Annotated in this window: 35 protein-coding genes and 3 pseudogenes; 21 read left to right on the forward strand and 17 right to left on the reverse strand. The window is 73.6% G+C overall.

Annotated features, from left to right (window positions below):
• The 4 genes from D476_RS0117435 to D476_RS0117450 form a co-directional block, all read right to left on the reverse strand.
• On the reverse strand, window positions 1–608 hold a 608-nt coding region (locus D476_RS0117435; RefSeq protein WP_017625216.1), incomplete at its 3' end, for a M48 family metalloprotease.
• A complete protein-coding gene (locus D476_RS33630) occupies window positions 605–1033 on the reverse strand; it encodes a BlaI/MecI/CopY family transcriptional regulator (RefSeq protein ID WP_051061775.1) in 429 nt (142 codons plus the stop codon). The genes D476_RS0117435 and D476_RS33630, both read right to left, overlap by 4 nt.
• A gap of 88 nt (window positions 1034–1121) precedes the next feature.
• Window positions 1122–2105 carry a hypothetical protein gene (locus D476_RS0117445; protein WP_017625218.1) on the reverse strand — a complete coding sequence of 328 codons (984 nt, stop codon included), beginning with the start codon at window positions 2103–2105 and terminating at the stop codon, window positions 1122–1124.
• 3 nt (window positions 2106–2108) lie between these two features.
• Window positions 2109–3104 (reverse strand): ATP-grasp domain-containing protein, encoded by a 996-nt coding sequence (locus D476_RS0117450; protein ID WP_017625219.1) that lies wholly within the window; start codon window positions 3102–3104, stop codon window positions 2109–2111.
• Between the two features lie 175 nt (window positions 3105–3279).
• Here D476_RS0117450 and D476_RS0117455 point away from each other — a divergent pair, with 175 nt between their 5' ends.
• Window positions 3280–3951, forward strand: a complete 672-nt coding sequence (locus D476_RS0117455; RefSeq protein WP_239648739.1) for a GNAT family N-acetyltransferase — start codon at window positions 3280–3282, stop codon at window positions 3949–3951.
• 37 nt (window positions 3952–3988) lie between these two features.
• On the opposite strand, the gene D476_RS0117460 is transcribed toward D476_RS0117455, so the two are convergent.
• Window positions 3989–4375: a hypothetical protein gene (locus tag D476_RS0117460; protein ID WP_017625221.1), complete on the reverse strand. Its 387-nt coding sequence runs from the start codon at window positions 4373–4375 to the stop codon at window positions 3989–3991.
• Between the two features lie 44 nt (window positions 4376–4419).
• Between D476_RS0117460 and D476_RS35685 the strand changes: the two genes are divergently transcribed.
• The 3 genes from D476_RS35685 to D476_RS33640 all read left to right on the forward strand — a co-directional run bounded on the left by D476_RS35685 (window position 4420) and on the right by D476_RS33640 (window position 6423).
• Window positions 4420–5358 carry a DUF6891 domain-containing protein gene (locus D476_RS35685; protein WP_152529375.1) on the forward strand — a complete coding sequence of 313 codons (939 nt, stop codon included), beginning with the start codon at window positions 4420–4422 and terminating at the stop codon, window positions 5356–5358.
• Window positions 5359–5632: 274 nt separating this feature from the next.
• Window positions 5633–6100 (forward strand): membrane protein, encoded by a 468-nt coding sequence (locus D476_RS0117470; RefSeq protein ID WP_026123599.1) that lies wholly within the window; start codon window positions 5633–5635, stop codon window positions 6098–6100.
• Window positions 6101–6102: 2 nt separating this feature from the next.
• Window positions 6103–6423 carry a hypothetical protein gene (locus D476_RS33640; protein WP_051061776.1) on the forward strand — a complete coding sequence of 107 codons (321 nt, stop codon included), beginning with the start codon at window positions 6103–6105 and terminating at the stop codon, window positions 6421–6423.
• Here the strand turns inward: D476_RS33640 and D476_RS0117480 are convergent.
• Window positions 6402–7730: an erythromycin esterase family protein gene (locus D476_RS0117480; RefSeq protein ID WP_017625225.1), complete on the reverse strand. Its 1329-nt coding sequence runs from the start codon at window positions 7728–7730 to the stop codon at window positions 6402–6404. The genes D476_RS33640 and D476_RS0117480 overlap by 22 nt on opposite strands.
• 157 nt (window positions 7731–7887) lie before the next feature.
• Between D476_RS0117480 and D476_RS33645 the strand changes: the two genes are divergently transcribed.
• Window positions 7888–8712: a MerR family transcriptional regulator gene (locus tag D476_RS33645; RefSeq protein ID WP_017625226.1), complete on the forward strand. Its 825-nt coding sequence runs from the start codon at window positions 7888–7890 to the stop codon at window positions 8710–8712.
• An 88-nt stretch (window positions 8713–8800) separates the two neighbouring features.
• Window positions 8801–9151: a DUF6247 family protein gene (locus D476_RS0117490; RefSeq protein ID WP_017625227.1), complete on the forward strand. Its 351-nt coding sequence runs from the start codon at window positions 8801–8803 to the stop codon at window positions 9149–9151.
• Between the two features lie 26 nt (window positions 9152–9177).
• Here the strand turns inward: D476_RS0117490 and D476_RS0117495 are convergent, their stop codons facing one another.
• From D476_RS0117495 to D476_RS0117515, 5 genes are all read right to left on the reverse strand, one after another.
• The gene (locus D476_RS0117495) at window positions 9178–9765 is read right to left on the reverse strand and encodes a hypothetical protein (RefSeq protein ID WP_239648740.1); all 588 of its coding nucleotides are present in this window, start codon (window positions 9763–9765) and stop codon (window positions 9178–9180) included.
• Window positions 9766–9927: 162 nt separating this feature from the next.
• Window positions 9928–10815 (reverse strand): sugar ABC transporter permease, encoded by an 888-nt coding sequence (locus tag D476_RS0117500; RefSeq protein WP_017625229.1) that lies wholly within the window; start codon window positions 10813–10815, stop codon window positions 9928–9930.
• Window positions 10815–12419 (reverse strand): ABC transporter permease subunit, encoded by a 1605-nt coding sequence (locus D476_RS0117505; RefSeq protein ID WP_017625230.1) that lies wholly within the window; start codon window positions 12417–12419, stop codon window positions 10815–10817. Before D476_RS0117505 ends, D476_RS0117500 begins: the two co-directional genes overlap by 1 nt.
• A 4-nt stretch (window positions 12420–12423) precedes the next feature.
• Window positions 12424–13665: a sugar ABC transporter substrate-binding protein gene (locus tag D476_RS0117510; RefSeq protein WP_017625231.1), complete on the reverse strand. Its 1242-nt coding sequence runs from the start codon at window positions 13663–13665 to the stop codon at window positions 12424–12426.
• Between the two features lie 306 nt (window positions 13666–13971).
• A complete protein-coding gene (locus D476_RS0117515) occupies window positions 13972–15636 on the reverse strand; it encodes a glycoside hydrolase family 13 protein (protein ID WP_051061777.1) in 1665 nt (554 codons plus the stop codon).
• A gap of 111 nt (window positions 15637–15747) precedes the next feature.
• On the opposite strand from D476_RS0117515, the pseudogene D476_RS36450 reads away from it, so the two are divergent.
• A pseudogene (locus D476_RS36450) lies at window positions 15748–16791 on the forward strand (LacI family DNA-binding transcriptional regulator); the annotation flags it as partial.
• A gap of 38 nt (window positions 16792–16829) precedes the next feature.
• On the opposite strand, the gene lepA reads toward D476_RS36450, so the two are convergent.
• Window positions 16830–18671, reverse strand: a complete 1842-nt coding sequence (gene lepA, locus D476_RS0117525) for a translation elongation factor 4 (RefSeq protein ID WP_017625236.1) — start codon at window positions 18669–18671, stop codon at window positions 16830–16832.
• A 216-nt stretch (window positions 18672–18887) separates the two neighbouring features.
• Between lepA and D476_RS0117530 the strand changes: the two genes are divergently transcribed.
• The 6 genes and pseudogenes from D476_RS0117530 to holA all read left to right on the forward strand — a co-directional run bounded on the left by D476_RS0117530 (window position 18888) and on the right by holA (window position 26746).
• Window positions 18888–19913, forward strand: coding sequence for a hypothetical protein (locus D476_RS0117530; protein WP_017625237.1), 1026 nt, complete (start codon window positions 18888–18890; stop codon window positions 19911–19913).
• 247 nt (window positions 19914–20160) lie between these two features.
• Complete coding sequence (rpsT, locus tag D476_RS0117535; RefSeq protein WP_017625238.1) at window positions 20161–20427, forward strand: 30S ribosomal protein S20; 267 nt, start codon at window positions 20161–20163, stop codon at window positions 20425–20427.
• Between the two features lie 174 nt (window positions 20428–20601).
• Window positions 20602–21609, forward strand: a complete 1008-nt coding sequence (locus D476_RS0117540) for a phosphotransferase (protein ID WP_239648741.1) — start codon at window positions 20602–20604, stop codon at window positions 21607–21609.
• Window positions 21610–21788: 179 nt separating this feature from the next.
• Window positions 21789–22955 carry a helix-hairpin-helix domain-containing protein gene (locus tag D476_RS0117545; protein ID WP_017625240.1) on the forward strand — a complete coding sequence of 389 codons (1167 nt, stop codon included), beginning with the start codon at window positions 21789–21791 and terminating at the stop codon, window positions 22953–22955.
• A 1054-nt stretch (window positions 22956–24009) separates the two neighbouring features.
• A pseudogene (locus tag D476_RS39120) lies at window positions 24010–25344 on the forward strand (ComEC/Rec2 family competence protein); the annotation flags it as partial.
• A gap of 427 nt (window positions 25345–25771) precedes the next feature.
• On the forward strand, window positions 25772–26746 hold the full coding sequence (gene holA / locus D476_RS0117555) for a DNA polymerase III subunit delta (protein WP_017625242.1): 975 nt from the start codon (window positions 25772–25774) through the stop codon (window positions 26744–26746).
• A gap of 318 nt (window positions 26747–27064) precedes the next feature.
• On the opposite strand, the gene D476_RS0117560 is transcribed toward holA, so the two are convergent.
• Window positions 27065–28273, reverse strand: a complete 1209-nt coding sequence (locus tag D476_RS0117560) for an amidohydrolase family protein (protein ID WP_017625243.1) — start codon at window positions 28271–28273, stop codon at window positions 27065–27067.
• A 336-nt stretch (window positions 28274–28609) separates the two neighbouring features.
• Complete coding sequence (gene hflX / locus D476_RS0117565; protein ID WP_017625244.1) at window positions 28610–30118, reverse strand: GTPase HflX; 1509 nt, start codon at window positions 30116–30118, stop codon at window positions 28610–28612.
• Between the two features lie 334 nt (window positions 30119–30452).
• Here hflX and aceB point away from each other — a divergent pair, with 334 nt between their 5' ends.
• The 4 genes from aceB (at window position 30453) to D476_RS0117585 (ending at window position 36474) form a co-directional block, all read left to right on the forward strand.
• Window positions 30453–32057 (forward strand): malate synthase A, encoded by a 1605-nt coding sequence (gene aceB, locus D476_RS0117570; protein WP_017625245.1) that lies wholly within the window; start codon window positions 30453–30455, stop codon window positions 32055–32057.
• Window positions 32058–32159: 102 nt separating this feature from the next.
• A complete protein-coding gene (locus D476_RS0117575; protein WP_017625246.1) occupies window positions 32160–33677 on the forward strand; it encodes an FAD-linked oxidase C-terminal domain-containing protein in 1518 nt (505 codons plus the stop codon).
• Window positions 33678–34003: 326 nt separating this feature from the next.
• Window positions 34004–35083, forward strand: a complete 1080-nt coding sequence (locus tag D476_RS33655; RefSeq protein ID WP_017625247.1) for an FAD-binding protein — start codon at window positions 34004–34006, stop codon at window positions 35081–35083.
• A 53-nt stretch (window positions 35084–35136) separates the two neighbouring features.
• Window positions 35137–36474: a (Fe-S)-binding protein gene (locus D476_RS0117585; protein WP_017625248.1), complete on the forward strand. Its 1338-nt coding sequence runs from the start codon at window positions 35137–35139 to the stop codon at window positions 36472–36474.
• Between the two features lie 30 nt (window positions 36475–36504).
• Here D476_RS0117585 and D476_RS0117590 read toward each other — a convergent pair whose 3' ends face one another.
• A complete protein-coding gene (locus D476_RS0117590; RefSeq protein ID WP_017625249.1) occupies window positions 36505–37269 on the reverse strand; it encodes a DUF1963 domain-containing protein in 765 nt (254 codons plus the stop codon).
• A gap of 241 nt (window positions 37270–37510) precedes the next feature.
• Between D476_RS0117590 and D476_RS0117595 the strand changes: the two genes are divergently transcribed.
• Complete coding sequence (locus tag D476_RS0117595; RefSeq protein ID WP_017625250.1) at window positions 37511–37936, forward strand: CBS domain-containing protein; 426 nt, start codon at window positions 37511–37513, stop codon at window positions 37934–37936.
• Between the two features lie 192 nt (window positions 37937–38128).
• Window positions 38129–38698 carry a YwqG family protein gene (locus tag D476_RS0117600; protein WP_017625251.1) on the forward strand — a complete coding sequence of 190 codons (570 nt, stop codon included), beginning with the start codon at window positions 38129–38131 and terminating at the stop codon, window positions 38696–38698.
• A gap of 125 nt (window positions 38699–38823) precedes the next feature.
• On the opposite strand, the gene D476_RS0117605 is transcribed toward D476_RS0117600, so the two are convergent.
• Window positions 38824–39207 (reverse strand): DUF1330 domain-containing protein, encoded by a 384-nt coding sequence (locus D476_RS0117605; protein WP_017625252.1) that lies wholly within the window; start codon window positions 39205–39207, stop codon window positions 38824–38826.
• A gap of 150 nt (window positions 39208–39357) precedes the next feature.
• Window positions 39358–40017 carry a DUF429 domain-containing protein gene (locus D476_RS0117610; RefSeq protein ID WP_239648742.1) on the reverse strand — a complete coding sequence of 220 codons (660 nt, stop codon included), beginning with the start codon at window positions 40015–40017 and terminating at the stop codon, window positions 39358–39360.
• A gap of 430 nt (window positions 40018–40447) precedes the next feature.
• On the opposite strand from D476_RS0117610, the gene D476_RS0117615 reads away from it, so the two are divergent.
• Entirely contained in the window at window positions 40448–40903 is a 456-nt protein-coding gene (locus D476_RS0117615; protein ID WP_017625254.1) for a hypothetical protein, read from the forward strand.
• 23 nt (window positions 40904–40926) lie between these two features.
• A pseudogene (locus D476_RS33660) lies at window positions 40927–42101 on the forward strand (hypothetical protein); the annotation flags it as partial.

A 42101-nucleotide genomic window follows, 5' to 3' on the forward strand; every position in this document is an offset into this window, starting at 1 on the left:
CAGCGCTCCAGGTCGAACCGGAGACGGCGGTGCACCGGCGCCAGCGGCGGGAACAGTGCGGCGGCCAGGGCGCCCGCGGCGGCGTAGAGGTGGTGGCGGTGCCGCAGGTGGGCGCGCTCGTGACGGAGCACCACCCCGAGCTGGTCCCGGCCGAGCAGCCGCAGCAGCCCCCGGGAGAGCACGACGCCGCCGCGCCGCCCCGGCACCGCCATGGCCATCGGCCGGTCGTCGTCGACCACGCCCGTGCCGTCGCCGTTCCGCCGGACCTCGCGCAGGCCGCGCCACCACCGCAGGCCCAGCCGCGCGGCGCCGACCGCTCCCACGGCGAGCAGTGCCAGGGCGAGCGCACCGACGGGTGCGGGGACGGGGCCGTGCTCCAGCAGCAGCCGCCCCCTCTCGGTGCCCGACACCGCGTCGGAGGGCAGCACCCCGGCGAGGAAGGCCCCGGCGAGCAGTCCGGCCGTGCTGACGGTGGTGAGGGCCGCGGACACGGCCAGCACCGCCAGCAGCCGCGCCGACCAGGCGGGGTGGATCGGGAGCGGGCGCCGCGCCAGGGCCAGGGAGGGCACCGCCATCAGGACGGCCGGGGCGAGGGTGTACCAGGTCATGGCTCCTCCGGCCGCCTCTCCCGGCCCTGCCGGGGCGGGGTGCGCGGGTCGTCCGCGCCGGAGGAGTCGTGCTCGGGGTCCTGCCCGAGGACCGCACGCAGCGCGGCGGCCTCCTCATCGCTGAGGCCGTGGACGAACTGGTTGAGGACGCCCGCGGGGTCGCTGGCCACCCGGAGGTGGTCGAACATGCGCTCGGCGGCGAGCCCGGACTCGTCGACGGTGAGGCGGTAGACGTAGGCCCGGCCGCGCTGGGAGCGCTCGACCATCTTCTTGTCGTGCAGGCGGAACAGCACGGTGTTGACCGTGGTGTAGGCCGGGGTGCCGTCGAGCCGCTCGCGCAGCTCGCCGGTGGACAGGAAACCGTCGGTCTCCGCCAGCACCGCCAGCACTTCGGCCTCCAGCTGTCCGAGCCTTCGTCGTGACATCGATCCCTCAAGCATCATCGGGTTGCGGCCCCAGCCCCCTCATTGTCGCCCACACGGCCGCGGGCCCCGGCGCGCGGGAGAGGACGGGTCAGGCCTTGAACCCGATGTGCAGGTGGTCCTCGTGCACGGTGTCGGTGAAGGCGGAGCCGTCGGGCGTGCTGAGCGCCCACGGGCCGCCGACCTCGGTGGCCCCCTTCTCCAGGGCGAGCTCCATCAGCGTGCGCACCGGCCCCTCCCCGCCTTCGAGCCGCTGGTCGGAGACCGTGGCGCCGTCGACCGCCCAGATGTCGACGGCGCGCCCCTCGGTGTGGTTGCTGACCGAGGAGCTGCCGAAGACGTTGTCGGGGTGCCCGGTGGCCAGCACGGCGACCGAGATCGGGGCCTCAGCCGCCAGGTCGAGCATCATCCGCAGTACGCGTTCGTCGATGCGCCCGGAGGTGATGTCCCCGCGCGCGCTGTCGGGCAGGGTGATCCGCTCTGAGGCGAGCACGTCGGCGGCGGCCCCGGATGCCGGAGAGGCGCCGCTCCCGCCGGGCGGGTCGCCGACGGAGGCGACCTCCTCGACCTCCCACGCGTCGCCGCCCCGGGCCAGGCGGAGGTCGACGACGCGGGTGGTGGACGTGAGGTCGGCACCGCCGAGCAGGCTCGTGCGGACCACGGCCATGATCGACGCGCGCTTCTCGGTCAACCCGCCCAACTGGGGATATACCACCTGGGCGGCCGCCGACGCGTCGGGGTCGAGCAGGGAGAGGCCGTCGGTGTCGGCGGCGTCGGCACCGTCGCCCGCCCCCGCCTCCCTGAGCCGTTCCCGGGCGGCGTCGGGGGTGCCCTCCCCCGGCCCGTAGTTGAGCACCGCCTCGAGGAAGCGCACGGCGGCCCGCTTCACGTCGGGCGCCGGTTCGCCCTCGGCGACGTGGTAGGGCCGGACCTCGGGCAGCGCGGGCGCGCTCGACGCCGAGGGCCCGTCGGGCCCGTCGGCGCTCGGGCCGTCGGCGTCGGAGGCGCAGGCGGCCAGCAGGGGGGCGGCGGCGAGGAGCGCGAGCAGGCGCCGCACCGAGTGGGGTCGGGACATGGGTCAGACGGTCCGTTCGAGAGAGATGCGGCCGGTGTCGAGCTCGGCCTCGGTGACGAATGCCTCGGCGGCGTGGCGGACCATGGCCACGCCTTCGCGCCATCGGTCCTCGATGCGCGGCCGGTGCGGGTCGAGGGCCTGGAGGAGCAGGAGCCCGATCTCGTCGACGCCGGCGGCGGCGGTGAGCGTGGAGCTTCCGGAGAAGCGCGGGTTGATCTCGAAGACGCGCGGCACGCCGTCGGGGCCGATGCGGAGCTGGACGTTGAACGGACCGTCTGCGCCGAGCGCGCGCGCCACCCGGGCGCAGGTCCGGGTGACGGCCTCGTTGCGACGGCTGATCGCGTAGCGGGAGGAACCGTCCTTGAGCACGACCTCTTTGGGGACGACGGCCTGTACGCGGCCGTCGCGCCACATCACGACGCTGACGGAGAACTCGGGGCCGTCCACGTACTCCTGGATGATCATGGCGCCCCGTTCCACGGGGGCCGCGGCCAGGGCCGCTTCGAGCTCCTCACGGGTGCGGACGACGGTGACCCCCCGGCTGCCCCGGCCGGTCCGGGGCTTGACGATCAGGGGGAGGTTCAGGTCCCCTGGGCCGAACCGCGCCAGGCGGGTGGGCGGAACCGGGATACCCGCCTTGTCCAGGGTCTCCATCAGCGCCAGTTTGTCGAGGCAGACGGAGACCATCCCGAGGCGCGGGAGCAGGACTTCAAGGCCGCACCCGCTCAGCTCCCAGGACGGGACGAGCTCCTCGTCGACCAGTGGCACGAGCGCCCGGACCGCCTCGGCGGAGCAGATACGGCGCAGTTCGGGGATGAAGTCGGGGCTCGTCCCGACGGGGACGACGTGGCCGCGGTCCGCCAGGTACAGCCCGGGGGCCCGGGGATCGGCGTCGATGGCGACGACCCGGAAGCCCTGCCGTCGCAGCCTGAGGATCTTTCCGGCGGTCCCCTCCGCGCCGGCGGCCGTCACCAGCACGCTCACCTGCTTGTCCAGCATGGGTGTCCCTTCCTCTCAGCTCGGCGGGCGGGCCCGGGGCCGACCCGGCCGGGGGGTGCCGGGCCGCCCGCGGGCGGCGCCGGGCCGCGCGGTGGCCGTGTCCCGGACGGGGGCGAGGGGGGCGCCTCCCCGTCCGGACTCCCCCTACTATTACACATGTAGTAGATTGGTGCGCATGCCGTCCCCAGCCCCTTCGGAGACACCGGCGGTGTCGCTGCGCGCCATGGAGCTCGACGACGTGCCCGCCGTCGTGCGCCTGCACCGGGCCAACCTGCCCAGCGGGTTCTTCGTCGAACTCGGCGACCGCTTCCTCGGCCGGTACTACCGCTCGTTCCTCACCAGCCCCGCCGCCGTGGCACTCGTCGCCGAGAGCGGCGCCGCCGCGGGTTTCCTGGTCGGCAGCACCGACGCGGCGGCCCACCACCGCCACCTCATGCGGTTCAGCCGCTGGGACCTGGCCCGCGCGGGGCTGGCCTCGCTGCTGGTGCGGCCCGAGCTGACGGCGCGGTTCATGCGCACCCGGGCCCGGCGCTACCTGCGGGGCATGCGCCGCTCCCCCGCGCCGGGCCCCGCCGACGGCACGGCCGAGGGCGGGGCGCCCGCACGCACCGGAGTACTCAGCCACATCGCCGTCGACAGCGGACTGCGCCGCACCGGGGTCGGCGCGGTCCTGGTGGACGGGTTCACCGGCATCGCGCGGGTGCACGGCGTGGAACGGCTGCGCCTGTACACCGGGCACGGCAACGAGGCGGCCCAGCACTTCTACCGGCGCCTCGGATGGGAGGAGCGGGAGGTGCGGCACGACATCGACGGCATGCCGTGGACGCCGTTCATCCTCGACCCGTGACGGGCGGCGGGGCCGGCCGCGCACAGGACCGGCGCGGTCAGCGGAACTCGTGCACGACGTCGATCCCGCCGACGATGTGCGCGTTGAACGCGTCGAGCTCTTCGGCCGGGACCCAGAGTTCGAGGATGGTCCGTCCCCCGGCCTGCCGGACGGGGTAGCGCTCCAGGAACGCCGAGTCGACCTCGAAGCGCGTCACGAACCCCGCCCCGTCGTGGCGGACGTTCCAGTCCCTGGCGATCCTGACCGCGTAGTCCTCGTTCAGCACGGGGTAGAAGATGGGCTGCTCCGGAAGCCGGGGCGGCCAGGCCCGCCAGTTCAGGTCCCGGACCAGATCCAGCTCGACCGGGCCCGTCGGACGCCACAGAGTCGTCGTCGCCCGCCCGGCCGAGGGGCCGGATGCGGTGTCGGGGGTCGGGCCGGTCATGAGTACGCTCCGTTCTGTCGCCGAACCCCGCCATGATGGCGGACATGGACTCAGAGAACACCCCTATTTCGCCCTCCTCCGAGGACGGGCCCGGCCCCGGAAACCACGATGGCCTCCCCGTCAACGTCACGACGGAGGGCGGAGGCACCGAAGTCCGCCCGACCGCCGACCGCCTGGCGAGGCTGGTCGGGTTCGTCGGCGCCCCGTCGTGCCGATGGATCACCGTCTCCCCCGCCGATGCCCCGGACGCGGGCGTCTTCATCCAGGCATGGCGGGTGGGCGACGGTGACTACGACGTCGAGACCGGGGACGGCACTCCAAGCATGATCGTGTCCCGGCCGGTGCCGCGCGAGGAGATCGTCGACGCCTTCGTCGGTTGGGCGACGCGCCTGGCGGACTCCGGGAACGCGACCGGGGAGCGGGCGGCGCCCGAGCCCGATGCCGAGGTGCTGGAGGACGCCGAGGAGTTCGCGCGGCTGCTGGTCTGCCGCGGAGAGGCCCGGTTCGAAGAGGCGGTCCGGGAGGTCGCCGAGCACGTCGGCGACCGGCTTCCGGCGGCACGCGCCCGGCGGATCGTCCAGGACGTCTGGGAGGGGATCCTCCGCGACCAGGAAACCGCCACCGGGCCGACCGACTGCGACCGCCTGGACGAGGTCTTCGCGGAGCTGCGCATGAACGGAATCGAGGCCCTGCAGGACTATTCCTGCTGCCAGAGCTGCGCCCTGGACGGGATCGCCCCGAGCGCGGACAGGGACCGCGGCTTCGTCTTCTACCACGGCCAGGACACCGACCGGGCGATCGGCGGCGGCGGGCTGATGCTGTCGTACGGGGCGTTCGGGGGCGACAACGAGGCCACCGCCGCGATCGGCCGCGAGGTGGTCGGGCTGATCGAACAAGCCGGCCTCACCGCCCACTGGGACGGCGACCCCGGAAAGCGGATCGAGATCTCCCCCATGGAGTGGCGCCAGCCCCTGCCCCGGTAGCGGCCGAAGGACGAACGGAGGGGCGCCCCCGGCGCACAGGCGCGGCGGCGGGCCGCCGCACCAGCTTGGCAGTTTCCCGTTGGAACGTGTCCGTCATGCCACTGGGCCTGCGCTGCGGTGGGGCAATAGCTTTCAGGACGCACCGGCCGTCGCCGGTTTCCACCGTTCCTGAAGGAGTGTCGATGCGCCCCTGTACAGCCGTGCCCGCCGCCGGACCGCCGACGGTGCGACGGCCCCTCGCCCCGTTCCCCGGCTCGGATCCGGGGTGCTGACCGTGGCCAAGCTCTTCCTCTCGTTGCACGTCGTCGCCGCGATCATCGCCATCGGCCCGGTCACCGTCGCCGCCAGCATGTTCCCTCCGGCCCTGCGGCGGGCCCACGCCTCCGAATCCCCGCGCGAAGGCCTCGGCACCCTGCGGCTGCTGCACCGAATCTGCCGCGTCTACGCCTATGTCGGCATCGCCGTCCCGGTCTTCGGGTTCGCCACCGCGAGCGCGCTGGGGGTGCTCGGCGACATGTGGCTGACCGTGTCGATCGTGCTGACCGCCGCGGCCGCGGCCGTTCTGGCCCTGGCGATCCTCCCCGGCCAGGCCGGGGAGGTCGCGGCGCTGGACGGCGGGGAGGCCGGGGGCGGCTCCGTTCCTCCCGGCCGCCTCGCCATGCTCACCGGGGTGTTCAACCTGCTGTGGGTGGTGGTCACGGTCCTGATGATCGTTCGGCCGGGCTCCACCACCGGGGCGTGACCATGAACCCCACGGCCCTGCGCATCGGTGCGCACATCGAGTTCGCCTCCCTGCTGATCATGCTGGCCAACCTGGCCACGGTCCACGACGAGACGGTGTCGTCGCTGATGGGCCCGGTGCACGGCTGCGCCTACCTCTTCGTGGTCGTCGGGGTGTGGGCCTTCGGCCGTACCGGCACGGCGGCCCGGGTCCTCGCCCTCGTCCCCGGCATCGGCGGCCTGTTGACGGTGCGCCGCACCATGCAGGCTCTGAAGCGACCGCGCCCGGTGAAGGAGCCTCAGCATTCCCCTGTCCGGCGGGGTCAGGACGTGCGGGAAGGCTGATCCGCGTCCCCACCGCCGTCCTCGCCGCCCCAGAGGACACGCTCGCCTCCCCCTCCCCGGATGAACGCGACGGCGTCCATGCCGTCGAGCCCGTCGATCGGGATGTAGCGCGGGTCCTTCAGGTCGCTCCGAGCCTGGAGGACCCGTCCGTCCGTGCCCGCCCCGCGCAGCGCGTCCGCCGGGAAGAGCGCCCCTTCCCGCGCGCGCGGGCCACCGGAGGCGAGCGCCTGTGAGAGCACCCCTTGCAGGCTGCCGGGGTCGCCTTCGGCGGCGTCGGTCCCCTCCGCCTCGGCCGTGTCCGAGGCGATGACGACGTACCGGTCCTTCAGCTCGGGGGCGATGAGGGCGCCCGCGCACCACCACCGCACGGCCATGCCGCCCATGTCCATCGCGGTCCGCCGCTTCCAGAGATGGGCGTTGTGCGCGAACACCAGGGTCGGCCCGCGCTCCGCCTCCGCGGAGGCGACGGCCCTCAGGTTCGCGGCCATCATCGCGTCGCGCAGGCCCCCCAGCGCCGCGAGCCGCTCGGCCATCGGCGCCGTCCACGCCATGGCCGAGTGGTAGCGGAGCAGCCCGAGGCTGGTGCGGATGAGCAGGTGCGCGTCCCTGTAGGCGGCGTCGGATGACGCCTCACGGAGTGTCGGGGCCTCCGCCTCCATGAGGGCGAGGAGGTCGTCGGCGATGGCCCGCAGGGCGCGCGCGGCATCGGTGTCGCCCACCGACTGCGCGGCGTCCATCATCGCCGCTTCGGCGGCCCAGACGGCGTCGTACCCGAGGAGCCCGTCGATCCTCTCCGCCGTGTGCCGGACACGCGCCTGCCCCAGGTGCTCGACCAGATACCCGTGCGCCCCCATCAGCGCGGCACGCGGGCTGGGGGCGGACATCATCTCCATGGGGCCGTCGAAGCCGTAGAACCGGACCCGGTCGGCAGGGGCCCGGTCGGCGTTGTACTCCCTCAGCCAGGCCACCAGGGCGCGGTTGGAGGGCAGCGCGCCGAATTCATGGCTGAAGCCGCGCTCCATGACCTCGTCCACATCGCCTTCGCCGCCGGTGATGAAGGCGTCGACGATGCGGCCCGCCAGACCGTCGATCTCGATGGCGACCGAGCGGAAGCCCCGGTACCGCACCAGGTGCTCGATGATGCGGTTGCGCAGAAGCGGGAACGCTTCGACCCCATGGGTGGGCTCACCGAGGCCGAGCAGGGCCGGTGCGCTGTCGAGCGTGTCGAGGTAGCGGGCGACGGCCTCTCCGGCCGTTCCCGCGCCCTCTCCGAAACCGAATCCTTCTCCGTCCCTACCAGCGAACATCGCGGGACCGCCCCTTCTCCTCAGGTGTTCCGCGCACACGGCCGCCGTCCGCGCCCTGTGTGCGGCGAGTTCGCTTCGACCGTATCCTTGAAGGGTCGGTTGAGACTTTGACACGATTTCTCGCCCGGAACCCACCAGAACCTTCAACCGGAGGACCATGCCGACCCGCTCCGCGGCACTCCGCCCGGCCGACCTCGCGGGCGAGCACGGGCTGTCCGCCCAGGCCGTGCGCAACTACGAGGAGCAGGGCATCCTGCCGCCCGCCGAGCGCGGAGCGAACGGGTACCGGCGGTACGGCCCGGTGCACGCCCAGGCCCTGAGGACGTTCCTGGCCCTGCGGCGGGGCGTGGGGCACCGGACGGCGGCCGAGGTCCTGAACGCAGCGAACCGGGGCGCTCAGGAGGCGGTGTTCCGGATCATCGACCGGGCGCACGCGGCCCTGCTGCGGGAGAGGGAGACCCTGGACGAGGTGGCCGCCGCCCTGGAGGCGCTGCTCGCGTCCCCGCCCCGGCCGCCGCACCGTGCGGGCGGGGGCGCATCCGCGCCCGGCACCGGGGAGCCGCTGACCGTGGGGGCGCTGGCCCACCAGGTCGGACTCCACCCGGCGACACTGCGCACGTGGGAACGCGCGGGCATCCTGCACCCCGAACGCGACCGGGCGACCGGGTACAGGGTGTACACCGCCGAGTCGGTCCGCGACGCCCACGCGGCACGGGAACTGCGCCGGGGCGGCTTCCCGCTGGCGAGGATCAGGGATTTCCTGGACCACCTGCGAGGCGCGGGCGACCCGTCGGACCTGGAGGCGACCCTCGACGAATGGAGGGCGAGGATCAACGCCCGGAGCAGGGCGATGCTGTCAGGCGCCCGCGAGTTGGAGAGCTATCTCGATGCCACCGCCGAGGCAGAGGCCCTCCCACCAGCGAACCGGGCACCGTCCATGACAACGGGCCCCGCCTTCGAAAGCAGCCCCGATAGGGCATAGCGCACGTGCACTCCCCCTGGATCCCGGGTGTCCACAAGGGCGCTTCGATACACATCGGATACCGAACCGGTGACAAGGAGGACCCCCGATGAACGGCTCGTTCGCCGCAGACAGCGCCCCGGTCGTCCGTGTGCCGGAGAAGACGCCAGAGGCCCTGAGGATCGCTGTCATCCGACTCGCCCCGGACGCCCTGTCGAAGTTCGACGCCCACTGGGCGGAGACGGCCGACAGGATGCGCGATGAACGGAGCCTCCTCCCCGGTCGACAGTTCATCGAGCGCTGGTGGACATGGGTGGCCGTGGCCAGACACCCGGCACGCCTCGCCCGACTGCGCAGATGTGAGCACATCATGGCCCACAGTGAGGACCGGACACGGCGCCGTGAGGCCGCGGCCGAGGTGTCCCGGATCCTCGCTGAAGCGGCCGCCCAGGTTCTCTAGGCCGGGCTCCGGGCCCCGGCGGTCGGTCAGGAGTCCACGATCTCGGCGAAGTCGAGCGGCATCGGGGCGACGCGCAGCAGGAGCGGCAACGGATCGGGCAGGGCCATCCGCTGGTGGACCGTGAAGTCGGGGAAGTAGGTCAGCGTCTTGTTCCGGCGCCCCGTGACCGCGATGTCGGCCAGGGGGCGGCCGTCCGGTCCGGTGACCGTGCACCCTTCCCAGGTGTTCTTCGGGCCGTTGATGCCGAACGCGGCCGTCTCGCGCCCATAGGCGTCGTGCACGGCGAAGCGGCGCGACACACCGAACCTTTCGGTGAGGGTGACGGTGCCGATCAGGGCGCCCGCGGCGGTGCTCACCGACGTCCGGGACTCCACACGGGTGCGCTCCTCGTGAAGGTGGAGCGTCTCGCCGTGCGGGGATTCCACCACCACGCTCCGGGAGTTGGCCATCGTGCGCATGAACGAGCGGACGAACCGCTTGCCCGCCGATTCGCCGAGATCCTCACGGGCCCGGGCCAGGACCGTGCCGTCGGTGGAGCGCAATTCGTACTCCAGCCCTCCGAACAACTCCTCCGATTTGTCGACCGAGCCGATGACCAGGGGGTTTGCGTTCACGATGGGGACCATGCGGGGCCTCCATGACGGGGCGGAGTACGGGGGATCCCGGCGGGAGCACACATCCGACGCACCACGCCCGCCCCCGGTTCCCCCACCGGGTCCACGGCCGCGGGGAGGGGGACGGGCCCCGCCCGGGGGGGGGCGGGGCCTGCCGTCCGCTCAGCCCTTCACGGCTCCGCTCGTCAGCCCCTCGACGATGAAGCGCTGCAGGTACCAGAACACCGCCAGCACCGGGACCGCCAGCAGCAGCGTCCCCGCCGCGAACATGCCGAAGTTGCTGTCCCTCTGGTCGGCGACCATCGCCGCCAGCCCCAGCGCCACCGTCTGGGAGTCGGGGTCGCGCAGGAACACGCTCGCCATGATGAACTCGTTCACCGTCGCGATGAACACCAGCAGCCCGACGATCGCCAGCACCGGTGTCACCAGCGGCACCAGGATCCGGAAGAACATCTGGGCGTGCGTGGCCCCGTCCACCCGGGCGGCCTCGTCGAGTTCGACCGGCAGGGTGTCGAAGAAGCCCTTCATCAGCCACGTGTTGATGCTCAGCGCCCCGCCCATGTAGACGAGCAGCAGCCCCCAGTGGGTGTCGAACCCGACCTCCGGCCGAAGGTCGGTGACGGCCGAGAACATCAGGTAGATCGCCACGATCGCCAGGAACTGCGGGAACATCTGGATGATCAGCAGCCCGTACAGCCCGGCCCGGCGTCCCCGGAAGCGGAAGCGGCTGAACACGTACGCCGCGAGCGCCGACAGGAACACCGTCGCCGCCGCGTTGGAGACCGCCAGCACCAGCGAGTTCAGGTACCAGCGGGGGAAGCGGGTCTCGGTGAGCAGCTGCGCGAAGTTGCCCGTGCTGACCCCCGTCGGCACCAGCTGCGCGCTGCTGAGCGTGCCCAGCGGGTTCAGCGCCGCCGACACCACGAACAGCACCGGGAAGACCGCGAACACGGTCATCGCCAGCAGGAACAGGTGCCGCCACAGGTGGCCGAAGGTGCGGCGGGGCGCCCGTCGCCGCGTCGGCCGCTGCACCGTCGTCGACTGCGCCATCAGCGGTTCACCTCTTCCAGCGCCGCGCTCCTGCGCAGGCTGAGATAGGAGATCAGGGTGACGATGAGGAAGATGAACACCGAGATCGCCGCGGCGTAGCCGTACTGGGCGCTCTGCCCGCCGAACGCCAGCCGGTAGGTGTAGGTGATCAGCAGGTCCGTCGTCCCCGCCATGGGGCTGTCCGCCGGGAACGGCCCTCCCTCAGTCGTCAGCCAGATCGCGTTGAAGTTGTTGAAGTTGAACGCGAACGTCGCGATGAGCACCGGCGCCATCGCCACCATCAGCAGGGGGAGCGTGACGTTGCGGAACGCCTGCCAGGCCCCGGCCCCGTCGATGCGCGCCGCCTGGACCAGCTCCCGGGGGATGGCCTGCAGCGCCCCTGTGGCGATGAGGAACATGTACGGGAACCCGAGCCAGATGTTGATGGTCAGCGCCGCCGCGCGCGCGGTGGACGTGCCGCCCAGCCAGTCCACGTCCGTGCCGAGCATCCGGTTGATGAGCCCGAAGTCGGCGTTGAACATGTCCCGCCACAGCAGCATCATCGCGAACGCGGGCATGGCGTAGGGCAGCACCAGCAGCAGCCGGTACACGGTCCTGCCGCGCAGCGGCCGGCGGGTGTGCATCGCCAGCGCCACGGACAGGCCGAGCACGAACACCCCGAAGGTGGTCCCGGCCGCGAACACCACGTTCCATCCCAGGATGGAGAAGAACGAGGAGGCGATGCCGGGGTCGGCCACCACGCGCGCGTAGTTGTCCGCGCCGACGCCGACCCGCCACCCCTGGGAGAGGCGTCGGCCGTCCTCGCTGTAGAACGCCCCGCGCTCGTCGTCGGCGGTGTACACCTCGCCGGTGGAGGTGTCGGTGATGCAGTCGCACCCGGCGTCGTAGACCCGCGTCGCCCGGCCCTCGTAGGCGGCCGACAGCCCGCTGGCGCGGATGCCGGTGCCCTCCTCGGCGGGCACCGCCATCTCCGAGATCTCCTCGCTGCGCTCGCCCGCCTCGGCGGCCGTGAGCAGCGTGTACCCGTCCGCCTCGGTGACCTTTCCGGTGGGTCCGGTGCTCGCGTCCGGCACCGGCTCCAGGCCGTCGGCGTCTCCGGCGAGGACCCGGCCGTCGTCGCCGGTCAGCAGGAAGACCAGGTCGCCCGTGTCGGCGTCGCCGCGCGCCGCGAGGGTGAGCACGTAGTCGCCCGCCCCTTCGCCCTGGGCCACCGACGCCGCCTCGATCTGCGCGATCGCCTGCTCCTTGGTGCCCCGGTGGCCGTCGCCGTAGTTGGTCACCGAGGTGCCGACGGTGTACAGCACCGGCACCACCTGGAAGGCGGCCAGCAGCAGGAGGCCGGGCAGCAGGTACTTGGCGGGGATGTGCCGCTTGGACAGGTAGATCCACAGGACCAGGGCGGTGACCGCCGCCACGACGGCGAGCCCGATCCAGTTCCCGGCCTCCGCCAGCGGGACCGCGGCCCACACCGCGATCCCCGCCGACACGGCCAGCAGTGCCGCCTTGACCAGGTGCCCGGCGATACCGCCGCGCGGGGCCAGGCGCGCTCCGGGGAGGGGGGCGGGCGCCTTCGGCGCGCCCGCCCCGCCGCTCTGCCTCGCCACCGGATCAGCCGATCTGCTCGGAGATGGCCTGCTCGGCGGAGGCCACGGCGTCGGCGGGGTCCTCACCGCCGATGACGGCCGCCTGGGCCTTGCCGAACGGGTCCCAGACCGCGCTCATCTCCGGGATGGCGGGCATGGGCTCGGCCTGCTCGGCGGCCTCCATCATCGCCGCCAGGTCGGGGTCGTCGGCCTCGGCGGCCTCGAAGACCTCCCGCAGCGCGGGCGGGCGCGGGTCGGCCTCGTACAGCGCGGTCGCCAGCTCGGGCTGGGCCACGTTGTTGACGATGAACTCCTCGGCCAGCACCTTGTTCTCGCCGCCGGAGGCGACGAAGAAGCTCTGCACGCCCAGGAAGGGCCGCGCCTCGTCCATGCCCTCGAAACCGGGGACCGGCGAGATCGCGTAGTCGACGCCCGCGTCCTTGATCCCGGCCAGGGACCAGGGGCCGGTGACGAAGTAGGGGGTCTCGCCGCGCTCGAAGAGGGCGCCCACGTTGTCGCCGTCGATGGACCGCTTGAGCGCGCCGTCGCCGTCCTCGCCCAGCTCGGCGACCTTCTCCATGGCCTCGACCGAGGCGTCGGTGCCCACGCCCAGGTCGGAGGGGTCGGGGTCGCCCTCGTCGTCGGTGCCGAACAGGGAGCCGCCCGCGGAGCTGTAGAAGGGCTGCAGGTGGAAGGGGTCGCCGGTCTGGCTGACCTGGAGGCCGAGGATCTCGTCGACCTCGCCGTCCTCCTTGAGGGCGGTGCCGGTCGCGACCATCTCCTCGACGGTGGCGGGCGCCTCGGGGGCCAGCTCGGTGTTGCGGACCAGCATGAGGGACTCCATGGCGTAGGGCACGCCGTAGAGCTGGCCCTGGTAGGTGACCGCGTCGACGGCGCCCTCGTCGAACCGCTCCCGGACGTCCCCGGGGAGCTGTACGGGGTCGATGGAGCCGTTCTGCACCAGGTTGCCGATCCAGTCGTGGGCGCCGACGAGGATGTCGGGGCCGGATCCGGCCTCGTGGGCGGTGACGAAGTCGCCCTGGATGTCGTCGACGGGCAGCGACTGCACCTCGACCCGGACCCCGTTGGCCTCGCCGAACTCCTCGGCGAAGGGGGCCAGGACGTCGGTGCGCTCGGGGTCGGCCCAGATGACCAGGCTGCCTGCGGCGTCGTCGGCGGGCTCGCCGGAGCCGGAGCAGGCCGTCGCCGCGAGGGCGAGGACGGCGGCTCCGGCGAGAGCGCGCGGTGTGGCGGTTCTCGGTCTCATCGGGGGTTCTCCTCGTCTCGGCCGCTTCCGCGGGGCAGCGGCGGTCGGGGGTGGCGGACGGCGGGGGCGCCGATCGGCGGGGGCGGGGCCGCTTCGCTGTGACGCTCCCTACCTTCCGCAAGCCTTGCAAGAAATTGCAGGTATTTTCCATCACAATCCGGAAACATCCCCGAAATCCTGCCGTGGTCTTGCGTTCTCCGTTCCACCGACGGCCGGGCCGCACCCTGGACCTTCGGGCACGCCGACGAGGGAGGCGGCACCCGCCGCCCCCCTCCACGGGCCCTTTCCCTCTGCGGGGCCCGCCCGCTAGGCCCCGGCCTGCGGCACGAACCAGACCGCGGTGTCCGGCGGGAGTACCGCGGCCCCGTCCCGGTGCTCGACGTCGCCGCCGGTCAGCAGCACCTCGCCGATGCCGTCCAGCTCGGCCGGGGCCCCCGACATGTTCACCGCGCAGGCGAAGCGCTCCCCGCGGCGGAACCGCAGCACGCCCCGGGCCGCGGGCTCCCACTCCAGCCCGTACTCACCGGGGGACTCGGCCACCACGCCGCGCCGCAGCCGCAGCGCCTCGGTGTACAGCGCCAGCACCGACCCCGGGTCCGCGTGCTGCGCCTCCCGGCTCAGGCCCGCCCACTCCGGCGGGACCGGAAGCCACGGCTCGCTGCCGTCCGGACCGAAGCCGTAGGGGGCCCGGTCCCCCTCCCAGGGCAGCGGCACCCTGCAGCCGTCGCGGCCGCGCTCGGTGCGCCCGGACCGCTCCCAGGTCGGGTCCTGCAGCGCCTCCTCGGGCAGGTCCGTCACCTCGGGCAGCCCCAGCTCCTCCCCCTGGTACAGGTAGGCCGAGCCGGGCAGGGCCAGGGTGAGCATCGCGGCCGCCCGCGCGCGCTTGAGCCCGCCCTCGGGCCCGCCGAAGCGCGTGCGGTGGCGCGTCACGTCATGGTTGGACAGCACCCACGTGGTGGGCGCCCCGACCCTCCCGTTGGCCTCCAGGGTCGCGTCGACGACCCGCGCCACCTCCTGCGGGTCCCACCCCGCGCCCAGGTACTCGAAGTTGAAGGCCTGGTGCAGCTCGTCGGGGCGCACGTAGCGCGCCACCCGCTCGGAGTCCTCCACCCACGCCTCGGCCACGAGCGCGCGCTCGCCGGGGTAGGCGTCGACGATCCGCCGCCAGTCGCGGTAGATCCCGTGCACCCCGTCCTGATCGAAGTAGGGCAGCCGGGTGGAGCCGTCCAGCAGGTCGGGCTTGGCGTCGTCGTCGATGTCGGGCAGCGCGGGGTCCTTGACCATCCCGTGCGCGACGTCGATGCGGAACCCGTCCACGCCCCGGTCCAGCCAGAACCGGAGTACGTCCTCGAACTCGGCGCGCACCTCGGGGTTGGTCCAGTCCAGGTCGGGCTGTTCCGGGGCGAAGAGGTGCAGGTACCACTCGTCGGGCGTGCCGTCGGGGCGCTTCAGGCGCGTCCAGGCCGGGCCGCCGAAGATGGACCGCCAGTTGTTCGGCGGCCGTTCGCCGTCGGCGCCCTTGCCGGGGCGGAAGATGTAGCGCGCGCGCTCGGGCGAGCCCGGGCCGGCCGCCACGGCCTCGGCGAACCAGCGGTGCTCCGAGGAGGTGTGGTTGGGGACGACGTCGATGATCACGCGGAGCCCCAGGCCGTGGGCGGCCCCGAGCATGGCGTCGAAGTCCTCCAGCGTGCCGAAGCGCGGGTCGACGTCGCGGTAGTCGGCCACGTCGTAGCCCCCGTCGGCCAGCGGGGAGACGTAGAACGGGGTCAGCCACACGGCGTCCACGCCCAGCGCCGCCAGCTCGGGCAGGCGCTGCCGGACTCCGCGCAGGTCGCCGTCGCCGTCGCCGTCGGAGTCGGCGAAGCTGCGGACGTAGATCTGGTAGATGGCGGCGTCGCGCCACCAGTCGGCGCGGGCGCCGGGGCCCTCCTCCGGCACACGGAGGGCCTGGGACATAGGGGACTGCGGCATGCGGGGGTACCTCCACGATCACCCGGGGGTTCCTGAGCTCTGCAAGAGCTTGCGCAATATTACCCAAATCTTGCGGAGGACTGCCGAGAATTCTGCATTAGAGTGCTGCCCATGGCTCCACGACTGACCGACATCGCCCGGCACGCGGGCGTCAGTGAGGCGACCGTGTCCCGCGTGCTCAACGACAAGCCGGGGGTGGGAGCCGAGACCCGGCGGGCGGTGCTGACCGCGCTGGACGTGCTGGGCTACGAGCGCCCCGCGCGGCTGCGCAGGCGGTCGGCCGGGCTGGTCGGCATGGTCGTGCCCGAGCTGGACAACCCGGTCTTCCCGATGTTCGCCCAAGAGGTGGAGAAGGTCCTCGGCCAGCACGGGTACACGCCCGTGCTGGGCACCCAGACGCCCGGCGGAAACACCGAGGACGAGTACGTGGAGATGCTGCTGGAGCGCAACGTCTCCGGCATCATCTTCGTGTCCGGGCTGCACGCCGACACCACCGCCGACCACGACCGCTACCGCCGCCTGACCACCCAGGGCCTGCCGATCGTGCTGGTCAACGGGTACGCCGAGGACGTTCCGGCGGCCTTCGTCTCCTGCGACGAGCACGAGGCCGCCCGGCTGGCCGTGGACCACCTGGCCACCCTCGGCCACACCCGCATCGGCTTCGCCAGCGGCCCCGAGCGCTTCGTCCCGGTGCAGCGGCGCCGGGAGGGCTACCGCGCGGCCATGCTGCGGCACGGGCTCGACCCCGAGCACCTGGTGACGCTGGCCCAGTACGGCGTCGAGGGCGGGTACGCGGCGGCCGTGCGGCTGCTGCGCGAGGGGGCCACCGCCCTGGTCTGCGGCTCGGACCTGATGGCCCTGGGGGCGATCCGCGCGGCCCGCCAGCGCGGGCTGTCGGTGCCGCGGGACTTCTCCGCCGTCGGCTTCGACGACTCCCAGCTCATCGCGTTCACCGACCCGCCGCTGACCACGGTCCGCCAGCCGGTCAAGGCCATGGCGCACGCGTCGGTGCGCAGCCTGACCGACGCCGTCAACGGGCACCCCGTCTCCCACGACGAGTACCTGTTCGACCCCGAGCTGGTCGTGCGCGCCCCGACCGCGGTGCCCCCGGGAACGGGGCCCGCCCGCGCGGCGGCGGCCGCCGCCGGGGCCCCGNNNCGCCGGACCGGTGCGGGAACCGGCGGGCGGGGCGACTACTTCTTCTTCGCGTCGTCCTTGGCCTCCGAGCCGGTGGACAGCGCGGAGATGAACGCCTCCTGGGGGACCTCGACGCGGCCCACCATCTTCATGCGCTTCTTGCCCTCCTTCTGCTTCTCCAGCAGCTTGCGCTTACGGCTGATGTCGCCGCCGTAGCACTTGGAGAGCACATCCTTGCGGATCGCACGGATGTTCTCGCGGGCGATCACCCGGGAGCCGATGGCCGCCTGCACCGGAATCTCGTACTGCTGCCGCGGGATCAGCTCGCGCAGCTTCTTGGTCATCTCGGTGCCGTAGGCGTAGGCGTGGTCGCGGTGCACGATGGCCGAGAAGGCGTCGACCGTCTCGCCCTGGAGCAGGATGTCGACCTTGACCAGGTCGGAGGCCTGCTCGCCGGAGGGCTCGTAGTCCAGGGACGCGTACCCCTTCGTGCGGGACTTGAGCTGGTCGAAGAAGTCGAAGACGATCTCGGCCAGCGGCAGGGTGTAGCGCATCTCCACCCGGTCCTCGGACAGGTAGTCCATGCCGAGCAGGTTGCCGCGCCGCCCCTGGCACAGCTCCATGATGGCGCCCACGTAGTCCGACGGCGAGAGCAGCGTGACCTTGACGATGGGCTCGTGGACCGAGTCGATCTTGCCCTCGGGGAACTCGCTGGGGTTGGTCACCGTGTGCTCGGTGCCGTCCTCCATGACCACCCGGTAGACCACGTTGGGCGCGGTCGAGATGAGCGCCAGGTCGAACTCGCGCTCCAGGCGCGCGCGGGTGATCTCCAGGTGCAGCAGCCCCAGGAAGCCGCAGCGGAAGCCGAAGCCCAGCGCGACCGAGGTCTCCGGCTCGAACGCCAGCGCCGCGTCGTTGAGCTGGAGCTTCTCCAGGGCGTCGCGGAGCACCGGGTAGTCGGTGCCCTCGATCGGGTAGAGCCCCGAGAACACCATCGGCTTGGCCTCTTGGTAGCCGGGGAGCATCTCGGTGGCGCCGTTGGCCGCCGAGGTGATGGTGTCGCCGACCTTGGACTGGCGGACGTCCTTCACGCCGGTGATGATGTAGCCGACCTCGCCCACGCCCAGGCTCGCGACCTTGGTGGGCTCGGGCGAGATGACGCCGACCTCCAGCATCTCGTGGGTGGCGCGGGTGGACATCATCTCGATGCGCTCGCGGGTGCTCAGCTCCCCGTCCACGACCCGCACGTAGGTGACCACGCCGCGGTAGGTGTCGTAGACCGAGTCGAAGATCATCGCGCGCGCGGGGGCGTCGGCCCGGCCCTCCGGGGACGGGATCTGCCGCACCAGCTCGTTGAGCAGCTCCTCGACACCGTCGCCGGTCTTGGCGCTGACCTTGAGCACGTCGGAGGGCTCGCAGCCGATGATCCCGGCCAGCTCCTCGGCGTACTTCTCCGGCTGGGCGGCCGGGAGGTCGATCTTGTTCAGCACCGGGATGATCGCGAGGTCGTGCTCCAAGGCCATGTACAGGTTGGCCAGGGTCTGCGCCTCGATCCCCTGCGCGGCGTCGACCAGCAGGATCGCGCCCTCGCAGGCGGCCAGCGAACGGGAGACCTCGTAGCTGAAGTCGACGTGCCCGGGGGTGTCGATCAGGTTCAGCACGTAGGTGGTGTCGTCGATCGCGGTAAAGGGCAGGCGCACGGCCTGCGACTTGATGGTGATGCCGCGCTCGCGCTCGATGTCCATGCGGTCGAGGTACTGGGCGCGCATCTGGCGGTCCTCGACGATGCCGCTGAGCTGGAGCATACGGTCGGCCAGCGTCGACTTGCCATGGTCGATGTGCGCGATGATGCAGAAGTTGCGGATCAGCGCGGGATCGGTCCGATTCGGCTGTGCCACCGTGCTCCGTTCGCCTTCGTCGTCGGTCGTGCGTGGTCGCTCGCGGGGGTGCGCGCACGGGCGCGTGAGCGGCCGTGCTGCGCGGGTACCGCCCTCCATGGTCCCATGTCCACCGGCGGCCGGGGCCGCGGCGGGCCTCCGGGCGGTACGGGCGGGCCGTGTCCCCGGGCGTACGGGTCACAGGCTATGCGACGGCGGGAGAACGGGGGACATTCGGTGAAGTGGCTGCTGAAGCGCGTCGCGGCGGGTGTGGCCGCGCTACTGGTCGTCGTGGTGGCGGCCGGGGCGCTGCTGGGCATGCGGTTCTCCGGCGACAAGGCGGACTGGGCGGCGGGGGCGGGCGGGGACGCCGCCTGGCTGTCCGGGGAGTGGCTGACCGGGGAGCGCGGGTCCGGCGACCGCGACGCGCTCAAGGCCCGCGTGGAGCGGGCGGGCATCGGCGAGCTGTACGTGCTCGCCGGGACGATCGGTGCGGACGGCACGGTCGAGGGCGCCGGCGGGTCCGAGGAGGCGGCGGACTTCCTGGCGTGGGCCGACGAGGAGCTGCCCGAGGTGCGGGTGCTGGCGTGGCTGCGCCACCGGGCCGACGGGTCGTCCCTGGTCGAGGACCGCTTCGACGAGGAGGGGCGGGACGAGCTGTCGGCCGCCGCGGGGAGCGCGGCCGAGGCCGGGTTCGCGGGCGTGCACCTGGACGTGGCGCCGGTGTCGGTGAACGATCCCTCCTACCCGGCGCTGCTGGAGTCGGTCCGGGAGGAGATCGGGGACGAGGCGGTGCTGTCGGTCCAGGCGCTCCCGGTGGAGCTGGTGCCGGGGCTGCGGGTGCCCTACTTCGCCGTCGACAGGGGCGAGCGGTACTGGTCCAAGGGGTACCTGCGGCGCGTCGCCGAGCACGCGGACGTCGTGGTCGTCCCGGGGCACGGTTCGGGGATGCCCGTCGGGTCGATGTACGGCGGCTACATGGTGCGCCAGGTCGAGGAGGCTGCGGAGGCCCTGGACGACGAGAGGACCGAGGACACGGCGGTGCGCTTCGGCATCCCGGCCTACGAGGGCGAGGAGTGGGGCCCTGAGAGCGGGAGCGAGGACGCCGCCACGGCGTTGGAGGCCGTGCGGATCGGCATGACTAAGGCGGGCGCGTCGCGGATGCGCGACCGGGACGTCGGGGTGGCGCTGTACCTGCTCGAAACGGCCTCGGACGAGGAGTGGGACGCCTACGTCTCCGAGTGGGTGGAGCCTTCCAGCTGAGGGGCCGGGCACCGCTCCGGCCCGACGCGGCTCCGGCGTGACGTGTCCCCCGCCCGGCGCGGCGGAAGCACTCCCTCCGCGGATGCATAATGGAGGTCCGTGTCTCGGACGTTCCACGTTCGATTGAGCCCTTCGGTCTCGTATACCCGGTGCCGGTCCACGTCCGGCCCGCCGCGGAACGGCTGCCCGCGGTAAGGGCCGCGCGCCAGGATCCACCACCCGAAATTTCACTGGAGCACGTTTTCGCATGGCGAACATCAAGTCGCAGAAGAAGCGCATCCGGCAGAACGAGAAGGCTCGTCTGCGCAACCGCGCGGCCAAGTCGTCCCTGAAGACGGCCATCCGCCGGTTCCGCGACGCCGCCGAGGCCGGGAACGTGGAGCAGGCCGTCGTCCTGCAGCGCGCCGCCGCCCGCCAGCTCGACAAGGCGAGCAGCAAGGGCATCATCCACAAGAACCAGGCCGCGAACCGCAAGAGCGCCATCGCCAAGCGCCTGGAGCAGCTCCAGAAGTAGGCAGGGCGCCCGGCTCGCACCGGGCGCGCAGGCGGGCCGTCCCCGACACGGGGGCGGCCCGCTTCGTCGTGTCCGCGGTCGTGTCCGCGCCTGTCCCCGCCCCCTCCGGCCCGGCGCCCCGCCGTGCCCGTCAGACCCGGGACGCGGGGCGGCTCCTGATCTAGCGTGGTCGTCGTGGACGGTGTCGACTACGCAGCGCTCCGGCTGGCCCTCTGGGAGGACCCGGGGCCGCGGGGCGAGGTGACCGCGTGGGTGGAGGGCCGGATCGCCGAGCGCGGCGGCGCCCTGCTTCCGGTGCCCCCGCGGGTGCGGGTGCGGCCCTGGTCGACCACGGCCCGGTTCGCCACCTCGCTGGGCACGGTCTGGTTCAAGGCGGGGGCGCCGGGCGCCGACTTCGAGGCGGCCCTGGCCGGGGCGCTGCACGCGTGGGCGCCGGGGCGGGTGCTCACCCCCGTCGCCGTTGACGCCAAGCGCGGGTGGGCGCTGCTGCCCGACGGCGGGCCGCCGCTGGTGGACCTGCTGGGGCGCCCGCACGACCTGGGGCTGTGGGAGTCGGTCCTGCGGGCCTACGCCCAGCTGCAGCGGGTACTGGCGCCGCGGGTGCGGGACATGCTCGCCCTGGGCGTGCCCGACCTGCGTCCGCGGCGGCTGGGGACGCTGCTGGAGGAGATGCTGGCCGACCGGGGCGTGTCCGCGCGCCTGGGGCGGGAGCGCGAGGGGGTGGAGGTGTTCCGCCCGGAGTTCGAGCGGATGCGGGCGCGGCTGGCGGCGTCGCCGGTGCCGATGACGCTGGACCACTCCGACCTGAACATGGGCAACGTGTTCCTGCTGGAGGGCGGGTACCGGTTCATGGACTGGGGGGACGCGTCGGTCGGGCACCCGTTCACCAGCCTGCTGGTGCCGCTGCGCTTCGCCGCCGCCGAGTACGGTGCCACCCCGGCGGAGCTGGAGCGGCTGCGCGACGCCTACCTGGAGCCGTGGAGCGACCGGGGGTCGATGGCCGAGCTGCGCGAGGAGGCCCAGGCGGCGCTCCGGCTGGGCCCGGTTTCGCGGGCGATGGCCTGGGGGCGGGTGTTCCCCGAGCTGCGCCCCCAGGTCGAGCGGGCACGCGACGCGAGCATGGCGGCGTGGCTGAGGACGCTGGCCACCGGCGAGCTCGGCGTCCCGTTCCGCGACGGCTGAGCGGGCGCCCCGCGCTCCGCCCGACCCCGCGGACCCGGGGCTCGGGGCCGGACGGGACGGTGGGGACCGTGCCGGAGCCGGAGGGCACATGGGCGCGATCGGCAGCGGGGCCCGTCCGAGTTCTCCACAGCGCACCGATCGGTCCGCCGATCGGCGTCGGCGCGCACCAGGCTGGCCTCATGTCCCCGTTCCGCGGCAGAGGCCGCCACACCGAAGCGCACAGCACGACGGCCGACCGCCTCCGTTCGGCCACGGGCGCCGGGCCCGTCCGCTCCGGATCCGGGCACACGGACCGCGCGGGGTCCGAGCCCGGTGACGCCGCCCCGACCGCCCCACCTGCGGCGACGGAGCGGCCGGGCGGTCCGGTCGAACACGGCCGCTCCCCCGGCCCGCAGGAGGAGGGGCCGCCCGGCGCTCCCCCTGCCGCCTCCGAGTTCGCGCCCGACGACCCCGATGCCCCGGAGGCGGACCTCCCGGCACCGCCGTACGCCCTCGACATCGGCGCCGCCTCCCCTTCCGGCCGGCCCCGGCGCCGCCCGCCCCCGCGCCCGGTGCGGCCGGTGGGCGAGGAGGAGCCCCTGCCGCGCGGATACACCGAGGCGACGGCGGCGTCGCTCCGGCCGTCGCTGTCGGAGCTGGTGGCCGAACGGCTCCAGTTGAGCGCGCCGGACGGACGCGCCCGGGTGGGACGGGCCGGGCTCGGCGGGCTGCTGCTCGTCTGCGTGGCGGCGGTGGCGGCGACGGCGTGGTTCACGCTCGGAGGGCCGCCCGCGAACGACCCGGCGCCCCGCCTGCAGGCGGATTCGGCGTCGGCCCCGTCCCAGCCGTCCTCGGCGGCGATGCCGTCCCCCGATCCCGCTCCGCCGGGCCCTGCGGGCGCGCCGCCGCAGGCCCCGCCGGGGGAGGTGACCGTGCATGTGGGCGGGGAGGTGAAGGAGCCGGGGCTGGTGACCCTGCCCGCCGGGTCCCGCGTGGCCGACGCGATCGAGGAGGCGGGCGGGGTGGCGGACGGCGCCGACACCGGAACCCTGAACCTGGCGCGCCCGCTGGCCGACGGCGAACAGATCCTGGTCGGCGAGGAGTACGAGCAGCCGCCGCCCTCCGCCCCCGGAGCGGCCCCGCCGGACGGCGGGAAGGGGGCGCTCATCGACCTGAACACGGCGACTCAGGAGCAGTTGCAGACACTGCCGGGGGTGGGGCCGGTACTGGCGGAACGGATCATCGCCTTCCGGACCGAACACGGGGGCTTCAAGGCGGTGGAGCAGCTGCAGGACGTATCGGGGATCGGAGAGAAGCGCTATGCGGAACTGAAAGACCTGGTCCACGTGGCAGGCCCCGCACCATGACCCCGGCGCGCAGGAAACCGCCCGGCTCTAGCCGTCGCCGCCAAGCACACCGACCACGCACACGCCCGGTGGCCGACAGCGCTACAGAACGGGCCGGCGCCCTTCGTCATCGCCGCCCACCACCCCACACCCCGCCGACCCGCCACCCGGCCGAGGCCCGCAAGCGGGGCACCTACTGCGCCGCCCCCCACCCCTCGGACGGCTCGCCCCCTCCCCCATGTCCTCACTCCGCCGTCCCCGGCCGCTCGTCCACTCCACTCCGCCGGGGACGGGCTCCTGAATCCGGAGGTGCACCGTGCGGTCGTCTTTGCTCTTCGGGACGGACGTGCCCGATTCCGAAGACGAGTACGGCGGGGGTGTCCGCGCCTTCGACCTGCGGCTCGTCGGGCCCGCGGTCGGGGCCTGGGTGACGGCCGCACTCCTCATCGGCGGGGCCGCAGTCGTCGCCGCCTGGGTCGCGTCGCTCCTTCTCCCGCTCACCGTCGGCGCGGTCCTCCAGGCCTACCGACGGCCCGCCCCCTGGAAGCCCGCGCTCGCGGCCCTGCTCGCGTGCTGTGCCGCGGCGGCCGTCGCCTGCTCCGGGCGGCTCGCCTTCCTCGAAGCCTCGCCCGTCACCGCCCTCGCGGCGCGGGAGGCCGCCGCCGATCTGGAGGTCGTGCTGTCCGAACCCCCGCGCCCCAAAGCCGGGGCCCACACCGGGACCGAGTCGCGCTCGGCCGGAGAGCGGCACACCGTGGCCGCCACGACGGCCGCCGTGACCGTCCCGGCCCGCCCCGGCGGCGACAGCCGCCTCCCCACCCGCGTCCCGGTCGTCGTGGTCGCCTCCGGTCCCGGCTGGGGCGGCCTCCTCCCCGGACAGCGCCTCCGCCTGACCGGCACGCTCGTCCCCGCCGACGGCGGCGGCCGCGCCCGGGCGCTGCTGCTGGTCCGGGGGCCGCCGCACGAGGTCCGGCCGCCACCGGGGGCCCAGGCCTGGGCCGGGCGGGTCCGCGCCCGCCTGCACGCCGCCTCCGCCGGTCTGCCCTCCCCCGCCGACGCCCTCCTGCCCGCCTTCGTGGCCGGGGACGCCGCACGCGTCCCCGCCTCCGTCCGCGAGGAGTTCCGCGCCTCCGGGATGACCCACCTGATGGTGGTCTCCGGGACCCACCTGGCCGTCCTCACCGGCGCCGCCCTCGCGGCGGCCCGGTGGGCGCGACTGCCGCCGTGGGCCGCCGCTGCCGCCGCCGCCTGCCTCATCGCCGCCATGGTCCTGGTCGCCGGGCCCCGCCCCAGTGTGCTGCGCGCCGCCCTGATGGCCCTGATCGCGCTGGCCGCCCTCGCCGCCGGGCGCCCCCGCGGCGGGCTGGCCGCCCTGTCGGCGGCGGTGCTGGCGCTGGTCCTGTTCGATCCCGACCTGGCCCGCGCCTACGGCTTCGCCCTGTCGGTCCTGGCCACCGGCGGCATCATGGTGCTCGCCCCCGGCTGGAGCCGCGCCCTGCGCGCCCGCGTCCCCCTCGCGCCGCGCTGGGCCGCCGACGCGGCCGCCGTCGCCCTCGCCTCCCAGCTCGCCTGCCTGCCCGTACTGGTCCTGCTCACCCCCGAGATCGGGTGGGTCGCGGTGCCCGCGAACACCGTCGCCACACCGCTGGTCCCCATCGCCATGGCGGGCGGCTTCGCCACCGCGGTCGCCGCACAGGCCCTGCCCGCGGCCGCCCCCGTGCTCGCCTGGGTCCCCGGGGCCGCCGTTCTCGGCATCGCCGCGATCGCCCGGACCGCCTCCGACCTGCACCACGCCGCGCCGCCCCTGACGGCGCCGCCCTGGCGGGGCGACGCCGCGGGCGCACTGGCCCTGGCCGTGCTCGTGGCCGCCGTCCTGGTGCTGCGCGGCCGCGCCCGTACGGCCTTCCTGGCGGGCCTGACGGCGGCGTCCGTCTCGGTCGCGGCGACCACCTGCGCCCTGAAGGACTGGCCCCCGCGGGGCTGGGCCCTGGCCGCCTGCGACGTCGGCCAGGGCGATGCGCTGGCCCTGGCCACCGGGGGCGGGCAGGCCGTCCTGGTCGACACCGGCGAGCAGGGCTCCGGTGTCGACCGCTGCCTGCGCGACCTGGGCGTGGACCGGCTGTCGCTGCTCGTGCTCACCCACGGCCACTCCGATCACGCGGGCGACACCGTCGGCGCCCTCAGGGGCCGCACCGCGCACGCCGCCCTTGCGCCCGGCGGGTTCGCGAGCTCCCCCGGCGCCGAGCACCTGCGCGCGGAGGGCATCCCCCTGCACGCCGCCGAAGCGGGCCAGACGTGGACGGCGGGCCCATGGACGCTGACCGTGCTCTGGCCCGAACGAGGGCCGGACGGAGGCGCCGAGGACTCGGAGAACGACCGCAGCGTGGTCCTGCACGCACGGTGGACCCCGCCTCCCGGTATCGATGCCCTTCCCATGACGGCCCTCCTCACCGGCGACATCGAGGAGCCCGTGCAGCGCGCGCTCATGCACGGGGAAGGCGTCCAGGGGGTCGACGTGCTCAAGACGCCCCACCACGGGGCGAAGACCCAGGAGGAGGCGTTCCTGACCGCCACAGGCGCCCGCCTGGTCCTCACCTCGGTGGGACGCGACAACTCCTACGGCCACCCGTCCCCGGAGACGCTGGCCGTGATCGAAGGGTTCGCCGGGGAGCACTACCGGACCGACCTGCACGGCGACGTCGCCGTCGTCCCCGGTCCCGGCGGCCCCGAGGCCGCGCCCCGGGGAAGGGGGGAGAGGGACGGTGGAGGAGGCGGAGTGAGCGGGGCGGCACCCGGATCCGCCCCGTCCGGTCACCGGCGCGTGGCATGCTGCTCGTATGGCTTCCACCCCGGTCTCCCCCGTCACCCTCGTCGTCGGCGACGAGGAGCTGCTGGTCGACCGCGCCGTCGCCGCGCTCGTCGCCTCCGTCCGGGACGGCGACCCCGAGGTGGACGTGCACGACCTGGTGCCGTCGCAGGTCACCGCGGGCAGACTGGCCGAGGCCGCCTCACCGTCGCTGTTCGGTGAGCGCCGCGTGGTGGTGCTGCGCTCCTCCCAGGACCTCACCAAGGACCTGGCCGCGGAGGTCACCTCCTACCTCAAGGACCCGGCCGACGACGTGGCGCTGGTGCTCGTGCACGCGGGCGGGGCCAAGGGCAAGGCGCTGCTGGACGCGGCGAAGAAGGCGGGGGCCGCGCGGGTGGACTGCGCCAAGCCCACCAAGCCCGCCGAGCGCCTGAAGTTCATCAAGGAGGAGTTCTCCCGGGGCGGCCGCCAGATCACCGCGGACGCCGCCCAGTCGCTGCTCGACGCCGTCGGCAACGACCTCCGGGAGATCGCCGCCGCCTGCACCCAGCTCATCGCCGACACCGAGGGGCGGGTGGACGCGGCCGCCGTCGCCCGCTACCACACGGGCAAGGCGGAGGCCACGGGCTTCACCGTCGCCGACCGGACCGTGGAGGGCCGCCTGCCTGAGGCGCTGGAGCAGCTCCGCTGGTCGCTGTCGGTGGGAACCGCCCCGGTGCTGATCAACAGCGCCCTGGCGGGCGCGGTCCGGGGCATCGCCGTGGCCGCCCAGCCGCCGCGAGGGGTCCCCGAGGCCGAGATCGCCAAGCGGGCCAAGGTGCCGCCGTGGAAGCTGAAGACGCTGCGCCAGCAGGCGCGCGGCTGGACCCCGCAGGGCGTGGCCCGGGCCATGCGCGTGGTGGCCGAGACCGACGCCCTCATCAAGGGCGCCGGGCGCGACCCCGCCTACGCCCTGGAGCGCGCGGTCATCGAGATCGCCACCGCCCGCAACGCGGGAAGGGGCTGAGGGGCCCGCCACCGCCCGGCGCCCAGCAGGCGCCCCACCGGCCTGCGGATCAGCGGCAGAAGGGCCCCGGTGGCCGATCCCGCCGTCGGCGACGACGGTGACGTAGGCGGCTCCGTCACCCGCGCACGGAGGCGGATGGCCCCGGGCAGGGCGAAGGAGAGCCGGGGAAAAGGAGAGTACGGGCACGGGAGCAGGCCGCGCCGGTCGAGGACGCGGCCCCGTCGGCGGGCGGCCGAAGACCGACCGTCCAGGGCGGCCAGGACCGCAGAGGGATCCGCCACTCCGGCGGACGCCATCCGCCCTACCGCCCCTGCCGCGTCAGCGGATCGTCTCGCCGCCGCGCCACACGCGCAGCGACTTGAGGCCGTACGACCACGCGAACGCCCCCTCGTGGTCGGCGTCCCACTGCACGATGTCGGCGTACTTTCCCGGTGCCAGCACCCCGCGGTCGCCGCACCCCAGGGCGTAGGCCCCGCCCACGGTGGCCGCGCGCAGCGCCTCCAGCACGCTCATGCCGAACATGGCCACCGCCATCGACACGGCCAGCGGCAGCGACATCGCCCCTGACTGGCCCGGGTTGTGGTCGGTGCCCAGCGCCACCGGGACCCCGTGGTCGAGCAGCGTCCGCACCGGCGGGCGGGAGCCCTCCATCAGCGACGTCGTCGGGCACACCACCACCGGCGTGGCGGTCTTGGCCAGCGCCAGCACGTCGTCCTCGTCGATCTCGTGCAGCAGGTCCACCGAGGTGCACTGCAGGTCGGCGGCCATCCGCACGGCGCCGTGCCGCGGCTTGGCGCAGGCATGCAGGTGGGTGCGGAGCCCCGTCGCCCTCCCGGCCGACAGCAGCCGGTACGCGTCCTCGGCGGTGAACTGGTGGTTGTCGCAGTAGACGTCCATGCCCTCGGCCCCGGCCTGCGAGGCGTCGCCGAGCCAGGAGGCCACCGCCTCCACGTAGTCCTGCGGGCGGCCGAAGTACTCCGGCGGCACCGCGTGCGCCGCGAAGAAGGTGACGTGCAGCCGCGGCATGCCCGGCTCCTCCTCCAGGGTGCGCAGCAGGCGCACGTCGGCCAGCTCGCCGTCCCGGGTCAGGTGGTAGCCGGTCTTGGCCTCGACGGTGGTGCAGCCGGACAGCACCCAGTGGCGCAGCCGTTCGCGCACCGCGTTGCACAGCGTCCACGGGTCGGTTCCGCGGGTCACGGTGACCGTGGAGGCCACCCCGCCGCCGACCCCGGCGATCTCGGACTTGGTGGCGCCGCCGGCGCGCATCGCCACCTCGGCGTAGCGGTTCCCGGCGTAGACGGGGTGGCAGTGGGCGTCGATCAGGCCGGGGGTGACCAGTCCCCCGCCCAGGTTGTCGACCTCGTCGACGTCGACGATGTCGTCGATCACCCCGGGCAGGCTCTGCGGCAGGTCGGCGGCCGCCCCGACCCAGGCGACGCGGTCGCCGTGCAGCAGCATGGCGGCGTTGCTGAGCAGGTCGGTGCCGGTCCACAGGCGCCCGATGTTGGTGAGCAGTCGCACGGTCATCGTCTCAGCGGCTCCCGCCCGAGGTGCTCACGGCCGCGCCGCGGCGGAGGGGGCGGCGCTGCACGGTTTCGGGGAGGACATGGACGGACCTCGATCTCGTCTCGGCCGGGGAGGCATGGGCACCGGGTGTCGGGAGGCCCGCCGCCAGTGTCCCAGAACGGTAGTTCATGCGTGGACGGCGTGTACACCTCCGCACCGCGAATCCGCCGCGGTGCGGGGGCCTCCCGGTACCCGGGGCACCTCCACGATAGAGCGAACGGCGGAACCCCGCGCAGGGTTCCGCCGTTCACGGGCCGTTCGGCCCCGGCCGCCCGCCCGGGGGCGGGGCCGCCGGGGTCAGCTCAGGGCCGCCTCGTAGTCGCGCAGCTTCCCGGCGAGCAGCGCGGGCACCCACGCGTGCAGGGCGGTGCCCTCCCCGGTGTGCTCCTCGGAGAGGATGCGCCCCTCTTCGTGGACCCGGGACACCAGGTCCCCGCGGCCGTAGGGGACCAGGACGCGGACCTCGTGCTGCAGCTCGGGCAGGGCGGCCGCGACCGCCGCGATGACGTCGTCGACGCCCTCGCCGGTGCGGGCCGAGACCTCGACCGCGTCCGGCTCGCGGGTGCGCAGCCGCTTGACGTCCACGGGGTCGGCGGCGTCGGTCTTGTTGAGGACCACGATCTCGGGCACGTCCTGGGCGCCGATGTCGGCGAAGACCTCGCGCACCGAGGCGAGCTGCTGCTCGGGGTCGGGGTGCGAGGCGTCCACGACGTGCACGATCAGGTCGGCGTCGGCGACGTCCTCCAGGGTGGAGCGGAACGCCTCGACCAGCTGGTGCGGCAGGTGCCGGACGAACCCGACGGTGTCGCTGAGGGTGAACGCGCGCCCGTCGGGCGTGCGGGCCCGGCGCACGGTCGGGTCCAGGGTGGCGAAGAGCGCGTCCTCGACCAGCACCCCGGCCCCGGTGAGCCGGTTGAGCAGGCTGGACTTTCCGGCGTTGGTGTATCCGGCGATGGAGACCGCCGGAACCTGCCGGGAGCGCCGCCGGTCCCGCTTGACCTCGCGCGCGGTGGACATCTGCGCCAGCTTGCGGCGCAGCTTGGCCATCTTGGTGTTGATCCGCCGCCGGTCGGTCTCGATCTTGGTCTCACCGGGGCCGCGCAGCCCCACGCCGCCGGAGCTGCCGCCCGCCTGCCGGGACAGCGAGTGGCCCCAGCCGCGCAGCCGCGGCAGCAGGTAGTTGAGCTGGGCCAGTTCCACCTGGGCCTTGCCCTCGCTGCTGCGGGCGTGCTGGGCGAAGATGTCCAGGATCAGCGCGGTGCGGTCGATGACCTTGACCCGGACCGCCTCCTCGAGCTGGCGGAGCTGGCCGGGGGCGAGCTCACCGTCGCAGATGACGGTGTCGGCGCCGGTGGCGGCGACCACCCCGGCGAGCTCCTCGGCCTTGCCGCGGCCGATGTAGGTGGCCGGGTCGGGCCGGGAGCGGCGCTGGGTGAGCCCCTCCAGGACGTGGGCGCCCGCGGTCTCGGCGAGCTGCTTGAGCTCGATGAGCGAGTTGTCGGCGTCGGCCTGGGTTCCGCCGGTCCACACGCCGATGAGGACGACGCGCTCCAGGCGCAGCGACCGGTACTCGACCTCGGTGACGTCCTCGAGTTCGGTGGACAGCCCGGCGACACGGCGCAGCGCGTTGCGCTCCTCCAGGTCGAGCTGGCCGGGTTCGGGGTCGGGGCCGTGGGAGCCGCCGTCGGCCGCGTCCCGGCCGCCGGCGCCATGGGGGCCCGCGGGGCCCCCGGCACGGCCGTCCGACGGAGCGTGGCCGAAGCCTTCGGCCGCGGTGTCGGGGCCGTGTTCGTCAGAAGTACTCAATATCCCTCCAGCAGGGGCAACGTCCCGGTGGCGCCGGTTGTTCCCTGGGATGGTCGCACGGCGCTCAGGCGTTGGCACGGGGTTTTCACACCGACCGGCCCGTGGGCGCGCTCCCGGGCGCGTCGGGGGGACGCGTCAACGCTAGGCAGAACACACCTTTTCTGCCGGTATCCGAAGGAGGTCGGACCCTTCCCAAGAAAACTTCGCAAAGTTTACGCTGAGCGGAAGGTTTCCGGGCGTGTGAGAGGCTCACAACGTTGACCAGCGGTCCGACCGAAGAGTAGCGTCATATTCCACATCCCAGAACATAATTTCGCTTTGTGGAAGGTAACGCATGGGCGCCACGAACGGGGTCGAGATCACCGGCCCCCTCCACGACCGGTACGACGAGATCCTCACCGATGACGCTCTCGCGCTCGTCGCCGACCTGCACCGCCGCTTCGAGCCGCGCCGCCGCGAACTGCTCGCCGCGCGCAAGGAGCGCCAGGCCCGCATCGCCGCCGGCGAGAACCTGGACTTCCTGCCCGAGACCCGGGCCGTCCGCGAGGACACGAGCTGGAAGGTCGCCCCGCCCGCCCCCGGCATCACCGACCGCCGCGTGGAGATCACCGGCCCCACCGACCGCAAGATGACCGTCAACGCCCTCAACTCCGGGGCGAAGGTCTGGCTCGCCGACTTCGAGGACGCCAACACCCCGCTGTGGGAGAACATGATCGGCGGCCAGCTCAACCTGCGCGACGCGCTGGACCGCACCATCGACTTCACCTCCCCGCAGGGCAAGACCTACGCCCTGAAGGAGGACTCGGAGCTGGCCACCATCGTGGTCCGCCCGCGCGGGTGGCACCTGGACGAGAAGCACGTCCTGGTCGACGGCGAGCGCACCTCCGGCGGCATCGTCGACTTCGCGCTGTACCTCTTCCACTGCGCCCAGCGCCAGCTCGACAAGGGCAAGGGCCCCTACTTCTACCTGCCGAAGATGGAGAGCCACCTGGAGGCCCGGCTCTGGAACGACATCTTCCTGGCCGCCCAGGAGCGCCTGGGCATCCCGCGCGGCACCATCCGCGCCACCGTGCTCATCGAGACCATCCCGGCCGCGTTCGAGATGGAGGAGATCCTCTACGAGCTGCGCGAGCACTCCGCCGGGCTGAACGCCGGGCGCTGGGACTACCTGTTCAGCGTCATCAAGACGCACCGCACCCGCGGCCGCAGCTTCCTGCTGCCCGAGCGCAACGCGGTCACCATGACCGCCCCCTTCATGCGCGCCTACACCGAGCTCCTGGTGTCGACCTGCCACCGCCGCGGCGCCTTCGCCATCGGCGGGATGGCCGCGTTCATCCCCAGCCGCCGCGACGCCGAGGTCAACGAGCGCGCCCTGGCCAAGGTGCGCGACGACAAGACCCGCGAGTCCGGCGACGGCTTCGACGGCTCCTGGGTCGCCCACCCCGACCTGGTCCCGGTCGCCATGGAGATCTTCGACGGCGTCCTGGGCGACAAGCCCAACCAGCTCGACAAGCAGCGCGAGGACGTCGCGGTCAAGGCCGGGGACCTGCTCGCGGTCGACGCCACCGAGGGCGGCATCACCGAGGCGGGCCTGCGCTCCAACGTCAACGTCGCCCTGCAGTACCTGGCCGCCTGGATCGGCGGCAACGGCGCGGTGGCCATCCACAACCTCATGGAGGACGCCGCGACCGCCGAGATCTCGCGCTCGCAGATCTGGCAGTGGCTGCACAACGACGTCACCCTCGACGGCGGCTCCAAGGTCACCGCCGAGCTGGTCGACCGCATCATCACCGAGGAGCTGGAGGCCATCAGGGCCGAGCACGGCGACGCCTACGACGCCGAGCTGTTCGACCGCGCGGTCGAGCTGTTCCGCGAGGTGTCCCTGGCCGACGACTACGCCGACTTCCTCACCCTTCCCGCCTACGAGCGGATGCCGTAACGTCTGAGGCCGAGATCACGGAGCGCGCGGGGCGTCCCGCCCGGGGCCGGGCCCGCGCGCTCCGCGCGGCTGTCGCCGACGACGGGCGGGAGGGCGAGTGCCATGCGGGAGCGGCCCATTCGGGACCGGTCGGAGCAGTCACCCGATGACCGGTCGACCACGGACCGGCTGAGCGCCCTCGTCCCCCGCCTGAGACGCATCTGCGGCGACGACGGCGTCATCACCGACCGCTCCCGCCGCCGCACCTACGAGAGCGACGGGCTCACCTACCACGCCGAGGTGCCCGGGGTGGTGGTCCTGCCGACCACCGCCGAGCAGGTCGCCGAGGTCCTCGGGCTGTGCGCGGCCGAAGGCGTGCCCTTCGTCCCGCGCGGCGCCGGGACCGGCCTGTCGGCGGGAGCGCTCCCCCGCACCGACGGTGTCCTGGTCACCACCTCGCGCATGCGCCGCGTCGTCGAGGTCGACCCGGACAACGAGTGCGCGGTCGTCCAGCCCGGGGTGGCCAACCTCGACATCACCCGCGCCGCCGCCCCCTACGGCTACTATTACGCCCCCGACCCCTCCAGCCAGCAGGTCTGCTCGGTCGGCGGGAACATCGCCGAGAACTCCGGCGGCGCCCACTGCCTGAAGTACGGCTTCACCGTCAACCACGTGCTGGGCCTGCAGGTCGCCACGCCCCAGGGGGAGCTGGTGCGGCTGGGCGGAAAGGCGCCCGAGGCCCCCGGCTACGACCTGATCGGCGCGTTCATCGGCTCCGAGGGCACCCTGGGCATCGCCACCGAGGCCACCGTGCGCCTGGTGCGCACCCCGCAGAAGGTGACCACGCTGCTGGCCGCCTTCGCCGGGATGGACGCCGGCGGGCAGGCGGTCTCCTCGGTCATCGCCGAAGGGGTGCTGCCCGCCGCCGTGGAGATGATGGACGCGCTGTCCATCGAGGCCGCCGAGGCCGCCGTGGCCTGCGGCTACCCCGAGGGCGCGGGCGCGGTGCTCATCGTCGAGCTGGACGGGCCCGCCGCCGACGTGGACGCCGACGCCGCCATGGTGCGGCGGTTGTGCGAGCGCGCGGGCGCCTTCGAGATCCGGGAGGCCAGCGGCGCCGCCGAGCGGGCGCGCATCTGGAAGGGGCGCAAGTCGGCGTTCGCCGCGGTGGGGCGGATCAGCCCCGCCTACATCGTCCAGGACGGGGTGGTACCGCGCACCGCGCTGGGCGAGGTGCTCGGCGACATCGCCCGGCTGTCGGCCGAGTCGGGCATCAGGGTGGCCAACGTGTTCCACGCCGGGGACGGCAACCTGCACCCGCTGGTGCTGTTCGACGACGCCGAGCCGGGCGCGGGCGAGCGCGCCGCCGAGGTGTCCGGCGCCATCCTGGACTTGTGCATCCGGCACGGCGGGTCGATCACCGGCGAGCACGGGGTGGGGGTGGACAAGGCGTGCTCGATGCCGCGCATGTTCACGTCTCAGGACCTGGAGACCATGGACCTCTTCCGGCGGGCGTTCGACCCGGCCGGGGTGGCCAACCCGGAGAAGCTGCTGCCCACGCCCCGGCTGTGCGGGGAGGTGCCCGGGGTCCGCAAGGACGTGCACCCCTTGGTGGCGCAGGGGCGGGCGGAGCAGTTCTAGCGGGCCCGACCGGGGAACCGTCTCCCTGAGGGACCGCACGGGCCGCTCCCGAGGGACCGCGAGGGGCGGCTCCCGGGGCGCGTGCACGAGGCGTGCAGGAACCGTTCAAGAAGGGCGGGCGATGACCGGCGAAGACCACCAGGAACAGACCGCTGGGCGGGGCGGAGCGGACGGCGCCGCAGGGGCCCTGGCGGCGTCCGGCGTCCCCGTGCGCCCCGGGACCGACCGGGACGCGGTGGGCGGCACCGTCCCCCGGTGGGTCGCCGAGCCCGCCGACACCGGCGGATGCGCGGCGGGGGGCGCCCCCNCGGGAGGGGCTGGCCCTCGTGCCGCGCGGGGCGGGCACCAAGATCGGTTGGGGCGCTCCCCCGCGCCGGTGCGACGCGGTCGTCGACCTGTCGGCGCTGAACCGGGTGGACCACGCCGCCGGGGACCTGGTGGTCGAGGCCGGTGCCGGGACGGCGATGGAGGACCTGGCCGAGGTCCTGGGCGCGTCCGGCCAGCGGCTCCCGGTCGACCGGGTGGTGCCGGGCTCGACCGTCGGCGGTGTGGTGGCCACCGGGCTGTCCGGGCCGGGGCGGATGCTCTATGGGCCGGTGCGCGACCTGATCCTGGGAATGACGGTGGTGCGCGCCGACGGGGTCGCGACGAGCTCGGGCGGCCGGGTCGTCAAGAACGTCGCCGGGTACGACCTGGGCAAGCTGCACACCGGGGCCCTGGGGACGCTCGGGGTCATCACGTCGGTGACGTTCCGGCTGCGCCCGGTCCCTCCGGCGTCGCGCGTCGTGTCCGCCGAGGCCGACGGCCCCGTGCGCGCCCGGGAGCTGGTGGCGTCGGTGCTGCGGTCGCACACCGCACCGACTGCGATCGAGGTCGACCGCCCGGCCGGAGGGGCGGTCGCGGTCCACGTCCTGCTCGAAGGGCCCGGGGACGGCATCAGAGCGCGCGCTGGGGAGGTGTGCGCGCTGCTGCCCGACCCCTCCGTGTCCGAGAACCTGCCCGACGGCTGGGGGGCGCTCCCCGGGGGCCCCGGGGACACCCTCCTGAAGCTGACGACACCCCCGGCGCGGCTGCCCGCCGTGCTGGACGCCCTGGCCGGGGCCGCCCCTGACGCGGGGCCCCTGCCGGTCCGAGGGGCGGCGGGCTCCGGCGTCCTGTTCAGCGCCCTGCCGTCGGCCACCGCCCCGGCGAGCACGGTCCAGGCCGTCGCGGCCCTCCGCGCCCGCGTCGAGGAGGCGACCAGGGGCCACGGCTCCCTGACCGTCCTGGACGCGGCGCCTCCGGTGCACGCGGCGGGCCTGGACCCGTGGGGGACGGTGCCCGGACTGCCGCTCATGCGGTCGATCAAGGAGAACCTGGACCCGGACGGTGTCCTGTCCCCCGGCCGGTTCGCCGGGGGCATCTGACGGCCCGCCCCTTCCCTCGCATTCCGCGCCCCGACCCGCAGGGAGGACACCCGATGACCGAGAGCGCCAACGGCACGGAGAGCACCGGAGGCTCCGGGAGCACCGAGCGGCCCTTCCCCGACCTGCTGTCCGACTGTGTGCACTGCGGCTTCTGCCTGCCGACGTGCCCGACCTACGTGCTCTGGGGCGAGGAGATGGACTCTCCCAGGGGGCGCATCCACCTCATGGAGCAGGCCGAGGAGGAAGGGGCGTTCACAGACGCCTCGGTGGGGCACTTCGACAACTGCCTGGGGTGCCTGGCGTGCGTGACGGCGTGCCCGTCCGGGGTCGCCTACGACGCGCTCATCGAGACGACCCGAGCGCGCGTGGAGGAGGAGCACGAGCGCCCCCGGGCGGAGCGCCTCATCCGGACGGCGATCTTCTCCCTCTTCCCCCACCGGCGCCGCCTTGAGCTCATGCGCGGCCCGTTGCGCGCCTACCAGGCCAGCGGCCTGCCCAAGCCCCTGCGCGCGTCCGGCGTGCTCGACCGCATCTCCCCTTCCATGGCGGCGATGGAGCGCATGGCGCCGCCCATCAAGGGGAAGGTCCCCGCGCTCCCCGAGCGCGTCCCGGCCGTCGGGCAGGGGCGGGCCGTCGTCGGCATGCTCACCGGGTGCGTGCAAGGGGCGTTCTTCCCCCAGGTGAACACGGCGACGGCACGCGTGCTGGCCAGTGAGGGCTGCGAGGTCGTCATCCCCAAGGGACAGGGCTGCTGCGGCGCGCTCTCCTCGCACTCGGGCCGCGCCGAGGAGGCCGCGCGCTTCGCCGAGCGGACCGTCCGCACGTTCGAGAGGGCGGGGGTCGAGGCCGTCGTCGTGAACTCCGCGGGATGCGGCGGCACCATGAAGCACTACGGCCGGGTGCTGCGCGAGGCGGGCCGCCCGGAGGACCTGGTCCGCCGCGCCGAGGCCCTCTCGGCAAAGGTCGTGGACTTCTCCGAGTACCTGGCGGCGCTCGGCCCGCGCGCCGAGCGCCACCCCCTGCCGGTGCAGGCCGCCTACCACGACGCCTGCCACCTCTCCCACGGGCAGGGGGTGACCGCCCAGCCCCGGGACCTACTGCGCTCGATCCCGGAGCTGGAGGTGGCCGACCTTCCCAACCCGGAGATCTGCTGCGGGTCGGCGGGGGTGTACAACCTCCTCAACCCCGAGCCCGCGTCCGAGCTGGGGACCCGCAAGGCCGACGACGTGTCCTCGACCGGCGCGCGCCTGCTCATCGCGGGAAACCCCGGGTGCTCCCTGCAGATCGCCGCGGCCATGCGCGAGCGCGGCGAGGAGATCGCCGTCGCCCACACGGTCCAGGTGCTCGACGCCGCGATCCGGGGGCTGCCGCCGTCGGCGCTGCTGTCCTGAGCGGCGGAGCGGCGGCCCCGGGCGTCCGGTTCAGCAGGACTGGGTGATGAGGACGCCGTTGGTCTGCTCCGGGTTCAGCAAGGCGTAGGCGAGCCCGCTGTCGCCGCAGTTGATGGAGTACTTGTCGGTGGCCGAATCGATGGTGGCCAGGTGGTGCCAGTCACTGTCGGGGGACTCGTCCATCTGGAGCCAGAATGCCTCTCCGCCGACCTGGACGTCGGGGAGGTCGCCCTTCTCCTCGTCGTGCTTCGCATCCTTTGACCACCAGGCGACCGCTCTCTCCTCGTCCTCCTCGCCCTCGACCTCGGCTTCTACCGACTCCGTCTCCGGGACGTACGGCGTGAGCTCCACCCGGTACGCCACGGGCTGGGCCTGGCCGACAGAGATCTTGTGCAGTGTCGGGCCCTCCGCGACCGGCGCGGTGGGCACCCGCGGTGCGCCTCCCGGCTGGACGATGACGGTGTTGGGGGCGTGGGAGTCGGTCACGTAGTAGGACGACGGGGCGTCGGTGTTCCAGTCGTACTCACTGAGGTCGCCCAGGTCCGGGTCGTGGTCTCCGAACCCGTCGTCCTCCATGAAGATGTAGGCCATCCTCGGCTCGGAGCCGGGGAGCCGCACCTGCGCGATGAAGCGCTGGGCCTTCCCGGACGCCAGGGGCCACTCCGGCTCGGCGAGCCAGTCCGGCTGGCCGCCGAGCCTGGTCGCCGGTCCGCCGTCCTCCGCCCTCACGGATTCGCCTTCGGCCAAGGGCACCAGCCTGCCGATCTGCAGGGTCCGCAGGTCCTCAACGCTCATGACATCTCCTCATCCCGATCCGACGTCGCCCGGTGCGGTCACCGGCACGAACAAGACGGGCCCGGCGGGAATCCGGTTCCCCCGGGCCCGCCGCGATCTCCGCCGGCGGCCGCCGCCCGCTCTTTGGCGAGTCCGGACTCCGCATGTGTCGTGCCTTTTGCCGTGCCGCTCCTAGCGTGGGTCGCAACGACGCCTGTGGACGGCCCCGTCCATCAGGGATCCTCACCGAGGAGGTCAGGACATGACCACGGCCGCCGACATCATGAGACCCGGAGCCCACTGGATACCGGCCGACGAGACTCTGGACCGGGCCGCTCAGCTCATGCGGGAGCACGGGGTGGGCGCCCTGCCGGTAAGCGACCCGATGGACCCCGACGACCGCATGTGCGGGATGATCACCGACCGCGACATCGTGATCATGTGTGTGGCCGCCGGGCACGACCCGTCCCACGTCACCGCGGGCGAGCTGTGCCGGGGGACGCCGCGCTGGATTGCGAGCAGCGCGGGCGTGGGGGACGTCCTGCGGGAGATGGAGACCAACCAGATCCGCCGCCTGCCGGTCATCGACGACGACCGCAGGTTCGTCGGCATGATCAGTGAGGCCGACCTGGCGCACTTCCTCTCCGACGAGCAGCTGGCCACGTTCGTGGAGCGCGTGTACGCCTGACGGTTCCCGACCACCGACCCGACCGAGGGGCCGCCGGAAGGCGCCCCTCGGCGTCGTTCGCACCGGAACGGCCGACGGCCACGGAGCAGGCGCCGCACCGAGGGAACCGCTTCGCCTCCCCATCCGTCGATACCGCCGACACGGCGGGGGCTCTGGGCCCCGCAGCACGCCACGGACGGACGGGAACCCCCCTTGGACAAGACGATCCTGAGCTTTGAAGAGTCCACCAGGCCGATCCGGGAACCGGTCACCAAGTTCGGCGGGCAGCCGGTCTGGCTGGAGGAGCCGACGTGGCCGCTGTCGGCGGAGACCGGCAGCCCCATGAGGTTCATCGGCCAGGTCCGCCTGCCCGGGGACCGGGTGCGCCTCGGCTACATCTTCATGACCGACGAGGAGGACGGAGAGTTCGTCGAGGGCACGTGGGAGCCCGAAGGCGGCGAGAACGCGTTCTTCGCCCAGCCGGGGCGCCCTGCGGCCTTCTATGAGGTCGCCCCGATGGAGACGGGGCCGACGCACGGCCCCGACCACATCGCGGTCACGTCGACCCCCGGCACGGACGACGAATCCCTCAGCTTCCTAGGTGGCACGCCCGCCTGGCTCCAGGGCGACGAGACCCCCGAGGCGCCGGGAAGCTGGGAGCACACGCTCCAGCTGGACAGCTGCGATGCACCGTTCGACATCAACTTCGGCGACGCGGGAGTCGGGTACGCCTTCCTGAACACGGAGTCCGGTGAGGGCCGTTTCCTTTGGCAGTGCGGCTGACCTGAGACGGACGTCCCGCGCGTGGGGCCCGGGACCCGGCCCCACCCGCGGGCGAGCCGCTCAGGCGCACGGGCGGGCCGGCTCGGCGCAGGCGAGGGCGCTCGGGAGCGCAGGCGAGGGCGCGTTCAGCCGTCTTCACCGCTCCGGGATGCCCAGGGGACGGTCGGCTGGAGCACGGCCTCGGCCAGGGCACCGGAGCGCAGTCCGGTGATCTCTTGGTATTCGGGGTCGGCGACCATCCGGCTGAAGGCCTCGCGGCTGGGATAGCGCACCAACAGCACGGCGTCCCAGTCCTGCCCCTCCTCGGCCACCAGGGGCGTATCGCCGTCACCGGCATAGAGCAGCTCCGCGCCGTACCTGGCCAGGAAGCGCCCGGCGCGCCGCGAGTACTCCTCGTAGGAGGGCCGCCCGTCGGGGGCGAAACGCAGCAGGTTGAGCATCACCACGGGACCGCCGGGGTCCTTCTCCACCAGTCGTGCGAGGTCGTCACCGGAGGGGTCGACCGCCATCGGAACCTCCTCGTCGCAGGGGCAAAGCACCGCCGACCGGACCGCCCGCACCCCCGCGAACGGCCGAGACGGCACACCCCCAGCGTGACATACCGCGCGGTCGGTATCGAGGTGTGGAGGAAGAGCCATCCCCCGAACCACTCCGGCACCTCAGAACCGTATGGCGACCGGGCCGCCGTCCTCGTCACGGCCGACCGGGTCGGGGAGGCTGCCCGCCGCCCCACGGGCGATCCGCCCCGCAGACCACGCCGCCGCTGCGGCGTCGAGAACGTCGTCCACCGGAACAGACCCCGCATCCCCCAGGTCGCCGAGGATGGCGATGCCCTGGTCCGCCAGGAGCCGGACCCGCTGTGCCTGCCCGTTCCATGTGCGCTTGCTCCATGCGAGCGGGCCGCCGGCCATCGCGGCGAAGGAGACCTCCGGGTGGACCTCATGCATCCGGACGCCACGGCGGCGTTGTCCGTCGGCCTCGCGGATCTTGGGGAACAGGGCGAAGGACTGGGCGGCGACCCCCTTGCCTGCGAGCCGCCTCTGCACCCGGCCTGCCTCCGCACGGCTCGCGCACCCCAGGACCCGGCGCGATGGCACCGGGAAGACGCTCCCCCGGCGGGGGCCGAGCATCTCCCTGGCCCGGAGGTCGCACTCGCGCCAGAGCCCACCGTCCTTGGGCAGGCCCAAGGGAACATCGATCGCGATCACCGCGCCGTCGGCCCCCTCGATCAGTTCGGCGAGCCCCGGATGGAAGCGCGCCTCGGCGAAGGCTCCTCCACGCAGATGGACGGCGATCCAGCCGCCCGCACATCCGTCCACTCCAACGACATGGTCGCCGAGGGCAGGTCCGGAATCGGCGCTACGCGGCTCATCCCCCATACGGACCCTTTTCCCAGGGCACGGGTCACCACTCCATCTGACAGCGTTGGCCCCCTCGGGCCGCCGACCGGATCCACTGAGACCCCCGGACAGACGTCGCCATTCCCCCTGATTCCCGTGAGGACACGGGAAGAGACAGAGACGGATGTGAACGGACACCGCCTCCCCCACGCCTCCATCATGGGATGGCAGGACCGAATGCACCATGAGGCCGCTGGGGCATTTCACACTCCCTGGGGCTTGTGAGGGAATTTTGGTTGCGAGAACGGCAAACGTACTCATTTTTTTATCGAAAAGGCGCATCCCTCTCGTGCGGCGTCTCGCTATCATCCCAAAACCGGCGGATTGAATTCCGACAAAAGGGGTGGCCATGGGCGAGAAGGGGATCGGGAACCGGTACCGGGTGAAGACCGGCGACGTCTCCGGCCAGGTGGTCGTAGGGGACGACAACACCGTGGTCACGGCCCACGGAGACGCCGGTGAGGCGTCGGCGGCGGTGAGCCCCGACCTGGAATCGCTGCGCGCCGGATTCGACGCCCTGCGCGAGCGGATCGCCCAGGAGGCCGGGGAGGGAACGGACGCCGCCGCCCGCGAGCGGGTCGACGAGCTCGAAGAGGCGGTCACCGCCGAGGAGCCCGAGGTCTCGGTCATGGTCTACGTGCGGGACTGGTTCGCCAAGCGCCTGCCCGCGCTCGCCGGGGCCGTCACCGCGCTCATCGTGCACCCGTTCGTCGGGCGGCTCGTCGAGCACGCGGGGGACGCCGTGGCCGCCGAGTTCTCCCGCCACTTCGGCGGTGAGGGCGGGGCCGCGCCCGGGGGCGGGTAGTGGAGGGGGGACCCGGTCACCGGGTGGAGGTCGGGGGGAACGTCACCGGGAGCGTGGTCGTCGGCGACCACAACATCGTCGTCACCGCCGAGCGCTCCCACGTCAGCGTCGTCCAGCAGGGGCGGCGGCCGGAGGTCCGGCGCCGGGAGGAGGTCCGCCTGCTGCCGCGCCGCGTGCGCAATCCTGTAGGGCGCGGCCGGGAGCTGGACGCCGTCACCCGCGCCCTCGCCGAAAGCGGCGCCGTGCAGGTGTACGGCCCCTCCGGCACCGGAAAGAGCACCCTGCTGCGGATGTGCGCCCACGAGGCGCAGACCGGCCGGGGCGGGTTGGCCTTCGTCGACGCCGCGGGACAGGACCCCGGCGACGTCCTGCAGGAGGTCTTCGCGGCCTGCTACGACGCCCCCGGCTACCGGCCGACCGGCGCGGAGCTGCGCCGCCTGATGGCCGGTGTCGGGGCCACACTCGTCCTGGACGACTTGGACTGTCCCCGGGAGGCCATCGACACGCTGCTGGACACGGTCCCCGATTCGCCCGTTCTGCTGTCCTCCACCCGGCGCACCCTGTGGGGGAACGGCGACGCGATGGCGCTGGAAGGCCTCGCGCACTCCGACGCACTCGCCCTGCTCTCCCGCGCGCTGGGGCACCCGCTGGACGAGGCCGAGCAGGCACTGGCCGACGAACTGGTCCTGGCCACCTCGGGCAACCCCCACCGGCTCCTGCTCGCGACGGCGGAGGGGCGGCTGGCCCGCCCCTCCGAACTTCCCGACCTGCTGTCGCGGATCGTCGCGACACTGGAGCCCACCGAACGCGCCGTGCTGTCGGTACTCGAACTCGCCGGGCCCACCGGTGTCGACACGGGGCTGATCCCGGCGGTGACCGCACCGGGCGCCGACGCCGCCTCGGCCGGTGAACGCCTGGAACGCCTGGGTCTGGTGGTCCCCACCGAACGAGGCGTCCGCCTCGCCCCCGGGCTCGACGGCGGCGCGGCCGAGGCCGTGGCGCCCCCGAGCGGCGCAGAGCTGGCCGCCATCGCCGACCGCCTGGTCCACTGGGTGACGGCGCCGGACCGCTCCCCCGACGAGGCGGCGTCCGCCGAAGGGCTGGTCTCGCGCACCGTCGACGCCCTGGACCGCGCCGGTACCGGCGGTACCGCCGGTGCAGCCGAGGCCGCCGTCCGCCTGGCGCGGGGCGCCGCCCC

Origin of the sequence: Nocardiopsis chromatogenes YIM 90109, assembly GCF_000341185.1 — a bacterium.
GTDB classification, from domain to species: Bacteria; Actinomycetota; Actinomycetes; order Streptosporangiales; family Streptosporangiaceae; genus Nocardiopsis_A; species Nocardiopsis_A chromatogenes.

Excerpts from the sequence above, each read along its gene's own strand:
- D476_RS0117585 (WP_017625248.1), top strand. The coding sequence starts at position 35,137 with ATGACCGAGAGCGCCAACGGCACGGAGAGCACCGGAGGCTCCGGGAGC.
- holA (WP_017625242.1), top strand. The coding sequence starts at position 25,772 with ATGGCTTCCACCCCGGTCTCCCCCGTCACCCTCGTCGTCGGCGACGAG.
- D476_RS0117500 (WP_017625229.1), bottom strand. The coding sequence starts at position 10,815 with ATGGCGCAGTCGACGACGGTGCAGCGGCCGACGCGGCGACGGGCGCCC.
- D476_RS0117590 (WP_017625249.1), bottom strand. The coding sequence starts at position 37,269 with ATGAGCGTTGAGGACCTGCGGACCCTGCAGATCGGCAGGCTGGTGCCC.
- aceB (WP_017625245.1), top strand. The coding sequence starts at position 30,453 with ATGGGCGCCACGAACGGGGTCGAGATCACCGGCCCCCTCCACGACCGG.
- D476_RS0117510 (WP_017625231.1), bottom strand. The coding sequence starts at position 13,665 with ATGAGACCGAGAACCGCCACACCGCGCGCTCTCGCCGGAGCCGCCGTC.
- D476_RS0117445 (WP_017625218.1), bottom strand. The coding sequence starts at position 2,105 with ATGTCCCGACCCCACTCGGTGCGGCGCCTGCTCGCGCTCCTCGCCGCC.
- D476_RS0117455 (WP_239648739.1), top strand. The coding sequence starts at position 3,280 with ATGCCGTCCCCAGCCCCTTCGGAGACACCGGCGGTGTCGCTGCGCGCC.
- D476_RS0117575 (WP_017625246.1), top strand. The coding sequence starts at position 32,160 with ATGCGGGAGCGGCCCATTCGGGACCGGTCGGAGCAGTCACCCGATGAC.
- D476_RS0117480 (WP_017625225.1), bottom strand. The coding sequence starts at position 7,730 with ATGTTCGCTGGTAGGGACGGAGAAGGATTCGGTTTCGGAGAGGGCGCG.
- D476_RS33640 (WP_051061776.1), top strand. The coding sequence starts at position 6,103 with ATGAACCCCACGGCCCTGCGCATCGGTGCGCACATCGAGTTCGCCTCC.
- D476_RS35685 (WP_152529375.1), top strand. The coding sequence starts at position 4,420 with ATGGACTCAGAGAACACCCCTATTTCGCCCTCCTCCGAGGACGGGCCC.
- rpsT (WP_017625238.1), top strand. The coding sequence starts at position 20,161 with ATGGCGAACATCAAGTCGCAGAAGAAGCGCATCCGGCAGAACGAGAAG.
- D476_RS0117545 (WP_017625240.1), top strand. The coding sequence starts at position 21,789 with ATGTCCCCGTTCCGCGGCAGAGGCCGCCACACCGAAGCGCACAGCACG.
- D476_RS0117595 (WP_017625250.1), top strand. The coding sequence starts at position 37,511 with ATGACCACGGCCGCCGACATCATGAGACCCGGAGCCCACTGGATACCG.
- D476_RS0117615 (WP_017625254.1), top strand. The coding sequence starts at position 40,448 with ATGGGCGAGAAGGGGATCGGGAACCGGTACCGGGTGAAGACCGGCGAC.
- D476_RS0117605 (WP_017625252.1), bottom strand. The coding sequence starts at position 39,207 with ATGGCGGTCGACCCCTCCGGTGACGACCTCGCACGACTGGTGGAGAAG.
- D476_RS0117460 (WP_017625221.1), bottom strand. The coding sequence starts at position 4,375 with ATGACCGGCCCGACCCCCGACACCGCATCCGGCCCCTCGGCCGGGCGG.
- D476_RS0117515 (WP_051061777.1), bottom strand. The coding sequence starts at position 15,636 with ATGCCGCAGTCCCCTATGTCCCAGGCCCTCCGTGTGCCGGAGGAGGGC.
- D476_RS0117560 (WP_017625243.1), bottom strand. The coding sequence starts at position 28,273 with ATGACCGTGCGACTGCTCACCAACATCGGGCGCCTGTGGACCGGCACC.
- D476_RS0117490 (WP_017625227.1), top strand. The coding sequence starts at position 8,801 with ATGAACGGCTCGTTCGCCGCAGACAGCGCCCCGGTCGTCCGTGTGCCG.
- D476_RS33630 (WP_051061775.1), bottom strand. The coding sequence starts at position 1,033 with ATGTCACGACGAAGGCTCGGACAGCTGGAGGCCGAAGTGCTGGCGGTG.
- D476_RS0117450 (WP_017625219.1), bottom strand. The coding sequence starts at position 3,104 with ATGCTGGACAAGCAGGTGAGCGTGCTGGTGACGGCCGCCGGCGCGGAG.
- D476_RS33645 (WP_017625226.1), top strand. The coding sequence starts at position 7,888 with ATGCCGACCCGCTCCGCGGCACTCCGCCCGGCCGACCTCGCGGGCGAG.